We start from the raw sequence: 41423 nt of genomic DNA, 5'->3' as shown, positions 1-41423 counted from the left end.
TCCGCATGTCGAACAGATGGTGCAATCAGGGAAGCACTGCGGCCGGCGGCGTGGTCGGCCAGGTCATACGGATCTGTCCGCCGTGCTCCCCTGCGGTGACCTCGACGTCGTCGACGAGGCCGCTGATGACCGCGAGGCCCATCTCGTCCTCCTCGGTCTCCACGTCGGGGTCCTCACCCTGAGCGCCCGGAGCCCGGTCGCCCGGGGCCGAACGCGGCGCCTCGTCGCCGACCTCGATGGAGAACTGCTTCTCCTCCTCGATCAGCAGCACCTGGACCGGCGCGGTGATGCCGCCGCTCTGGTGCAGTCCCACGGCACGGGTACAGGCCTCGCCGACGGCGAGCCTGACCTCGTCGAGGACGGCCTCGTCCACTCCGGCCCTGCGCGCCACCGCTGCCGCCACCAGTCGGGCGGTCCTGACGTGCTCGGGCAGCGCGCTGAAGCGGAGTTCAACGGTGGCCATGCATCCCCCTCGGAACTACGGGCGTGCTGTCGGGGGACCGGGCCGCCGAAAGCCCGGACCCCCTTCCTTCTGCTTCTGTCGGCGTGCTTCGCCGCCCCGGGCACGGGCCCGGGAACGGGTCAGTCGGTCGCCGCCACCGCTTCCTCGACCGAGGTGTGGATCGGGAACACCTTGGTGAGGCCGGTGATACGGAAGATCTTGAGAATGCGCTCCTGGTTGCACACCAGGCGCAGCGAGCCCTCATGGGCACGCACACGCTTCAGGCCGCCGACCAGTACGCCGAGCCCGGTGGAGTCGAGGAAGTCCACGCCCTCCATGTCGACGACAAGGTGGAAACTGCCGTCGTTCACCAGCTCGACCAGCTGCTCGCGCAGCTTGGGCGCGGTATATACGTCGATTTCGCCACCGACCCTGACGATCGTGCGATCGCCGACGGTCTCGGTCGACAGGGACAGGTCCACGGATCCTCCAGCACCTTGCTATCGAGCGGTCGCCCCTCGGGACACCTCGGCAGAGCCCCCGGGACGGTTCGCCAGCCGCGATGGCATTCAATCACTTACCGGCAGGCGTGCACGACGCCTTGGTCCCATTGTCCGTCACGCCAGTGACACACTCGGTGCCGATGGCCAAGAATCTCCGATCCGATCGACCCTCGACGGACCCCGGCTCCCGCCTTGCGCCGAGCACGGTCCTCGACCGGCTCGCCGCCGGGCCGAGCCGGGCTGCGCGCATCACTCATACGGAGCACTTGCCCCCACGTGCGGGTCGCCATGCCGTCTGGCCTGACCGGATTCGTTCGGAGGTCGTCGCGGCCGTCCAGGCGTGCGGGATCGATCATCCCTGGGCCCACCAGGCACAGGCCGCCGAGCACGCCCTGGACGGCGACTCGGTGGTCGTCGCCACCGGAACCGCGTCCGGCAAGTCCCTGGCGTACCTCGTGCCGGTCCTCTCGACACTCCTCGACGGCTCCGAGGCCCCGAACGGCCGCGGCGCCACCACGCTCTACCTGGCTCCCACCAAGGCCCTGGCGGCGGACCAGTGCCGCTCGGTGAAGGAACTTTCACAACCGCTCGGCAATTCGGTGCGCCCCGCGGTCTACGACGGAGACACGCCGTTCGAGGAACGCGAGTGGATCCGCCAGTACGCCAACTACGTCCTGACCAACCCGGACATGCTGCACCGCGGGATACTCCCCTCCCACCCCCGCTGGTCCTCCTTCCTGAAGGCCCTCAAGTACGTCGTCATCGACGAGTGCCACACCTACCGGGGCGTCTTCGGCTCCCATGTCGCCCAGGTCCTGCGACGCCTGCGCCGCCTCTGCGCCCGCTACGGCGCCTCCCCCGTCTTCCTGCTGGCCTCCGCGACCGCCGCCGAACCCGCTGTCGCCGCCCGCCGCCTGACCGGCCTCCCGGTGGTCGAGGTCGCCGACGACGCCTCACCCCGTGGCGAACTGGTATTCGCCCTCTGGGAGCCGCCACTGACGGAGATGCAGGGCGAGAAGGGCGCCCCGGTCCGCCGTACGGCCACCGCCGAGACGGCCGACCTGCTGACCGACCTCGCCGTGCAGGGCGTGCGCTCGGTCGCCTTCGTCCGCTCCCGGCGCGGCGCCGAGCTGATCTCGGTGATCGCCCAGGAACGGCTCGCCGAGGTCGACCGCTCCCTGGCCCGCCGGGTGGCGGCCTACCGCGGCGGCTACCTCCCCGAGGAGCGCCGCGCCCTGGAACAGGCCCTCCACTCAGGAGAGTTGCTGGGCCTGGCCGCCACCACCGCCCTCGAACTCGGCATCGACGTCTCGGGCCTGGACGCCGTCCTGATCTCCGGCTACCCCGGCACGCGCGCGTCCCTGTGGCAGCAGGCGGGCCGCGCCGGACGTGCCGGCCAGGGCGCCTTGGCCGTCCTGGTGGCCCGCGACGACCCCCTGGACACCTTCCTCGTCCACCACCCCGAGGCCCTCTTCGACCAGCCGGTGGAGTCCACGGTCCTCGACCCCGACAACCCGTACGTCCTCGCCCCGCACCTGTGCGCTGCCGCGGCGGAACTGCCCCTGGTCGACGAGGACCTGGAGCTGTTCGGCCCCGCGACGAAGGACCTGCTGCCGCAGCTGGAGTCGGCGAGGCTCCTGCGCCGCCGCACCAAGGCCTGGCACTGGACCCGCCGGGAGTCGGCCGCCGACCTCGCCGACATCCGCGGCCAGGGCGGCAGCCCGATCCAGATCGTCGAGTCCGGCACCGGCCGGCTCCTGGGCACGGTCGACGCGGGCGCCGCCCACACCACCGTCCACGAGGGCGCGGTCCACCTTCACCAGGGCCGCACGTACCTGGTCCGCTCCCTGGACCTGGAGGACTCGGTCGCCCTGGTCACGGAGGCGAACCCGCCCTATTCGACGGTGGCCCGCGACACGACGGCCATCTCCGTCCTGGAGACGGACGTCGAGCTCCCCTGGGGCGACGGCCGCCTGTGCTACGGCTCCGTCGAGGTCACCAACCAAGTGGTCTCCTTCCTGCGCAGACGCCTCATCACCGGGGAAGTGCTCGGCGAGACGAAACTCGACCTCCCTCCCCGCACGCTCCGCACCCGCGCGGTGTGGTGGACCGTCACCGAGGACCAGCTCGACGAGGCCCGCATCAACCCGGAGATCCTCGGCGGCGCCCTGCACGCCGCCGAACACGCCTCCATCGGCCTCCTCCCCCTCTTCGCGACCTGCGACCGCTGGGACATCGGCGGCGTGTCGATCCCCCTCCACCCCGACACGCTGCTCCCCACGGTCTTCGTCTACGACGGCCACCCGGGCGGCGCCGGCTTCGCGGAGCGCGCCTTCCACACCGCCCGAGCGTGGCTCACGGCCACCCGCGAGGCCATCGCCGCCTGCGAGTGCGAGGCCGGCTGCCCGTCCTGCATCCAGTCCCCCAAGTGCGGCAACGGCAACGACCCACTGCACAAGAGGGGGGCGGTGCGGTTGCTCTCGGTGCTGTTGCGGGGGGCGCCGGAGGACGGGGCGGCTCCGAGTTCCGCCTAGGGCGGCGAGGCCGACGGCGCCGGGTCCCCTGCGGCCACCGAAGCCGGAGCCTCGGACGCCGGCGGCTCGCCCGGACCCGGGGCTTCGCCGTAGCCCGGACCCGGGACTCCCCCGAAGCCCGGACCCGAGACTCTCCCGAAGCCCGGTGAGACCGGCACCGGCACCGCGGGCCCCGCCCGTGCCCGGATCTCCGCCGTGAACGGCCCCCGCCCCGACGCCGCCGTCACGTCCGAGATGTCCCCGACCATCCCGCACCGCACGAGCCGCGTCCCCTGCGCCAGGGCCACCTCCTCCGCCCGCGCACAGGCCACCCCGGGACCGTCGGCCCAGTGGTCCGCCGCGGCGAGCGCCGCGAGATCCGCACCCCCGGCCGCCCGATGCCGTACGACCACGGCCTGCCCGAGGGCGAGCACGCACCCGAACACCACGCACAGCACCGCGACGGCACCGACACTCCAGACGGTCGCGGAGCCACGGTCCGGACGAGTGGCGACGAGGTGGACGCCGGCGAATCGAGCGGCAGCGCAACGGATCCGGACCAGCCGAGCGTGGGCAGAGCGGCGGATGCGGGCCATTCGGGTGTGGGCGACAGCGGCCCCCGCGAACCGAGCTCTCGCCGCACCCCTCCTCATCGCCCTCCCTCCACCGTCTCCTCCGCCAACGCCACGGCCTCCTCCCGCACCTCGAACGGCAGACCGCTGAGCGCCGGCGGCTTCGCCACGACCACCACGCGGACCCGGTCGCCCTCGCGGGCGACCGTGACCTCCGCGTCGCGCGGTGCCGTGTCCCGAGCCACCCGGACGACCGCGTCGGTGGGGTCCTGACGGGCCGCCGCCCTGGCGCCGGTCCTGGCCGCGTCCACGCACTGGATCTGTGCGGCCACCACGAGCAGCCCCCACACCAGCGCCATCGCGAACATCACCAGGACCGGCAGCACCATGGCGGACTCCGCCGTCACGAACCCCTGGTCCGCCGCCCGTTCACGCCTTCCCATCGAGCGCCTGCTTCACGATGGCCTGGAGCTCCGCGCTGACCGCCCCGCTCGTCACCACCTTGTAGAGCACCACCGCGAACGCCACCGCCGCGACGATCCCCATCGCGTACTCGGAGGTGACCATCCCCGCGTCCCGGCGCGTCGACCGATCCGATCGCGCCCACCGCGCCCGGCACATCACACCGCACATCAGGGCACGCATCCGCGCCCGTACCGTCTTGTACATCTCAACCCCCGTGAGGTTCAGTCCTGTTGCCCGCATGCCTGTCTGCTGCTCGTCCGCCGGATCACCGGCCGCCGTCCGTCATCGCCCACCTCCTCCCAGCACTCCGCCCGCGAGCCCGATCACGATCGGCAGGACGCCGACGGCGATGAACGCGGGCAGGAAACACAGCCCCACCGGCGCGGTGACCAGCACCGCGGCCCTGCGCGCCCGTGCCGTCGCCGCGCGTCCCCAGTCGGCGCGGGCGTCCGCGGCGAGTCCGGCGACCGGTGCGGCCGCGGGCAGCCCGGTCACATCGGCGCGTGCCAGCAGCCGTGCCAGTGGTGCGGCTCCCGGAGTCGAGGCGAGCCTTCGCCACGCATCGCCCGGTGCACCGCCGAGCCGTACTTCCGCCGCCCCGCGCGCGAGGCCCTCTCCGACGGGTCCGCCCAGTGCCTCACCGACGGCCTGCGCCGCGATCACCGGACCGGCCCCGGCCGCGATGCAGGCGGCCAGCAGGTCGGCGGCGAGGGGGAGTTGCCGGGCCGCCTCGCGCACGTCGGCCTCCCGGGCACCGACGCCGGACGCCTCCCGGCGCCGCCACCGCCACAACCCCGCCGCGACGACCACGCCGACCACAAGCCCGGGGACCCCACCGACCAGCACCCACCCGGCACACCCGGCGCCGGCCACGGGCAGCCACCGCCGCGCGAACTCCCGCCCCACGAACCGCGGACCGTCGACCGTGGCCTCCGCAGCCGCGAGCAACTCGCCCACCCTCCGGCGCAGTCTCCGCTCACGCCGGGCCGCGGCACCCCACCGGACAAGCCAGGCGGCGACCGTCGCCGCCCCCACGACCACCCCCAGCCTGTGGACGATTTCCGCGCTCACGCCGCCTCAGCTCCCCGCACGATCCGCATCGCCCACCACATCCCGAGGCCCTCCAGCAGTCCGCCGACCACCAGACAGCCCAGCCCGGCCCCCGAGTGCAGCAGGACCCGCAGGGGATCGGCACCGAGAGCGGCACCGAGGCCCAGGCCCAGGACCGGCAGCCCGGCGAGCATCCACGCCGTGGACCGAGCTCCGGCCAACTGCGCCCGCAGATCAGCCCGTTGATCCCGCTCGGCTCGCAACGCCCCTTCCAGCCGATCAAGCCCGGCCGCCAGCCCGGCGCCCTGATCCACGGCCACCCGCCAGCAGGCGGCGAGCCCCAGCAGCCCTTCGGCCCCCGGCCGCCGAGCCGCCGCGGCCAGCGCCCCCGGAACATCCCCACCGAACCGAGCCGCCGCCAGCACGACGGCCTGAGCAGCACCAAGCCCACCGCCTCCGGAAGCTCCGGGCCCCGTTCCCCCGACCCCGAGCCCACCCAGGCCACTCACTCCGCCCCCGAGCCAACCCGAGCCCTTCACACCGACCCCGAGCCCACCCGAGCCGGTCGCCCCGCCCCCGGGCGCCCCAACCTCGGCCACCCCGACCCCGTTCATCCCGACCCCCTCGACGTCCCGCACCGCCACCACCAGCGCCTCCCCCGGCTGCCGTCCCGCCCTCACCTCCCCGGCGACCGCCGCGCACAGCGCGATCACCGCGTCGGCCCGCCGCTCACGCACCCGACGCGCCTCCCGGGCCAACCGCACCCGCCGCAGCAACGGCACCCCGGCCGCCCCCGCGAGGACCGGCAGCACCGACGCCCCCAGCACGGCCAGCACCAGCCCGACGCCCGCCGCCGCCCACTCGAACCCGAGCCGCCCACGAACCCGCCGCAGTTCCCGGACCAGGTGCCGCAAGCCCGGCGGCCCGGCCCCCACCACGCCACCGCCCTGCAACAGCGCCCGCGCCCGTCGCAGCCCGGACCGCCGCCCGCACCACAGCCACACGGCCAGACCAAGGCCCCCCGCAACCGCGCCCACAGCCGCCGCCACCGACATCTCACCCATCCCGCTCACCACGCCCTCGCTTCCCCGAGCAGTCCCCGCAACCGCTCCCACCCCCGCTCGTGCACGAACGCATCCGCGCCCCACCGCAGCGCCGGCACCGTCCGCACCAGCCCCGAGGCGTCCCGCTCCAGCACCCGCACCTCGGCGATCCGCCGTCGCCCGGTCCGGTCGCGCACGAGATGCAGTACGACCGACAGCGCGGCCGCCAACTGGCTGTGCAGCGCGGCCCGGTCGAGCCCGGCGGCCGTCCCCAGCGCCTCCAGGCGGGCCGGGACATCGGCCGCCGCGTTCGCGTGCACGGTCCCGCAGCCGCCCTCGTGACCCGTGTTCAAGGCGGCCAGCAGATCCACCACTTCACGCCCGCGCACCTCGCCCACGACCAGCCGGTCGGGCCGCATCCGCAGCGCCTGCCGCACCAGGTCCTCCAGCGTCACGAGTCCGGCGCCCTCCTGGTTGGCGGGTCTGGTCTCCAGCCGGACGACGTGCGGATGGTCCGGCCTGAGCTCCGCCGAGTCCTCCGCCAGCACGATCCGCTCGCCCGGCCCGACGAGCCCCAGCAGCGCGCTCAGCAGCGTCGTCTTCCCGAACCCCTGACAGTGACACCACTAATCCGGCAGACTCGGGAGCATGAGCCCAACTCTCCGCTCCGCCGTCGACGTTGCCGCAGGCGGCAAGACCCGCGCCGTCATCTACTGCCGCATCAGCCAGGACCGCACCGGCGCCGGCCTCGGCGTCGACCGCCAGCGCGAGGACTGCGAGGCCCTCGCCGAGCGGAACGGCTGGGACGTCATCGAGACCTACGTCGACAACGACGTGAGCGCCTTCTCCGGCAAGCTCCGCAAGGACTACCGGCGCATGCTCGCCGACCTCGACGACGGCAAGGCCACCGTCGTCATCGTGTGGCACACCGACCGGCTCACCCGCTCGATCGTCGAGCTGGAGGAGTACATCGAGCTGTCCGACCGGCGCGGGATCTCCACTCACACCGTGCAGGCCGGGACGATCGACCTCGCCACGCCGTCCGGCCGGATGACCGCGCGCATCCTCGGCGCCGTCGCCCGCCAGGAGTCCGAGCACAAGGGCCACCGCGTCGCCCGGGCCCGGCAGCAGAAGGCCATGGCCGGTGAATGGGCGGGCGGCATCCGCCCGTTCGGCTGGGGTGTGCCCACCGGCGAGGTGCGCACCAAGGTCGACCGGAAGAGCGGCGAAGAGCTGGAGGTGCCCGAGCTCGACATGCTCAAGGCCGTGCCCGAGGAGGCCGAGGCGCTGCGCTACTGGACGGACGAGATCCTGTCCGGCGGGTCGATCCGCTCGCTCGTGAAGTGGTGCGCCGACAAGGGCGTCACCACGACCCGCGGGAACCCCGTCACGCACACCGACATGCGGGACATGCTGATGCGCCCCAGGAACGCCGGGATCGCCGTCTACAAGGGCGAGGAGGTCGGGCGCGGGAAGTGGGAGCCGATCGTCGACGAGGCGAAGTTCAGGGCCGTCGTGGCGATCCTGTCGGACCCGGGCCGCACGGTGAACCGCGGGGCGCAGCCGAAGTGGCTGGGCTCCCTGGTGTACGTGTGCGGGCGGGGGGAGTGCGGCGAGGGGATGACCGTCACACAGTCCGGTGGCCGCTCGTATCCGTCGTACCGGTGCCCGACCGGGCACGGCGGCGGTCGGCGGGCTGAGATCGTCGACCAGTACGTCGAGGACACGATCGTCGAGCGGCTGTCACGGGACGACGCGCACGAGCTGCTGGAGCCCGCGCCGGACGGCGTGGACGTGGCCGGCCTCCAGGCGGAGGGCGAGGCGGTCCGGCAGCGGATGCGGGACCTCGGCGGCCTGTTCGGTGCCGGGCAGCTGGAGCTAGGGCCTTTCACCGAGGGCATGGAGACCGCTCGGGCGCAGCTGGACGGGATCACGCAGCAGCTGGCGCGCGCGGTGACCCGGGATCCGCTGGCCGGCCTGGTGGGGGCGCCGGATGTGCGGAAGGCGTGGAAGGCACTCGGGCTGGATCAGCAGCGGACGGTGCTGCGGTCGCTGGTCGAGGTGACGCTGAGGACGCCGAGGCCGGGGCGGATGCCGGACGGCGGGTACTTCGACTACGACGCCGTGGTCTTCAACTGGAAGCGGGGCCAGCAGCACTGAGGCCGCCGGTGTCAAAACGGCTGAGGGCCGTGCTGGGTCCAGCGGCTGACGATCTCGCCGCTGTCGTCGATCTCAATGTGCTCGTCCGGCCGCTTTTCGAGCTTCATTCCGGGCGGCAGTTCGGGTAGTACGAGCCCACGCCTCGTCATCTCTTCTCGCAGATCGTAGAGGTAGTACTCCAGCTGCTTTGCGACAGCACGAGCGACGGCACTTTCGTTGTCAGGTTCGCCGACCGTCGCCTCAATTACCTGACTCTCAAACGCGCTCCGATAATGATTCGTAATCCGGTTCACGACAGCGCGATGTTTCCTCGCAATGTTGATCGCCCATTGCTGATGCGCGTTGATCCCGCCAGGGTAGGTAGCCCGGGAGAAGCCCCTGCGCTCCTCAAATACCACCCGCGCATCGGGCGGCAGACGCTCCCCGCTCCACCAGTCGACGGCTTCAAGTGGATCGGTTTTCTTTTCCGGCAGGTACTCGACTTCATTCACATACCCGGCCGGGAATACGAGCGCCGCAGGCGGCTGCCCGAGCGCGCGCGCAATAACCATAACCTCGGCAACAGACACGTTGGTCCGCCTGCCGTTTTCAATATTCGAAATGACGGTACGGGGGATGTTTGCTCCGAGTTCCGCGCATGCATCGGATAGCTGCTGCGCGCTCATGCCTGCCGCAAGGCGATGTCGCCGGATCTCCCGGGCGATCCCCGTGCCGACCCGTGCCATCCAGTCCAGTTGCTCCATATTGACGCAAGGTACGGCATGGGTTGCGCCGTGCCAACCCGTGACGTATGGTCCAGCCACGCCGGACCATCCAGGCTCAACCTTGACAAGGAGTTGCGCCAATATGACCCAACCGAACCTCACCACCGTCAGGCTTCACCCTCCGCCGGCGCCTGCGACGCCTCAGCCCTGGCCTCCTCCAGGAGCTTCTCCCAAGCCGCCCGACCGCGCTCTTCGATCTCCTTGGTGCGCGCGTCGAAATCAAAGGTGGCCAAGTGGTCCCGTACCCGCTGATCCTCGCCCTCCATGAAGACAAGGGCTTCGCCTTGGAACTCCAGGAACCTGAGGACGGTCGGATCTTCGATACCGAGCCGGGCGGCGGTGCGAGCCATCTCCATGCCCGCCCTGAGCTCCTCCCTCTCCGCCTGGACCCAGTTCTCCTTCGCTGCCGCAGCCCTTTGCTGCGCCTGGTGGTACTTGTTCCGGGCGCCGAGCATCACGAGGTGGTCATCATTGGCTTCCGGGTCTCGCGGGCCGCCTCGGAACAGCTCCGTCCAGTTGACCCCTAGAGCCTCGGCAATGGCGAACATCTCGTTGACACGCCAGGGGCGCTCGCCGCGCTCGATCTTCGCGATCTGAGTCTGAGCAAGGCGGACCACTCCACCATGGACCGTCGGCAGCCGGTCCGCGATCTGCTGCTGCGAAACGCCGAGCTGCATCCGGATGACCTTCAGATTGTGGCTGGCCAGAGACTCGCTATCCACATGCTCATAGGGGTGGTCGACAGGGCCATCCTCTTCCTCGCTCAGGGCAACGGCCCGCACATCGAGGTCGACCTGGTCCTTCTTGCGGTCGACCAGTTCCCGTGATCGTTCGTCATAGTCCGTCATGGACTGAACATACCAAGCACAGAACCGCTTGACACCCCCACAGCCAGGTGTACTGTCGTCCCACCAGCCCACTACGTTCTCGCTTTTTCCAGAACGTCACGGACTAGCACGGCGAGGACTGCTCCACCACAGATCAGCACTCATCAGCACAGAGGAAGCAATGGCCACCACGTCCACGGAAAGCCCACCTCGCGGCATGCAGCTCACCGAACTCCTCGCGCTGCCGGTCGCCTTCGACCTGGAGACCTCCAACCGGGCACTCCAGCTCGGGCGCACCAAGGGGTTCCAGCTCGCCAAGCAGGGCGAGTACCCGGTGCGCGTTCTCCGAGTGGGACACACCTACCGAGTCACCCGGGCGGACCTGCTGCGCGCGCTCGGGATCGACCCCAACGGCGGCGGCGCCGGGTCTAGCCACCCGACGCCGCCTAACGAGAACGCCCTCACCAACCAGCGCTAACCAGCAAGACGGCGGCACCCGGGGTCTAGCCACCCCATCAGTGCCGCCGCCGGAAAGAGACGTCTCAATGACAACCGTACAGCCCGGCACCACGGCGTCAACGGCGACGCTGCACCCGACGGCTCAGCGCACCCCCACTACGCCGAGTCCCTGGTCGTTCACCAGCTCCGAGACCGGGCAGTCCCTCAAGGTCACCTGCCTGCCCGGCTGCACCATCAACCACGACAACGATCGCGAGACCCCCACCCACCCCGTCGACGTCTTCTGCTGGACCCAGGGCAACCGTGACGCCGTCACGCTGCCGGTCGACACCACCGGCACCCCCGAGGACTTCCGCATCCTCACGGCGTTCATCGAGGTCCAGCCCTTCGCCGCCGAGCTCGCCCGCCGCCTGCCCTTCGCCGTGGTCGAAGTCCTCGACGAGCACTACATCTCCCCGCTCGACCCCGACGGTCTGGAGACCGTCATCAACACCCTGGCCGGGCGCCTCGACAACCTGCGCAGAGTGCACGCCGAGCTGGTCCAGCGCCGCGCCGAGTACGTCGACCGGACGGCGGTGACGGCATGACGACCGCCGACATCCTCCAGCAGCTCGACACCAACCACGCCGAGATGAACGCCGCTGGCCTCGGCAGCCCCACCCTCGACGCGTTCTTCAACGAGGTCCGCAAGCAGGTCGCCGAGTCCCCCGACCCGGACGGCACCCTCGGCGCCATCGCGCAGCTCATCATCCGCGAGTGCAGCAAAAACGACCGGTGCCCGATCTACCGCGACTGCACCGAGACCGGCCCGCACTACGACCACAGCGGGTTCGATCTGCTGAAGGTCATGGACGAGACCGGCCGGGGAACGCTCATCGACGCCGCGATGGTCGTGGCTTCCGGGGAGGAGTCCCGCGCGACGGTCTGCCTCGGCGACGCCGAGTTCAGCGACGCGGCCTCCGTGCGGCGGAAGACGGCGGAGCTGAGGGTCTTTCTGGACCAGGTCGACGAGTTGGCCGACCGAGTGTTCGCGGACCACGAGGGGCGTTCGTGAACGCGGCGAATACGACCGTGACGGTCGGGGGTGCGCAGCTCGTGGGCGCCCCCGACCGTCCCCGCCGCTTCGACGACGACGCCCGCAACGACGCCTACTGGGCGCGCATCGAGCGCATCGTCGACTCCGCCCCGCCGCTGACCGACGAGCAGCGCGCCGTGATCCGTACCGCGTTCCACCAGCCCGAGGCCCGGAGGGCAGCAGCATGACCGAGCACCGCCCCGGCCGGTGGCCGGTCGAACGCCCTGTAGACCTCGACGCGCTGGAGGTCGAACACACTGCGGCTGAGGACGACCTGTACGTGAAGCGCGCGTCTGAGAAGGCGCTGCACGAACTCGTCATGGACTCCGTCCGGCATGACCTGGAGCAGCAGCCCAGCCCGCTGACGGTAATCACCACCGCCCGCAACTGGTGCAACCGCATCACCGCGGCCGCCGAGGAGATCGCCCGCGCCAAGCGAAATACCGCCTGAGCAGCTGGCCAGGCGCCGACGTCCCCCCGCGGCGCCTGGCCAGCACCCCGCGAACTCCCGATCCAGAGCTCGTAGAAGAGAGCACGTCGTGTCCGTCGGCCTCCGTATCCCACCGAAGCTCCCGGCCGCCGCCGAGGCCTACGCAGAAGCGGGCATCAAGGTCTTCCGCGTCCGCCGGAACAAGACCCCTTACGCCAACTGCCCGCGCTGCGACCGGCAGAGCAGCCTGTACGTCAAGCACCGCCCCGAGGAGTGCCGGTGCGGCGTGCCCACCTGCCACGGCTTCTGGGCAGCCACCACCGACATCACCCTCATCCGCCGCTGGTGGCGCGAGGAACCCGACGCGAACATCGGGGCCCCCTGCAAGCTCAACGGGTGGGCCGTCGTCGACATCGACCCCCGCAACGGCGGCCGCGCGTCCTACGAAGCCCTGGAGAAGCGAGTCGGCGTCCTGCCCGGCACCACCATGCAGCTCACGGCTGGCGGCGGACTGCACATGCTGTACTGCTCCCCCGACTTCGACTTGCCCGGCCTGGGCGGTCCTGGCATCGACTTCAAGCACAACGGCTACATCCTGCTCGCCCCCTCGGTGAACTTCTCCGGGGCCCGCTACCAGTGGGCCGGGGACGGTGCGTTCATCGCGCCGACGGTCAGCTGGCCCGAGTCACTGCTGCCACGGAAGCAGCGGCGTCAGCTCCCGCCGGCGCGCGCCACTCCCCGCCACCGATTCCCCACTCAGGACCGACGCGGTCAGCGGCCGGGCGGCGGACGCTTGTGGACCGTTGCGGACCTCGTCCAGCACGTCATGGACTCGCACGAGGGCAACCGCAACAACGCCTTCTTCTTCGCGTCCTGCCGAGCGCACGAGCTCGCCGCACAGAACCTCATCGGCCTCGCCGAGGCCGAGGTGGGGTTGCTCTCGGCGGCCTCCGCCGTGGGCCTCACCGACTCGGAGGCGCGCGCCTCGTTCGAGAGCGCGTCGACTCGGCCGAGCGACCGGAGGTGGGTGGCGTGACGACCGACTTCGACCAGGCCATGGACGCCTACTTCGGTCCGGACGGCGAGGAGCCGCCCGTCGACTGGCAGGACGTCGACGCGGAGCCCGCGGCCAAGGAGACTGCGCCGCGCACCTGGGGCGCCCAAGACCTGCGGTCGGTCCTCGACGGCTCGTACCGGCCCCCACAGCCCACCGTGGGCCGCCGCGACGACGGAGTCGGCCTGTTCTATCCGGGCCGGATGAACAGCGTGGCGAGCGAGTCCGAGGCGGGGAAGACCTGGTTCGCGCTCATCGCCTGCCTCCAGGAGATCAACGACGGCAACCACGTCCTGTACCTCGACTTCGAGGACGACGCGGGCGGCGTCGTCGGCCGGCTGCTCTGTCTTGGCGCGCACCCCGACGACGTCCTGGAGCGCTTCCACTACGTCCGCCCGGAGAACAGCCCGAGCGACATCGACCTGATCGACCTCGCCATGATCCTGGAGCACAGCCCCACATTGGCCATCGTCGACGGCGTCACCGAGGGCATGAGCCTCTTGGGCCTGGAGCTCAAGGACAACACCGACGTCGCCAAGTTCGGTCGCCAGCTGCTGCGCCCGCTCATGAACTCCGGGGCCGCGGTCGTCACTCTCGACCATGTCGTCAAGTCCTCGGAAAACCGCGGCCGGTACAGCATCGGCGGCGTCCACAAGCTCAACGGCCTCAACGGCGTGATGTACATGCTCGAGAACCGTCGCCCTTTCGGCATCGGCGTCACGGGCAAGTCGACGGTCCGTGTCGCGAAGGACCGCCCTGGCCAGATCCGTAAGAACGGCCTGTCGCACTCCAGCGGCATGCACTGGTACGCCGACCTGGTCGTCAAGTCCGAGACCCAGGAGTACGCCGAGGCGCACCTCTACGCGCCCATCCAGCGCGACGAGGAGGACCGCGAGGCCGACGAGGAAGAGAAGCGCATCGGCGGGCTCAAGCGGAAGGTCCTGGAGGCCGTCCAGCGCGCCCCCGAGGCCCTCACCGGCAAGGGCATCGAGGACCGAGTCACGGGCAAAGCCGCCGACATCCGGCGCGCCGTCGCCGAACTGGTTGACAGCGGGCAGATCTCAGCGAAGCCCGGGCCCCGGAACTCCACTCTCCACTCCATCCCCGCCGCGTCCGAACCCGCGGTCGATACCCCATCCGAATGACCTCGTCCCGACCTCGTCCCCACCTCGTCCCGACGAGGTCAGTGAAACCTCGTCCCTCGTCCCACTCTTTTAGGTGGGACGAGGACGAGGTCACTGAAGGAAGCTCCCCAGCCTCACAGCCCCGGGACGAGGTCACCACACCCGTCACAGGAGGCGCTCCAATGCCCGAGTTCATCCCAGCGGCCCCCGGCTGGTACGTATCCGAGTACCTCGCCGACGAGACCGACCTCGACCCCGTCATCGCCTGGATGCCCGCCATCACCCGCGCAGGCGAGGACACGCTCTTGCCCGTCGTCGACGGCGGCAACTTCTGTCTGCCGATCGTGCTCGACGAGGACTCGTTCAAGAGCTACCGCCGGCACGTCGTCTACCGGCCCAACCATGACCCGGGCGCGGCGGCCCCAGCCTCCAACCCCACCATCTCGAAGGAGACCAACTGATGGCAGGCGAGACCGTGATCACTGTCGTGGGCAACCTGGTCGACGACCCCGAGCTCCGCTTCACCCCGTCCGGCGCGGCGGTCGCCAAGTTCCGTATCGCGTCCACACCGCGCGTGTTCGACCGGCAGACGAACGAGTGGAAGGACGGCGAGAGCCTTTTCCTCACCTGCTCGGTGTGGCGCCAGGCCGCCGAGAACGTCGCCGAGTCCCTTGCCCGGGGCGTCCGCGTCATCGTTCAGGGCCGCCTCAAGCAGCGAAGCTACGAGGACGGCCAGGGCGTGAAGCGCACGGTGTACGAACTCGACGTCGACGAGGTCGGCCCGACTCTCGCCCGCGCCACCGCCAAGGTCGAGAAGAACCCGAGCGGCGGCGGACAGCAGCAGCGCCCCGCCGGTGACCCATGGGCCGGAGCCAAGCCCGCCAACGGCCAGCACCAGGGCGGCGGCTGGGGGTCGCCCCCGCCCTCGCAGCAGGCCACCCAACAGGGCGGCGGCCACTCCGACGAGCCCCCCTTCTAGGAGGCGGACGTGACCCCGAACGAGATCCAGATGCTGTGCGTCGGCTTCAGCCTCGGCGCCCAGCTCGTGGCCAGCCTGCACGCCTTCTGGAACTGGCGCGACGCCCGCCGGGACGCTGCGAGGGCTCGAAGCCAGTGGCGGATCATCAACGCCGACCGCTTCCACAACAGCCTCCGCACGTACCAGCTCCGACTCCGGAGCCGGGTGTGACCGCCTGCGAGATGTGCGAGAGCGACACGGACAACCGCTACCTGTGCGAGCGCGACACCGTCGCCCTGGCCCGGCGCCTTGACGAACTGCCCGTCGTGTACTCCGAGGTCGCCGAGTGCCTGGTGCCGCGCGGCCGCGGCTGGGGCGACATCGTCTCCACCCGAGGAGCGGCCGGCCCGCGCTCGCCGCTCGACGAGGACGTCCTCGACACCGTGAACATGACCCGGGCCGGTGAGGTCATGCACCTGTGGCGCGTCGACGTGCAGCGGGTGCGCTGGCCGCAGCACGCGGCTCCGCCCCCGGCCGGTCTCGCGGCCGACTGCCGGTGGCTGGCCATGGAGTTGACCTGGGTTGCCATGCACTACCCGGCGGTCGGCGACCTGGCCCGCGAGGTGCGCGAGCTGGAGGCGCAGGCCCGCACGGTCGTGGGGGATCCGGTGCCGCGCCGTCAGCGCCTCGGCGTGTGCATCGCGGTGACCAACGATCAGGGCGCCGTGTGCGGGGCGGTCCTGTCCCGGCTGCCGGGCGACCCGGTGCGGTGCCAGTGGTGCGGGACGGCGTACCGGACCGAGCAGGATCTCCTGCTGCTCCAGCACTATCAGCCACGGGAATCGGCGTGACCTCCTTGTATCCCACCCCGGGGTTGGATACTCTGATCTCGATGAACGCCAAGCCCTGGCGGGAACGAGTCCGTGAGGAAGAACAGCTGTTGGAGCAGCTGCGCATCCTCGCCTCCGAGTCCGCCACACGACGAGCTCAAGCCCTCCGGGACGGCGTCGAAGAACTCGGCACCGTCGCCGAGGTCGCTCGCGATCTCGGCCGGAGCTGGAACGCCGTCGACAAGGCGCTCAAGAAGCAGGACCGCAAAACAGCGTCCGGCACGGACGCCACCACAACCGAATAGACAGCGAGGGCCGGACGACAGCTCTCCACGGTGTTGGAGCACCGAGGAGGCGCGCGCGCCGCCCGACCCTCTACCGAACATCCTGATCACAGCAGGAGTCGGCATGACCGATCTTTCCATGCCCGCGCCCTCGCGCGGCACCACCCCGACCCGCACGCTCATCGCCGCGGGCATCATCCGCCGGACCCCGGGCCGCACCCTCACCGTGCGCGTCACCCAGGCCGGCGTCACCGGCAGCATCCGCAAGGCGGGTGCCCGATGAACCAGCACCCCACCCCCATCGCCTGGGACGACGACGACAACAAGCCCGTCATCCCGAAGATCCCCCACCCTCGCCCGGCCCAGGCCGTCGAACGAGGTGAGGGCCGGTGAGCATCGAACCGCGCACGGCCACCGTCAACGTCTTCGTCACCAAGCCACTCACGATTGACGAGCCCGACTGGTGCGCTGGCCACCCCGACGACCGCGCCCAGTACAAGGTCGACATCACCCACTACGGGCCCGAGCACGTCCTCGAGGCCCACGGCTTCCAGACGCTCCGCGCGCTCATCTCGTCGTCCCCCTTCTCCGAGCACCAGCCCGGCCCCGTCCTCTACGTCGAGGACGGCAACTTCACCGGCTCGTACACCCCCGACGAGGTCGAGCAACTCGCCGACGCCCTCGTCGAGTCGGCGGAGCAGCTGCGCGCCCTCGGCCGCCAGCTCGCCGAGATCCTCGCCGGAGGTGGCCAGTGAAGCGCGACCCCCTGCTGTGGGCCGCACTTGCCGCGGTCCTCGTCGTCCTCGCGTCCGCCGAGTACCACCTCGCCGTCGCATGCGGCTTCGGCACCTACGTCGCCGCGGGCGTTCCAGCAGCCCTCGACGTGTACGCCCTCGCCGCCCTCCGCGCCCGCCGGGACGTCCTCGCGGTTGTCCTCACCCTGATCGGGGTCAACGCGGCCAGTCACCTCGTCGAGGTCGGCCTCCTGCCCGTATCCGTGCCGCTCGTCGTATCCGTCTCCGCGGTTGCCCCGCTCGTCCTGTGGCGGGTACACCGGCTCTCAGAAGCGGCTGTTTCATCTGCAACAGCTCCCGCTCCGGCACCGGGCGTATCCGCCGTACCCGAGGCGTATCCGCCCGTCGAGGTACACCGGGATACGCCCGCCCCCGAGCCCATCGAAGAGCCCTCCGCGCTGCCCACGCTGGGACCGTTCGTGCCCCTCGCCGAGCTGCCGCGTATCGCCGCGTATCCCGGCCGTGAACAGGATCAACACGACAGGCCTGCGGACTCCGTAGCCGCCCCCGATACGGACGCGGATACACCGGATACGCTTCCGCTCCCGCCCGGGTACGAACGCGCCGACGGCGCCCAGGACGAGCTCATCGAGAAGGCCCGCACGGACTTCGCCGACCTCCTCGCCGAGGGCCGCGCACCCTCGATCCGGGCCCTGCGGGATACGTACTCGATCGGCCAGCCACGCGCTCAGCGCGTCCAGGCGGGGCTCGTCGGCTCGTGATCCTCGCCGCGTTCTTCGCCGCCAGCGCGCTGGCCGGCCTCCTCGGGCTGTGCGCCGTCGCGCTCCACGACATCCCCCGGATCACCGGGACCGTCGCCTTCATCCTCACCCTGGCCGCGCTCGGCGTGGCCGTCCTCCGCTGAAGGACCCTCGCATGACCTACCTGACCATCGGCGGCGTCACCGTCGGACTGATGATCCTTGCCCGCTTCGTCGCCCACTGGTGGCCCGGGCGCAAAGCCCTCATGAAGGACCCCGTCCGCCACGCCTCCGACCTGGCCCCGTTCCTCGGCGCCTGGGCATACGGCGCCCTCACCGTCCTCGGCATCGGCGGCATCATCGGATGGATCGCCCGCTCCGCCGTGTGGATCACCTCGTGGCTCGGGGACGTGGCCCTCGTCTGGGGTGTCGGCACGGACGCTGGACAGCGCGCTGGTGGCACCGTCTACCTGCCCCTGACCCAGACCGGCGGCGCTCTCGTCCTGATCCTCACGGTGATCGTGATGGTGACAGCGAAGAAGTCGAAGCACGGCAAGTCGATCACCGCAGGTGCATGGTGCGGGCTGATGCTCGGCACCTCGGCCGGTGTCGCCGGGTTCGCTGCGGTGCCGCTTGCGACGGCCGCGAACTGGCTCGGCGGCGCGCTGTACGGGGTGTTCGTGTGAGCGCCGACGAGGAGCCCGAGGAGGAGCGCTCGGCGGTCGCTGGGGCGTGCGTGCTGGTCGTCCTCGCCGGGGTGGTGGTGGCGATCGCGTTCGCCATCGACGAAGCCGTGGGTGTGCTGCTGCTGGTCGTTTCCGGGGTGGTCGCCCTGTTCCGGTCGGCGCGCCGCATGTCCGATTCGTCCGCCCCTCCCCCACCGAGAGGGGTTGCCCCCGAATCCGGCGAAGCTGCACGTCGCAGGGCCGCGAAGGCGAGAGGGGCTCAGGACCCGAACGGGGTTATGTGCATCTACCAACAACCCCCGGCCGTCGAGCCCGACCCAACACCCGAGCCTGCCGAGGACACCGAACGGCAGCGCCTCCAGGCCGTGTTGAACCGCGTGTTCCCGCTCACCCGCAAGGGAGGTGCCGACCGATGATCCGACGCCTCCTCACCGCCACCTACGACTACTGCAAGGTGTGCGGCTGGTGGGTCAAGGACTGCGGCCACCCGCAGGACTGACCGTGCCGCACCATGGAGTCATGGACCTATCTGGCCAGTACGGCACCCGCGACGTCGCCCGCGCCCTCGGCATCACACCCGAGGGCGTCCGCAAGCTCGTGCAGCGCGGCCAGCTCAGGCGCTCTGGCGGCACTCCGCGACACCCTCGCTACGCCGTCACCGACGTCGCCGCCCTGCTCGCCAAACGCCGCGAAGCCGTGACTGCTTGACCGCAGGTCAGACGCCGTGTCACGATCTCGGTGAACAACTGTGCCCCGAAGCGGGCACCACAGACGCACACGAAGCCCCGGCTCGGTCCCCCCGGACGGGGCTTCGTCGTGTCACAGGACGGACACACCACCCACACGCGAGCAGAACTGACGCGACACTGAGCCCCTCATCGCCACGCTCCAAGGGGGGACCATGGGGTTCATCAACGACGCCAAGGCGCAGACCGCCGGCACCGAGGCACGCAAGGCGCGAGAGCGCGGCCAGAGCGTCCTCATCTACAAGTTCATCGAGGCCAACATGAACAGCAAGGCCACTGCGCCCATGACTGGCATGGCCGACCAGATCCAAGCCGTCGAGCAGCAGGGCTGGAGACTGGACCAGATGGCGGCCGCCGAAGGCAAGGCCCTTACCGGCGAACGCGTAGCTCTCGTCTGCCTCTTCCGCGCTGTCTGATCCAACCCGCCCAGGCCCGGCCGCATCACCGCGCGCCGGGCCTCCGCGTGCTCGGGGGTGAGCGTGGCCACCAACCGCGACGAGCTCACTAGCTACGCATGGCGCCAGCTCCGAGCCCGCACCCTCGCCGCATCCGACGTCTGCATCGTCTGCGGCCACGGCGCCTCCGACACCGCCGACCACGTCATCCCCGTCAGCAAGGGCGGCGCCCGCCTCGACCCCGACAACGTCGCACCCATCCACGGCGTGGCCGGCTGCCCCGTCTGCCTCCGCAAGTGCAACAGCGAGAAGGGCGACCGTCCGCTGTCCGAGGTGGTGCAGCTGGTCACGTCAGTCGACTGGTTCGCCGGACCGTAGAGAGGAACGCCATGGCCATCACCCCCGAAGAGGCCGAAGAGCGCGAGGCCGACGAACGCAGGGCGCGCGGCCTGGACTGGAGCAAGGGGCACCGGCTCCACATCCACAACCAGATCGAGAGCAGGCCCGGGCCGGCCGACGCCGATGGCGCATCGTGGCTGGAGAACCGCGCCGTCGGCATGGTGCACCTGATGTGCAACTGCGGGTACAGCAGCGGGTGGATCCCCAGGCGGGAGATGCCCGACCCCATCGAGCTCAAGGCCAAGCACGGCGTGCCCTTCGAGTCGATTGCCTTGTGACATCAATGCAGGTCAGAGGCATGATCCGATCGTTCCGACCGGGATCTCCCGCGCGTTTTTAGAAATCGGACATATCGCAACCCCGCGCCCAGCTTTTATTTTTCTCCCCCCGGGCCGATGACCCCGGATGATCATGGAATGGGGGTCGGCATGGGGGCCGTCGAGGACGCCGTCCGCAGCGACATCGAGCAGCTCGGCGACCTGGTCGGCGTCGAGCCCTCGCTCACAGAGCTGGCCTACGCGCTGGCCGGCCGGATCGACGCCGCACGGACCGCCGAGTGCGAGACGTGCGGCGAACCCGTCGCCCAGGACGACCGGCTGCTCCCCCAGTTGGCCCGCGAGCTCCGGCAGACGCTCGCCCAGATCCTGGAGGGACGGGCGCCGGACGATGACGACGACCTCGGAGACCTGGGCTCCCCCGACTGAGTTCGCCGAGGATCTGTACGAGCGGTACGGGCTGACCTGCCCGCCCCGCTGGGGGACGCCGCGCCACCCGGACCGGCCGTCGCTGGGGCCGAAGCTGTGGAAGGTCATGACCAAGCTCGGCGCCCCGCCGATGCCCTGGCAGAAGTACGTGTCCGACGTCGCCCTGGAGCTCGACCCGGACACGGGCCTGTTCGCGCACCGTGAGGTCGGCCTGTCCGTCTCCCGGCAGCAGGGCAAGACCGAGCTCACCCTGGGCGCCCAGGTACACCGGGCGATGGCGTGGCCCCGGCAGAACATCGTCTACGCCGCGCAGACCCGGGGCATGGCCCGGCAGCGGTGGGAAGACGAGTTCTGGGAGAAGATCTCCAGCTCGGACCTCGCCAAGTACGCGCGCATCCGGAAGTCGAACGGCAACGAGGCGATCCTCTTCCCTCGGACCCGCTCGCGCATGGGCATCACCGCGAACACCGAGAAGGCCGGCCATGGCCCGCCGCTCGACCTCGGGTTCATCGACGAGGCGTTCGCGCACGAAGATGACCGCCTGGAGCAGGCGTTCAGCCCCGCGATGCTGACCCGGGCCATGGCGCAGCTGTGGTGGGCGTCGGCGGGCGGCACCACGAAGTCGGTGTGGCTGAACAAGAAGCGGGAGATGGGCCGCGCGCTGATCGAGGCGCTGTTCGAGGCGCTCGCCGTCGACCTCGCGGCGCCCCGGCCACGGGCCTGCTACTTCGAGTGGTTCGCCCCGGAGGACATGGACCGGGCCGACCCGGCGACGTGGCGGGCGACACTGCCCGCGCTGGGCTTCACGGTGACCGAGGAGGTCATCGCGGCCGAGCTGGAGAAGATGGACCCGGCCGAGTTCGACCGGGCCTATCTGAACCGCACCAGGAAGCCGACACCGCCCACGGACCCGAACGTGCCGAAGGCGAAGTGGCCGGGCCTCGTCGACGCGGACAGCAAGCCCGTGGCCACGAGCGTGGCCCTCGCGCTGGACGTGTCGCAGGACCGGAAGCGGGCGGCGATCTCCGCCGCATCGCTGCGACCCGACGGCCGAGTGCACGTGGAGGTCGTGGCTCACCGGCCCGGAACGGACTGGGTGGTACCCGCGATGGCCCGGCTGCACAAGCTGTGGAGCCCTGTCGCCGTGGCGGTCGCCTCGGGGTCACCGGCTGCATCCCTGATCGACGATCTGGTCACGGCGGGCATCGACGTGCCCAAGGACAAGGAGCACCCGGAGCGCGGCGACCTGGCGGTCATGCGGTCCGGGGACATCACGGAGGCGTGCGGCCAGCTGGCCGACGCCATGAACCAAGGCACGGTCGTCCACCTCGACCAGGTGCCGCTGACCGCTGCGGTGAACGGCGCCCGCACCCGCCGCCAGGGCGACGCGTGGACGCTGGACCGCACCAACTCCCTGGTCGACATCAGCCCGTTGTGCGCGGCGACGTTCGCCCGCTGGGCGCTGGTCATCCGCGGCCCGCACGTGATCGACGACTACGACATCGCGGACTCGTTCGCGTGAGGGGAGGTGGACATGGGCGCCTGGTCCAAGCTGAAGGGCGCGTTCACCCGCGAGGCGCAGATCACGTCCCCGGAAGATCTGCTCGCGCAGTCCCGGGAGCGGCGCAGCAGCCGCGTGCACGTCACCAACGAGACCGCGCTGCGCAACAGCGCGGTGTGGGCGTGCCTGCGCCTGCGGGCCGACCTCATGTCCAGCTTCCCGATCGACGTGTTCCGGTACGTGCAGGGCATGCAGGTCGAGGTGCCCAAGCCGCCCGTCCTGGTATCCCCGGGCGGCGCCGAGATGGGCATCAAGGAGTGGGTCTACTCCACCCAGTTCGACCTGGACCGGGGCGGCAACGACTTCGGGATCATCACCGAACGGACCGGCGTCATCGGCCCCGACGGTCGCGGTCTGCCCGGACGTATCGACCTGGTGGAGCTCGGCTCGGTGACGGTGCGCGGCACCGGTCCCACGATCACGAAGTTCGTGATCAACGGCAAGGAGTACGAGCCGTGGGAGGTCTGGCACGAGAAGCAGTACACCGTCGCCGGATGCCCGCTCGGCCTGTCCCCGGTGGCGTTCGCCGCGTGGACGATCGAAGAGACCCTGTCCGCCCAGCAGTTCGCCCGCGACTGGTTCGCCGGCGGCGCGGTGCCGCTGGCCGAGCTGAAGAACAACCAGAAGGTCGTCGACAAGGACGCGGCCCGGATCGCCCGGGAGAACTTCAAGGCGGCCGTCGACTCCAGCGGCCTGTTCGTCCACGGCGTCGACTGGGAGTACAAGCCGATCCAGGCGGTGGCTTCGCAGTCGTCGTTCCTTGAAGCCCGGCAGTACGGGGCGCAGGACATCGCCCGGTTCTTCGGTGTCCCCGGCGACCTGGTCGACGTTGCCGTCTCGGGCAGTTCGGTGACCTACGCGAACATCAGCCAGCGCAACCTCCAGTTCCTGATCATGAATCTGGGGCCCGCGGTCGGACGGCGTGAGGACGCGTTCAGCCGGCGCCTCGTGTCCGGCCCGCGGTTCGTGAAGCTCAACACGGATGCGCTGCTGCGCATGGACCCCGAAGCCCGCGCCCGCACGATCGGCGCTCGCATCACCAACCGGACGCTGGCCCCGTCCGAGGCCCGGGCGCTGGACAACCTGCCGCCCTTCACCGAGGACCAGCTCGCCGAGTTCGACCGGCTGTTCGGCTCGCGCTCCGTCCCCGCCCAGCCCACGACCGCCGTACCGGGAGCTACGCCATGACCACACCCGCGCTCGCCGCCGCCGCGGCCGAACGCCAACAGCACGTCCGTCAGCGCGCCGACCGTCCCTCGCAGCGCCGCTGCGCCGAGCACGCCGCCGCGCGCGCCACCGTCCGGGCCACCCTGTCCGGCGTCCAGGTCCGCGAGACCGGCGACTCCGGGGCGCTGGAGTTCGTGGGCCGCGCGTCGGTGTACGAGCAGGCCTACGAGATGTGGGACATGTTCGGCCCGTACACCGAGATCGTGACCGAGGGCGCCGGATCCGACTCCCTCGCCCGCGCAGACCTCGACGTGCCGCTGGTCCTCGGGCACGACCAACTGCGGCGTCTGGCCCGCACCACGACCGGCACGCTGTTCCTGACGGAGAGCGCCCAGGGCCTGGACGTCCGGGCGCCCGCCCTGGACCCGAACGACTACGACGTCGCCTACATCGCGCCGAAGCTGCGATCGGGCCTGGTGGACGAGATGTCGTTCGCGTTCCGCATCGAGTCGGGCCAGTGGAGCCCGGACTACACCGAGTACCGGATCAACCGGTATGACATCCACCGCGGGGACGTCGCGATCGTCGGCTACGGCGCGAACCCCTACACCGGGGCGAGCATGCGCCAGCCCGCGGCCACCCCGACGTCGAGCCGGGCCCGGGCGCTGCTGGAGATCGCGCTCGCCCGCTGACCCCTGATCTTCCCGCCGCCCGGCGGGAGTTGTTGCCCTGCGCTCTGCGCGCACGAGTCCGCCCGGCGCCATGCCTCGGGTGGCCGTCTGACCTGGACACGGGGCGTCTGAATCCGATCACCGAAGGAGAGCCGAGCCATGACGCTCGCTGAGATGATCGCCCAGGCGCGCACCGCGCTGGAGACGGCGATCACCACCCGACAGCAGGAGCAGGACGCGCTGATGGCGCTCCGCTCCGACGAGAACCTGACCGAGGAAGCGGTCGCCGCGCGGGTCGCCACCCGCGACGCAGCGGACGCCGAGGTCACCCGCCGCCAGCAGGCCCTGGCCGACCTGGAAGCGGAGCAGGCCCGCGAGGACGAGCTCGCCGCCCTCCAGGCCCGCACCACCCCGGCCGCGACCCGGGCCCCGGCCTACGACCAGGTGCACCGCGTCGGCCAGGACGAGCGCACGTACCGGCCCGACCAGGACCGGCGCGGCGCGATGTTCGAGAGGGACGTGGCTGCCGCGTTCCTCGGCGACTACGAGGCGCAGAGCCGCCTTCAGCGCCACATGCAGGAGGAGCGCACCGAACGCGGCGACCAGCTCCAGCGTGCGGCCGGTACGGGCGCGTTCGCGGGCCTCGTGGTCCCGCAGTACCTGACCGACATGTACGCCCCCGCTGCGGCCGCCCGGCGCCCCTTCGCCGACGCCTGCCGCAACCACGACCTGCCCCCGCAGGGCATGACGGTCAACCTGTCCCGCATCACCACGTCGACGGCGGTGGACAACCAGTCCGCGGAGAACGCGGCCGTGACCGAGCAGGACATCGACGACACCCTGCACACGGTGAACGTGCAGACGGCAGCCGGCCAGCAGACGCTGTCCCGGCAGGCCATCGAGCGCGGCGCCGGCGTCGAGGCCGTCGTGATGGACGACCTGTTCCGCCGGTACCACACCAACCTCGACGGCAAGCTGCTCAACCAGGCCGCCACCGGCCTGACCAACGTGGCCACGACCGTCGCGTACACCGACGGCACGCCCACCGCGGCCGAGCTGTACCCCAAGGTCATCGAGGCCCTCGCGGGCGTCGAGGCCGCCATGCTCGACATGGCCTCGGGCGACAACATCGCGGTCATGCACTCCCGTCGCTGGTACTGGATGCAGAACGCCATGGGCTCCACGTGGCCGCTCATCACCCAGCCCGGCGTCATCGCGCAGACGCTCGGCGCCAACTACGCCACCGCCTACGGGCGCGGCGTGCGCGGCGTCCTGCCCAACGGCACGCCGGTCATCGTCGACAACAACATCGCGACGAACCTCGGCGCCGGCACCAACGAGGACGAGATCTACCTCGTGGACCGGCAGGAGTGCCACCTGTGGGAGGACCCGGACGCCCCGATGTACATCCGGGCGGAGCAGACCAAGGCGGCCTCGCTGGGCGTCCTGCTCGTGGTCTACGGCTACTACGCCTACACCCACAACCGGTACGCCCACTCGCGGAAGATCGCGGGCACGGGCCTGGTGACGCCGACCTTCACCGGCGTCTGATCCCTTCTCCGTGCGGGCCCGTCTACTGCGGCGGGCCCGCACGCTCCACCCCGAATCCCCGGAGCGAACCCATGAGCGAAGAGACCCCGAAGACGGACGACCCGATGGTGGCCGCCCTGCTGCGTGAGCGTGCCGGGTACGTCGGCCGCAAGGGCAAGGAGGACCGCGTCGACGCGGTCGACGAACAGCTGCGCCTGCGCGGCTACAGCCCAGACGGCGAGCAGATCGCCGAGGACGGCGTGTCCAAGGCGGAGGACGGGCAGCGCAGTACACCGCCGAAGGGCCGCCAGGCCCGGAGCACAGACAAGGCGTGACGTGGCCAACGAGTACGTCACCCTTGAGGAGCTGAAGACCCAGCTCGGCATCGAGGCCGACGACAGCACCCGGGACGTGCTCCTGAACCGCGCCCGCCTGTCGGCTTCCCGGAGTATCGACAAGACGTGCGGCCGCCGTTTCTGGCTCGACGCCGACCCGGTGCAGCGGGTGTTCAACCCGCGCGGCCGGATCGTGCGCGAGGACGACGGCGACCTGTTCCTCGTCGATGACATCGGCGACGCCACCGGCCTGGTCGTCGAGACCGGCTCCGGCAGTTCGTGGTCGGCCGTCACCGGCTACGAGACGCACCCCGACAACGCCCTGGCCGACGGCAAGCCGATCACCGGCCTCCTGCGGCCCCTGGCTACGTGGGGCATCGCGACGGCCCGGCTGAGGGTGACCGCGAAGTTCGGGTGGCCCGTCGTCCCCGACGACGTCGCCGAGGCCACGTTGATCCAGGCATCCCGGCTCTACAAGCGCAAGGACTCCCCGGAGGGGATCATCGGCTCGGCCGAGTGGGGCGTGCGCAACCTGTCCCGCCGTGACCCGGACGTGTGGGCGCTGATCGAGCCGTACATCCTGCCCGGCTTCGGATAGGGGGCCCACGGTGCAGATCTCCGCTGTCCGCGACGCGATTGCGGACGCCGCCCGCGTCGTCCAACTCCCCACCGGCATCGGCAAGCTGACGTGCCTGGGCTACGTGCCCGACTCGGTGGTCGCACCGGTGTTCTTCGTCGCCGAGGTCGACGTCAACTACGACCGAGCCATGGGGCGCGGCCTCGACGAGCTGCTGTTCACCTGCCGCGTACTGGCCGGCCGGGCGGATGACCGCTCGGCTCAGCGCATCCTCGACGCGCTGCTGTCCGGGGCGGGCGAGGCCTCGCTCAAGGCAGCGATCGAGGCGGCCCGCGGCGGCCCCGGCGAGTACGCCCTGGGCGGCCTGGCCGACGACCTGCACATCGAACGCGTGCAGGGCTACCGCTGGTACGAGCACGCCGGGGCCAGCTACGTGGGCGCCGAGCTCGCCATCAAGGTCATCGGAGACGGGAGGACATGATGCGCATCCGCATCACCCAGGAGCAGCCCGAGGGCGCGCGGCTCAACGGCGAGCCGTGGCCCGCCGTGGGCGAGGAGACCGAGGTGCCGACCGCGCAGGGCGCCCACATGGTCGCCGCTGGCGTCGCCGAGGAGGCCGCCGACGAGCCGTCCAAGGGCGGCCGCAAGAGCCGGGCGAGGGGAGGCGACGGTGGCTAAGTCGATCCTGACCAACGTCCGCACGTTCGCGGTCGGCGTCGATCTCACGGGCGTCTCCAACAAGATCGAGATCTCGACCGAGGCCGAGGCCAAGAAGACCACGAACTACGGCTCGAACGGCTGGGACGAGGTGATCGGCGGGATCGCCTCGGCGGAGATCTCCGGCGAGGGCCAGTGGGAGGCCGGGGACGTCACCAAGGTCGATGACGCGTCCTGGGCGCAGCTCGGCGGCATCGGGCCCTGGTCGGTGTGTCCGGCAGGAGCCGCGTTCGTGGGCGATCTGGCGTATTTCACCAATGCCATGCGCTCGGACTACAAGCTGTTCGACGCCGTCGGTGAGGTCGCTCCCTGGACCGGCAGCGCGAAGAGCACGTGGCCGCTGGTGCGGGGAGTGGTGATGCATCCGCCCGGCACCGCGCGCACCGCCACCGGCACCGGCACCGGCCTCCAGCTCGGGGCCGTGCCCGCGGGCAAGCGCATGTATGCCGCGCTGCACGTCCTGTCGGTGGCCGGCACCGCTGCCCCGACCATCACCGGACGCGTCGAGTCATCCGTCGACAACACCTTCGCCGCCCCCACCACCCGCCTCACCTTCGCCGCGGCCACCGCGGTCGGCGGTCAGGCCCTGCGCACGGATGGCACCGCCATCACCGACACCTGGTGGCGGATCGCCTGGACGATCTCCGGCACCACGCCGTCGTTCCTGTTCGCCGCCTCGCTCGGCATCCAGTAGTCCCGTCCCGTTCCTGGCCCGCTCGCGGGCTCTTCGCCATGCCCTGAAAGGGGGGCCCGCCGTGCCCAAGATGGTTCTTCTCGCTCAGTACCTGTCGATCAACGCGAACGTCCTGAACACCTACACCCGCAAGGCCGAGCTGACGACGGAGGTCGAGGAGAAGGACGTCACGACCTATGCCTCTCTCGGCTGGAAGGAAGTCCTGGGCGGCATCAAGTCCGGTGAGCTGGGCTGCGAGTTCCTCCAGGACGTCGCCGCCGCGGCCCTCGACTCGATCATGTGGCCGCTGTTGGGCCAGGTGGTGCCGTTCGAGGTGCGCGCCGACCAGGCCGCGGTCGGCACCTCGAACCCGAAGTACACCGGCTCGATCCTGATCAGCGGCTGGAACCCGATCACCGGCTCGGTCGGCGACGAGAACACCGTCTCGCTGAACTTCCCCACCTCCGGGGCCGTGGTGAGGGCGACCGCCTGATGGCCGGCGGGCCGCCGTTCTCCCTCGGCGTGGAGACTCACCAGGGCCTGGCCGCCCTGGTGCGGGCCCTGCGCGCCGAGGAGGACGGCAAGCAGCTGCGCAAGGACCTCGCGAAGAACATGCGCGAGGCCCTCAAGCCCGGGGCGCAGGAGGCCAAGAGCTCGATCATGGCGATGGCGTCGGGCGGGATCATGCCCCACGCGCCCGCGCTGCGCTCGTCGATCGCCCGGAAGATCCGGCCCGAGGTCAAGCTCGGCGGCCGCTGGTCCGGGGCCAGGGTGAAGGCCTTCAAGACGAAGAACATCCGCAACTTCCCCAACGCCCCCAAGCGCACCAACCGGGCCGCCGGGTGGCGGCATCCGGTGTGGGGCAACCGCGAGAACTGGGTCACCCAGCGCGGAAAGATCGAGTGGTTCGACCGTGCCTTCCAGGGCCGCGAGGGGATCTACAAGGCCGCCGTCGAGCAGGCCATGGAAGACATGGCCCGTCGGATTGCCGACCGGGCCGGATAGGAGTCACGCGTGTACCTGGTCTACAAGCCCGAGGGCACCGAGGAGCCGCAGCGCTGGAAGTACCAGCCCAAGAAGCTCATGAGCCCCGAGCGGGAGCTCTTGGAGAAGCTCACATCCAAGAACTTCGCCGAGTTCACGGTCGACGTGCAGAAGGGCAACAGCCGCTGCCGGCGCGCCCTGCTGTACGTCTACCTGAAGCGGCAGCACCCCACCTTGAAGTTCGACGACGTCGACTTCGCGTGGGACGAGCTGACCCTGGAGCACTCCAAGGGCGAGCTGTTGCTGATGCGCGAGCAGATCGTCGACACCGTGCCGCCCGATCAGTTGGACGCGGTGCGGGCCAAGCTCGACGCGGAGATCGCGGTGGCGTTCGAGGACCCGGAGGAAGAGGGAAAAGCGGAGCTGCCGATCGCAGGCTGAGGCGGCTCGGCGACGCCGCCCACCTGCTCGGCATCCGTGGCCGGGACTGGGACACCCTGACCGTCGAGGAGACGGACGCCTACCTCGGCTGGCTCGACGCCTACATCAAGGCCCAGCAAGAGGCCGAAGAGAAGCTGAAGTCGGGGCGCTGACCGCTGCCCGCTGACCCTGGAGGGAGGCGGGCCGGTGAGCGACACCTCGCTCGTGTTCAACCTCGTTGCCCGTGACCGCGCGTCGGAGACCCTCGGCAAGGTCAAGGAGAAGTTCGACACCGCGGCGACCGGCATCGCCGCCGGAGTGGCCGGCGCCCTCGGCGTCGGCGTCGCCCAGGCCCTGGACATGTCGGCGGCCAACGCCAAGCTGGCCGCGCAGCTCGGGGTGGGCCCGGCCGAGGCCGCCGAGCTGTCCAAGGTCTCCGCCGACGTCTACGCCAACGCGTGGGGCGACTCCGCGGAGACCGTCAACAGCGCTATCAGGGGCGTCTACCAGAACATCGGTGACACCTCCGGCATCGAGGGCGGCCTCCAGGGCGCCACCGAGGATGTGCTCGCCCTGTCCGAGGCGTTCGATGTCGACCTCGCCATGTCGACCAAGACCGTCGGACAGCTGATGAAGACCGGCCTCGCCAAGGACGCGGGCGAGGCCATGGACATCGTCACGTGGGGCATGCAGAACGGCCTCAACGCCTCCGATGACTTCCTGGAGACCCTCAACGAGTACGCCCCGCAGTTCCAGAAGCTGGGACTGGACGGCCAGTCCTCGCTCGGCCTGCTCAACGCGATGATGCGCGCCGGCGTCCGGGACTCCGATGCGGCGGCCGACGCCATCAAGGAGTTCGGACTGCGGGCCATCGACACCTCGACCGCCGTCACCCAGGCCTATCAGGGCATCGGCCTGGACGCCGACGAGATGCGCGCGAAGATCGCCGCCGGAGGCCCGGGCGCCGCCCAGGCGATGGGGCAGGTCTGGGCGGCCCTCAAGCGGGTCCAGGACCCCATCAAGCAGAACCAGATCGGCACCGCCCTGATGGGCACCCAGTGGGAGGACACCGTCCGCTCGATCCTGCCGAACCTGGACACCGCGAAGCTGGGCATCGAGGGCGTCGAGGGCGCCACGGACAAGATGTCCACCACCCTGGCCAACAGCCCGGCCAAGTCACTGGAGCGCTTCAAGCGGGAGGCCATCACCCGGCTCGCCGAAGTGGCCGGGACGTTCATCCAGTTCGCGAGCGACAACAAGTCCGTGATGGAGCCGCTCGCCTACACCCTCGCCGGGGTGGCGGCCGCCGTCCTGGTCATCAAGGCCGGCATGGTGGTCTGGGCTGCCGCACAGGGCGCGTGGTCCGCGGCGACCGCGATCGCGACCGGCGTGCAGTGGCTGTGGAACGCAGCCCTGGCCGCCTCCCCCATCACCTGGATCATCATCGGGATCGTCGCCCTGGTCGCGATCATCGTGCTGATCGCGACGAAGACCACGTGGTTCCAGACCATCTGGCAGACGGTGTGGGGCGTCATCCAGGCGGCCGTGAAGATGCACGTCGACGCCATCAAGGCCGTCATCGGCTGGTTCGCCGCGCTGCCGGGCCTGTTCGCGGGATGGTTCGGCGCCGCCAAGGACTGGGCGGTGCAGAAGTTCACCGCGCTCGTCTCGTGGCTCGCAGGGCTCCCGGGCCGCGCCCTGGCCGCGATCAACAACCTCAACGTCTACATCGGCAACAAGGCCATCCAGGCGGGCAACGCCCTGAAAAACGCCCTGATCGACCGGGCCGTGTCCCTGCTGAACTGGCTGGGAGGACTCGGCGGCCGCGCCGTGCGGGCCGTCGGCAACTTCCACTCCCTGCTGTACTCCAAGGGCGTCGACGTCGTCACCGGCCTGTGGAACGGCATCAGTTCCATGGGCGGTTGGCTGTGGAATCGGGTCAGCTCGTTCGTCAAGAGCAGCGTCGTCGACGCCGCGTCGAGCTTCCTGCACATCGGCTCGCCCTCCAAGCGCATGGCGGACGAGATCGGACACTGGCTGCCGCCCGGCATCGCCGAGGGCGCCGAGAAGAACCGCGGTGTCCTCGACAAGACCATGCAGAGCCTCGTCGACCCCGCCCCCTACCGGCCCGCGGCCGTATCGGTGGGCACCGCGCCGTTCGCGGGGGCCGCCAGCGCCGTGGCCGGCCGCGGTCCGCAGGGCACGCTGCGTCTGGTCAACAGCAGCTCCGACCCGTTCATGGACTGGCTCAAGGAGCGGATCCGCGTCGACTTCGGCGGGGACGTGACCGCCCTGAACTCCGGGAGGTGACATGCCGAGTCTGCCGCCGCCGGTGTGGGCCGAGCTGTACTACAACGGCATCTTCAACAGCATCACCGCCGACCTGCACGTCCCGGCGCCGGTGTCCGTCACGCGCGGCCGCAGCGGGGAACGGGACTCTGCCGGCCCGAGTCAGGGCGCGATGACCCTGCTCAACACCGGCGCGAAGTACAGCCGCCGCAACCCCAACAGCCCGCTGTACGGGCAGATCGGACTGAACACGCCGATCCGCTACGGCTACGACGGTGTGGGCTCGGTGTGGGCGGTCGCCACCGGCGCGACGACCTCGTACCTGTCGACCCCGTCGTCGGCCGCCTACAACATCACCGGCGACCTCGACGTGCGCGCCGAGATCGCCCCCGAGAGCTGGCACGAGCCGAACATGAACATCGCCAGCCGCTTCGACGCTGGGACCAACAACCGCGGCTGGCTCCTGCACAACACCGCCGCAGGGGTGCCGGAGCTGATCTGGAGCACAGACGGCACCGCGACCACGTTCGCCGTCGCCACCGCCTACATGCCCGCGCACGCGGGCCAGCGGATGGCCCTGCGCGCCACCCTCGACGTCGCCAACGCCTCCGGGGTGTGGGAGGTGCGGTTCTACACCGCGCTCACCGCCAACGCCCCCGAGGCCGACTGGCAGCTGCTCGGCGACCCGGTATTCGGCAGCGGGGCGACGAGCGTGTTCGACCCGGCCCGGCCGGTCGAGTTCGGGGCCCGGTCGACGTCGGTCAACCCGGGTGTGAACGGGCGCCTGTACCGGCTCCAGCTGCGCGGCGCGATCGGCGGCACCGTCCTGCTCGACGTGTCCACCTCCCTCGCCACCGTCGGCGCCGGCTCCTTCCAGGACGCCAACGGGGTCACCTGGACGGCGAACCAGGTGACGTTCACCCGCCGGCACGTCCGCTTCCACGGCGAGGTGCCCGACTGGACGCCGCAGCGGGACAAGTCCGGCGCCTTCAAGACCGTGTCGATCAGCCCGGCCGGGATCTCGCGGCGGCTGTCGTCCGGCGAGAAGCTGCTGCGCTCGCCGATGTTCCGGGAGATGTCCAACCCGGCCCGGCAGAACATCGTCGCCTACTGGCCGCTGGAGGAGTCCTCGAACGCCCTCAGCCTGGCCAGCGGCCTGGTCGGCGGCCGGACCGGCTCCGTCAGCGGCGACGTGTCGCTGGCCGCCGACTCCACCAGCTGGCTCTCCTCGGATCCGCTGCCGACCGTGCGCACCGGCAAGATGACGCTGCCGGTGCTCTCCTACGCCGACACCGGTCAGATGTCGATGCGCTTCCTGCTCACGGTGCCCTCCGGCGGAGTCACCGCGAACGGCGTCCTGGCCCGCCTCACCACCACTGGCACCGTGCGGGCGTGGGAGATCGGCATCCGCACCGACGGCAGCCTGTCCATCACCGCCTACGACTCCGACGGCGCGGTCCTGGCGACCGAGATCATCGGGTTCACCGTCAACGGCACCACCAGCGCGGTCACCTTCGAGTTGTCCATCAGCGGCTCGACCATCACCCGCCGCATCCTCGTCACCCCGTACAGGCCGGGCCTGACCATCTTCGACGCGATCACCCCGGTGGCGGCCACCAACACCGTCACCGGCACCGCCGTGGGGCGCGTCACCAGCCTCCAGCTCGGCGACGGCACCGCGGACCTGGGCGGCATCACCGTGGGGCATCCGGCGATCGCCAACTCCCTGGCCGGCTACGCCAACACCGGCAACGCGACCATCGGCTGGAACGGCGAATCCGCCCGCAGCCGGCTGCGGCGCCTGGCCGCCGAGGAGCAGGTTCCCCTGTCCGTCGCCATGAGCGACCCAGCGTGGCCGCGGATGGGTGTCCAGCAGTCCAGCACGTTCCTCGACCTGCTGCGCCAGGTCGAGACGGTCGACCAGGGCATCCTCTTCGAGCGGCGCGACGGCACCGAGCTCGTCTACCGCGGCGCCAGCACCTTGCTCAACCAGCAGCCCGTGCTCACCCTGGACTTCGAGCAGGGCCTGTTCGACGACATCCGGCCCAAGGATGACGACAGGTCGGCCTTCAACGTCATGACCGCCAAGCGGATCAGCGGCTCGGAGTTCACCTACGAGCTCACCGAGGGCGCCAACTCGACCCAGGACCCGCCGAACGGCATCGGCTACTACGGCACGTCGGTGGAGCTGTCCGTCGCCTCCGACGACGACCTGCCCGACCAGGCCGCGTGGCGGGTGCACGTGGCCACCGTCGACGAGATGCGCTACCCGACGATCACCCTCAACCTCGCCAACGACCGGGTGTTCGCCCTGATCGACACCATCCTGCGCGTCGACGTCGGCGACAAGATCCGGCTGACCAACCTGCCGCCCGACTGGAGCTACGACGACGTCGACCTCCTGGTCCTGGGAGGCGGGGACGCCCCCGGCCCGGACGGCTGGCCCATCACCTTCACCTGCGTCCCCGCCGAGCCGTACAACGTCGCCGTGGCCGACAGCACCACCAACGGGCGCGCGGACACCGCCGGCAGCCAGCTCGCCGCCGCCCTCACGAGCAGCGCCACCACCGCCACGGTCCTCACCACGGCCGAGAACCGGTGGGTGTGGTCGTCCCAGTTCCCGGGCGAGTTCCCGTTCGACGTGCGGGCCGGAGGGGAGGTCTGGACCGTCAGCGCGATCAACCCGTCCGTCTCCGACACCTTCACCCGCACGGTGGCGAACGGCTGGGGGACCGCCACCAGCGGGCAGAGCTGGACCAGCACCGGCGGCGCGGTCGGCGACCACTACACCCAGGGCAGCGAAGGCGTGCACAAGATGACCGCGGTCAACACCGCCCTGCGCGACCTGATCACCGCCTCGGGCACCGACCACGACGTGCGGCTGTCGGTGAGCACCGACCAGGCCGCCACCGGCGGCGACCAGTACGTCGCCGCGGTCGCCCGGGCCGTCGACGAGACCAACCTCTACATGGCCCAGTTGCAGTTCTCGACGACGGGCGCGGTCACGCTCACCCTGCGCAAGCGGGTGGCCAGCGTGGAAACGATCCTCGGGACCTGGTCGGGCGGTGTCGGCGCCGCCCACACCGCGTTCGGGAAGTTCTACATCCGCCTCCAGGTGCGCGGCAGCACGCTCCGCTGCCGGGCCTGGGCCGCGGCCATCCCCGAGCCGGGGGCATGGCAGATCATCGCCACCGACACCAGCCTCACCACCGGCACCGCGGTCGGCACCCGGTCCGTGCGCACGAACAGCAACACCAACGCCAACCTGCTCGCCAACTACGACGACTTCGAGCTGCTCAACCCGCAGCGATTCACCATCGCGCGCAGCGTCAACGACGTCGTCAAGGCGCACGCGGCGGGCACCGATGTCCGGCTCGCACGCCCGGTGTACCTCGCCCTGAAGGAGTCCTGATGCCGGACCTGGTCTATGCGGGACAGCGGGTGACCGCCGACATGCTGTCCTACCGCGCGCCGTACACGGTGGCGTTCACCCCACTCGCCGCGAACACGGCCACGACCACGACCACAGAGGCCGTGGCCATCACCACCCCATCGATCACCTTCAAGAACGGGCGGGCCTACCGAATCACGCTGAAGTGCCTGGCCCAGTCATCGGTGTCCGGCGACACGGTCACCCTGCGGGTCCGCAAGACCGACACATCGGGGACCGCGTACCTGGACCAGCTCCGCCAGTACATCGCGGCGGCCGGCGCGAACGCCCCCGAGCACTTCAGCAACATCGCCACGAACACGACGGGATCCGACGTCACCGCCGTCCTGGTGGCCACCTACCAGCGCGCCAGCGGCACCGGCAACGCCCTGATCGCCGCATCCGCCAACAACATCGCCTTCGTCCAGGTCGAGGACGTAGGCCCCGCGGGCGACTACTCCAGCGCCCAGGCCATCAGCTAGCCAACCGGCCCACGATCCTGCCCCGCGCCCACCGGCCGGGGCCTTCTTCATGTCTGGAGACCGCATGGCCACACCGCCCACCGCGTCCACGTTCGCAGCGCTGCTGCGGGCCGAGGGCGTGACCGTCGTCGAGGTCGGCGACTGGGAGACGCACAACCGCAACAGCCGCGGTCCGTGGGGGCCCGTGCACGGCGTGATGATCCACCACACCGTCACCAAGGGCACCGACGCCACGGTGAAGATCTGCCGCGACGGCTACACCGCGCTTCCCGGCCCGCTGTGCCACGGCGTCATCGCCAAGGACGGCCGCGTCCACCTCGTCGGTTACGGCCGCGCCAACCACGCAGGCCTGGGTGACCCCGACGTCCTGGCCGCGGTCATCGCCGAGCACAAGGCCCCGGCCGACGACGAGGCCAGCGTCGACGGCAACCGGCACTTCTACGGCTTCGAGTGCGAGAACCTCGGCGACGGCCAGGACCCGTGGCCGGCCAAGCAGGTCGACGCGATCGTCCGCGTGGCCGCCGCCCTCGTCCGCCACCACGGCTGGACCGCCCTGTCGGTCATCGGCCACCTGGAGTGGCAGCCCGGCAAGGTCGACCCGCGCGGCTTCGGCATGGACTGGCTGCGGGGGAAGGTCGCCGACCGGCTCGCAGCGGGCAAGCCGACGACCACGCTGCCCGCCCCGGGCAAGCCCGTCGTCGACCTGTCGAAGCTCGTCGCCGCCGCCCGCTCGAACCCGAAGGCGTCCGGCACACCGGTCACCTACCCGGGGGTGAAGACCGTCGAGGCCGCCCTCGTTGACGGCGGCTTCCTCGCGAAGGTCTACCTGGACGGCCACTTCGGCACGACCACCGTCACCGCCTACGCCAAGTGGCAGCGCCACCTCGGCTACTCGGGGACGGCCGCCGACGGCATCCCCGGCCGCGCCTCCCTTACGGAGCTCGGCAAGAAGTACGGCTTCACCGTCACCGCCTGATCGAGAGGAACCGATTCCCCATGAGAATCTCCAGCATCGCCAAGAGCATCGTCGCCGGAGTCGCGGCCGGCGCCACGGCCGCGGTCACAGCGATCCAGGACGGTGTCCTCGACACCGGAGAGGGCGTCACCATCGTGCTCGCCGTCCTCGGCGCCTGGGGCATCACCTACGCCGTACCCAACAAGCAGGCCAGCCGCGACCTGTAGGGAGCACCACCTTGGACGCCGCCACCATCGGCGCGGTACTCGCGCTCGCTGGAGTGCTGTCCGGCTCGGTGGTGGCGTACCTCGGTAAGCGGGGCGAGAACGCGACCACCCGCATGAACAGCGAGATAGACCAGATCCAGGAGGAGCGGGACGGGCTGCGCAAGCAGGTCGCCGAGCGGGACAGCCGGATCGCCGAGCTGCTCAAGCAGCAGGGCGAGGACTACGTGACGATCGCCCGCCTCCGTGCCCACATCATCACCATGGGAGGCGAACCACCGTGACCCGTGCCGAACGGGCGCTCGCCGAGCGCTGGCGGTGGATCGCCGTCCTCTGCTGGCTACTGGCCCTGTCCGGGCTGGCCGTCGTCGGCTACTCCTGGTACAGCCAGCTTGCCGACGAGGCGGACCTGCGCGGCCAGGCCGTGAGCACGCTCGCCGGGGACGTGCGCGTACTGCGCGCCCAGGTCCAGGCGGCGGGCGAGACACCCAAGGCGCCCGACCCGAGCAAGGCCGTCGCCGACCTGGACGAGCGCACCCGAGTCCCCGTGCCCATACCGGGGCCGCGCGGCCCCCAGGGTGATCCCGGGCAGCCGGGGCCGTCAGGTTCGCCCGGTCAGAACGGTACGGACGGAAGCGTCGGGACCCCCGGCAGTACCGGTGCGACCGGCCCTGCGGGCCCTGCTGGTCCCGCTGGCCCGCCCGGTCCCCAGGGAGACCCGGGACCGACCGGCCCGCAGGGCGAGCAGGGGGCCACGGGTGAGCGCGGCCCGGCTGGCCCCTCCTGCCCGGACGGCTACAGCCTCCAGGCGCCCGCCAACGATCCGGACGCCCTGGTGTGCCGACGCGACGGCGCCCCCGCCCCACAGCCGACCGACAATTCCGGCGGCCTGCTGTCCATGGGGCTCGACCCCTCCCGACGCCAGTACCCGTAACGACCGCGGCCCCGCTCTCCCTTTGGGAGGCGGGGCCGCTTTCGTCCTGTCCGGGGTCAGTGCAGGGCTTCGATCGCCCGCAGGATCAGCGTGCGCGCCTCCGCCCCGTACACCGCGTCCCCGCGCAACTGCTCGAACGCCTTCAGGTACAGACCGATCTCGGACGGCTGGGTGATCCTCACCCGGGCCGAGACGAGCTCGACGGAGACGAGGCGGTCGTCGTAGACGTGGAAGGTCTCGCGCGGCCACTGGGTGCGCTCGCGCGCTGCCATGGGGATGATGCCGAGGGAGACCTGGGGCAGGGCCCCGGCGGTGAGCAGGTAGCCGAGCTGCGCGGCCATCTCGTCCGCCCCGCAGATCTGGTGCCGGAGGGCGTCCTCCTCGACGACGAACACGAACCGGTGTCCCCGCTCGTGGATGATGCGGGAGCGGTCCACTCGCGCCCGGGCGGCCTCGGCGCTGTCGTCGAGCTGCACGTCGCGGAAGCGCGCGCTGATGGCGAGGATGCCCGCCGCGTACCCCTCGGTCTGGAGGAGTCCGGGCACGAGCGTGGATGAGTAGACGCGGAACAGCTCGGTGTCCTGGAACAGCCGGGGCTCGCTGTCCTGGAGCGCCTTGAGGCCGGCGCGTACCTGCGTGCGCCACTCGGTGTACATGGATTCGGCGTGCAGCGACTGGGCGATCAGGTCCTCGGCCTGGTCGGCGACGTCGCAGGCCTGGCACCACAGCCGTATGTCCGTTGCGGTGGGCGCCGTGCGGGCGTTCTCGATCCGGGATGTCTTGGCGTGGTGCCAGTTGCAGCGGCTGGCCAGCTCAGTGACCGTCAGCCCCGCGCTCTTGCGCAGGTCGCGCATCCGCTGGGCGACTACCTCGCGCGCGGCCTGCGCGGACGAGGAGGGAGAGAGGGGCATGAGCTGGCCTGTCCGGTGTTCGCTGGGTCAGTGGATCTCGTACTGGTCGTGCGGGATGGCTCGTGCCCACACCGCCTCGAACGCCTCGGCGCACAACTTGGCGACGGCCGGGTCCTCGGAGACCTCGCCGCCGGCGGACGCGCCGTCACCGGTGAAGTGGTTCCAGTAGACCGTGTGGTCGTCGAACAGCCAGAAGTCGTTCCCGGGCAAGGCGAGTTCGGAGGCTTGGCGGCGGGGCAGCCAGGACACCTGCTCGCCCGCGGCGACGTTGGTGAAGGTGAAGCTGTGCAGGAAGCGGGTGTACTCGCTGACCGGCTCCGAGACGATGCGCGCCCGCCGCATGGTCACGCCGCGCGCCGTCGTCTCCTCGACGAGGCTGAGCCAAGGACGCCACCACGACGCTCGGTCCGCCTCGTCGTACCGGAAGCCGCGCCGCCAGTCGGCGAACGGCCCGGACTCATAGTCGACGGCGTAGCTGTCGCGCATCTCGAGGTGGACAGCGGACCGGGTGGCAGCGGCCAGGAGATCAGTGAACGCGGGCGGCGGCACGTTCAACGGCATCGCAGGCCTCCCTGATCATCGGCACCATCCTGGCGGGGATACGGACCACGGCCTCGTTCTCGGGGATACCGACAGCGTGGCCTGGCACCTCGAACGCGGCGCACTCGGCTTCGAGTTCGGGGCCCGGCTTCCATCCCTGGAAGACGAGTTCCTGATTCTCCTGGTCGACCCAGACCGTCGGTGACTCGTGGTCCCCGGTGGTCGGGTCGATGCCGATGAACAGTAGCGACATGGCTGCCTCCGTCGGTCGTTTGTGCAGGACTGTGCGACACCGTCACCCCGCTGGGCGCCACCGTCAAGAGGGCGTGATGCGCCACCAGCCCAAGGTATGAGTCTGTGCGCACACATCTGCACAATGCTGGAGGTGCTGCACATCGCGCTCCTAGCGTCGGGAGACACAACGAATCCCGGCGGCCGCGCGAACGGCCCCGGGCGTGGACGACTGGTTGGAGTCGACATGCCGGAGAATACGCAGACCGCGCCCGCCGCGAACAGCCCTACTGGTTACGGCTGGTGCGCCTGGCATCAGAACTACGCCCGAGGCGTGCGACTCATCTCCGCGATCGAGCAGGGCTCCGGCTCGGGCCAGTGCCTGTTCGCCTGCCGCAGCTGCCGCGACATCTACGACCTGGTCCCGCTCGCCGACCAGCCGTGACCGAGACGGACAAGACCCCCGAGTGCGCGCTCGGGGAGCACCTCATGTGCGCGGGGCCGCGCGTGATCCGGCGCCAGGGAGCCCCATCGTGGGAGGCGCCCATCATGACGATCCGATGCAGCTGCTCGTGCCACGGCCTCCAGCGGAAGCCCTGACTCCTGCCCGCTCTCCGCACCCCAGGCGTAGTCGAGGGCGGGCAGGCCAGGCGGCCCCGACCGGTACCAGTGACCCGGTCGGGGCCGTTTCATGCCCGCACCTTGGATTCGAAGGTGGCAGCAGTCGGGGGCGAACGCGACGACAAAACCGCAGGTCAAGGCCACTCTTTTGAGGTCCATCGCGCCTATCCGAACAAGATCATTTTAGAGGCGTCACAGACACATACTGGGGTTGCCCGTGCCGGTCCCGCCGCTGATGAGGAAGGACAGCCGCGCGTCGAGCAGCGCCCGCAGCACCCGGTCCCCGCCCGGCGGCACCGTGCCGGCCGCGACGAGCTCGTCCAGCGTGAACGCGCGCGGCCGGACCACCCGAAGCGACAGACAGGCGCAGCCGACGGCCACCGGGGAGAGCACCGCGTGCAGCCGGGTCCCGTCGGGCAGCCGGGCGTCCACCCAGGGCCGGGCGTCGTCGAGGCGCCGGCCGGCCACCGCGGCCAGGCGCTGCGCGAGTCGTCGTACGGCGGCCGCGTCCGGGAAGGTGACCGCGGTCAGTTCGAGGCCGCCGCCCCGGTCCACCCACACCCGGTCCGGGGCCGACACCAGGACGTCCGTGACCGACGGATCCGCGAGCAACGGCTCCAGGGGACCGCTGCCGACCAGCTCGGACCGCAACCGCTCGGCCGCGCCCAGCACTTCGGCGTCGCCCAGCACCCGCCCCTGCTCGCGCAGCGCCTGCGCCACCCGCGCGGGCGTCGGCTCGGCCCCGCTCTCAGCCAGCCACTGCCGCACCCCGTCCAGCAACCCGACAGCCCCGAGGGCCTCACTGGCCGCAACAGTTCCGACGGCGCCGACAGCAATCTCACGTGAGCGAGCCCCTGTGAGCACCCCCTCGAAGTCCCCGCTCATGCCACCCCCGCCTCCACCAGCGCCCGCTCCCAGAACTCCTTGCAGAACCGCGCCAGCGGCCCCCGTGCCGCCGCGCCCGGTGGCGCCTCGCCCCCGTGCGACCGTTGCAGCGACGACTCCACCGGCACCTCGCCCACCAGGGGCAGCCCCAGCAGTCGGGCCACCTCGCGGTCGTCGAGGCCGGGGGCGTACGGGCCGCGTACTGCCACCCTCAGGTCGCGCAGGACCATGCCGACGACGGAGGCCACGCGGCCGGCCGCGGCGAGAGCGCGCAGTTCGGCGGGGACCACGAGGATCCCGAGGTCGAGC

General features: G+C 70.8%; 57 protein-coding genes and 3 pseudogenes. 45 read left to right on the top strand and 15 right to left on the bottom strand.

Annotated elements, in window-relative coordinates; genetic code table 11:
• Nucleotides 1-25: 25 nt before the first annotated feature.
• Nucleotides 26-463, bottom strand: a complete 438-nt coding sequence (locus tag ACFULQ_RS34565) for an ATP-binding protein (RefSeq protein ID WP_383551615.1) — start codon at nt 461-463, stop codon at nt 26-28.
• 119 nt (nt 464-582) lie between these two features.
• On the bottom strand, nt 583-924 hold the full coding sequence (gene bldG, locus ACFULQ_RS34560; protein WP_006132569.1) for an anti-sigma factor antagonist BldG: 342 nt from the start codon (nt 922-924) through the stop codon (nt 583-585).
• Between the two features lie 80 nt (nt 925-1004).
• Here bldG and ACFULQ_RS34555 point away from each other — a divergent pair, with 80 nt between their 5' ends.
• Entirely contained in the window at nt 1005-3479 is a 2475-nt protein-coding gene (locus ACFULQ_RS34555; protein ID WP_383551613.1) for a DEAD/DEAH box helicase, read from the top strand.
• Here ACFULQ_RS34555 and ACFULQ_RS34550 read toward each other — a convergent pair.
• The 6 genes and pseudogenes from ACFULQ_RS34550 to ACFULQ_RS34525 form a co-directional block, all read right to left on the bottom strand.
• Complete coding sequence (locus ACFULQ_RS34550) at nt 3476-4012, bottom strand: Rv3654c family TadE-like protein (RefSeq protein WP_383551619.1); 537 nt, start codon at nt 4010-4012, stop codon at nt 3476-3478. The genes ACFULQ_RS34555 and ACFULQ_RS34550 overlap by 4 nt on opposite strands.
• Before the next feature lie 95 nt (nt 4013-4107).
• A complete protein-coding gene (locus ACFULQ_RS34545) occupies nt 4108-4473 on the bottom strand; it encodes a TadE family type IV pilus minor pilin (protein ID WP_383551611.1) in 366 nt (121 codons plus the stop codon).
• Nucleotides 4460-4699, bottom strand: a complete 240-nt coding sequence (locus tag ACFULQ_RS34540; RefSeq protein WP_383551609.1) for a DUF4244 domain-containing protein — start codon at nt 4697-4699, stop codon at nt 4460-4462. The genes ACFULQ_RS34545 and ACFULQ_RS34540 overlap by 14 nt, the downstream gene beginning before the upstream one ends.
• 78 nt (nt 4700-4777) lie before the next feature.
• Nucleotides 4778-5566, bottom strand: coding sequence for a type II secretion system F family protein (locus ACFULQ_RS34535; RefSeq protein WP_383551607.1), 789 nt, complete (start codon nt 5564-5566; stop codon nt 4778-4780).
• Nucleotides 5563-6609 (bottom strand): type II secretion system F family protein, encoded by a 1047-nt coding sequence (locus tag ACFULQ_RS34530; RefSeq protein ID WP_383551605.1) that lies wholly within the window; start codon nt 6607-6609, stop codon nt 5563-5565. Before ACFULQ_RS34530 ends, ACFULQ_RS34535 begins: the two co-directional genes overlap by 4 nt.
• 5 nt (nt 6610-6614) lie before the next feature.
• Nucleotides 6615-7199 (bottom strand): annotated as a pseudogene (locus ACFULQ_RS34525) (CpaF family protein); the annotation flags it as partial.
• A 37-nt stretch (nt 7200-7236) separates the two neighbouring features.
• Here ACFULQ_RS34525 and ACFULQ_RS34520 point away from each other — a divergent pair.
• Nucleotides 7237-8748, top strand: a complete 1512-nt coding sequence (locus ACFULQ_RS34520) for a recombinase family protein (RefSeq protein ID WP_383551603.1) — start codon at nt 7237-7239, stop codon at nt 8746-8748.
• 11 nt (nt 8749-8759) lie between these two features.
• Here ACFULQ_RS34520 and ACFULQ_RS34515 read toward each other — a convergent pair whose 3' ends face one another.
• Together ACFULQ_RS34515 and ACFULQ_RS34510 are read right to left on the bottom strand one after the other, a co-directional pair.
• On the bottom strand, nt 8760-9491 hold the full coding sequence (locus tag ACFULQ_RS34515) for a helix-turn-helix domain-containing protein (RefSeq protein ID WP_383551601.1): 732 nt from the start codon (nt 9489-9491) through the stop codon (nt 8760-8762).
• 128 nt (nt 9492-9619) lie between these two features.
• Entirely contained in the window at nt 9620-10360 is a 741-nt protein-coding gene (locus ACFULQ_RS34510) for a helix-turn-helix transcriptional regulator (RefSeq protein WP_383551599.1), read from the bottom strand.
• Nucleotides 10361-10520: 160 nt separating this feature from the next.
• Here ACFULQ_RS34510 and ACFULQ_RS34505 point away from each other — a divergent pair, with 160 nt between their 5' ends.
• The 42 genes from ACFULQ_RS34505 (at nt 10521) to ACFULQ_RS34300 (ending at nt 37926) form a co-directional block, all read left to right on the top strand.
• The gene (locus ACFULQ_RS34505; RefSeq protein ID WP_383551598.1) at nt 10521-10817 is read left to right on the top strand and encodes an integrase; all 297 of its coding nucleotides are present in this window, start codon (nt 10521-10523) and stop codon (nt 10815-10817) included.
• A 67-nt stretch (nt 10818-10884) separates the two neighbouring features.
• Nucleotides 10885-11385, top strand: a complete 501-nt coding sequence (locus tag ACFULQ_RS34500) for a DUF6907 domain-containing protein (RefSeq protein WP_383551596.1) — start codon at nt 10885-10887, stop codon at nt 11383-11385.
• On the top strand, nt 11382-11852 hold the full coding sequence (locus ACFULQ_RS34495; protein ID WP_383551594.1) for a hypothetical protein: 471 nt from the start codon (nt 11382-11384) through the stop codon (nt 11850-11852). The genes ACFULQ_RS34500 and ACFULQ_RS34495 overlap by 4 nt, the downstream gene beginning before the upstream one ends.
• Nucleotides 11849-12061, top strand: coding sequence for a hypothetical protein (locus ACFULQ_RS34490; protein WP_383551592.1), 213 nt, complete (start codon nt 11849-11851; stop codon nt 12059-12061). Before ACFULQ_RS34495 ends, ACFULQ_RS34490 begins: the two co-directional genes overlap by 4 nt.
• Complete coding sequence (locus ACFULQ_RS34485) at nt 12058-12324, top strand: hypothetical protein (protein ID WP_383551590.1); 267 nt, start codon at nt 12058-12060, stop codon at nt 12322-12324. The genes ACFULQ_RS34490 and ACFULQ_RS34485 overlap by 4 nt, the downstream gene beginning before the upstream one ends.
• 88 nt (nt 12325-12412) lie before the next feature.
• A complete protein-coding gene (locus ACFULQ_RS34480; protein ID WP_383551589.1) occupies nt 12413-13339 on the top strand; it encodes a bifunctional DNA primase/polymerase in 927 nt (308 codons plus the stop codon).
• On the top strand, nt 13336-14502 hold the full coding sequence (locus ACFULQ_RS34475) for an AAA family ATPase (RefSeq protein ID WP_383551587.1): 1167 nt from the start codon (nt 13336-13338) through the stop codon (nt 14500-14502). The genes ACFULQ_RS34480 and ACFULQ_RS34475 overlap by 4 nt, the downstream gene beginning before the upstream one ends.
• Before the next feature lie 161 nt (nt 14503-14663).
• Nucleotides 14664-14942 (top strand): hypothetical protein, encoded by a 279-nt coding sequence (locus ACFULQ_RS34470; RefSeq protein WP_383551585.1) that lies wholly within the window; start codon nt 14664-14666, stop codon nt 14940-14942.
• Nucleotides 14942-15460: a single-stranded DNA-binding protein gene (locus ACFULQ_RS34465; RefSeq protein WP_383551583.1), complete on the top strand. Its 519-nt coding sequence runs from the start codon at nt 14942-14944 to the stop codon at nt 15458-15460. The genes ACFULQ_RS34470 and ACFULQ_RS34465 overlap by 1 nt, the downstream gene beginning before the upstream one ends.
• Before the next feature lie 9 nt (nt 15461-15469).
• Entirely contained in the window at nt 15470-15670 is a 201-nt protein-coding gene (locus ACFULQ_RS34460; RefSeq protein WP_383551581.1) for a hypothetical protein, read from the top strand.
• Complete coding sequence (locus ACFULQ_RS34455; protein ID WP_383551579.1) at nt 15667-16290, top strand: hypothetical protein; 624 nt, start codon at nt 15667-15669, stop codon at nt 16288-16290. The genes ACFULQ_RS34460 and ACFULQ_RS34455 overlap by 4 nt, the downstream gene beginning before the upstream one ends.
• 41 nt (nt 16291-16331) lie before the next feature.
• On the top strand, nt 16332-16574 hold the full coding sequence (locus ACFULQ_RS34450; RefSeq protein ID WP_383551577.1) for a hypothetical protein: 243 nt from the start codon (nt 16332-16334) through the stop codon (nt 16572-16574).
• 103 nt (nt 16575-16677) lie between these two features.
• Nucleotides 16678-16836, top strand: coding sequence for a hypothetical protein (locus ACFULQ_RS34445; RefSeq protein ID WP_383551575.1), 159 nt, complete (start codon nt 16678-16680; stop codon nt 16834-16836).
• 106 nt (nt 16837-16942) lie between these two features.
• Nucleotides 16943-17308, top strand: a complete 366-nt coding sequence (locus tag ACFULQ_RS34440; RefSeq protein WP_383551573.1) for a DUF6907 domain-containing protein — start codon at nt 16943-16945, stop codon at nt 17306-17308.
• Complete coding sequence (locus ACFULQ_RS34435) at nt 17305-18069, top strand: hypothetical protein (protein ID WP_383551571.1); 765 nt, start codon at nt 17305-17307, stop codon at nt 18067-18069. Before ACFULQ_RS34440 ends, ACFULQ_RS34435 begins: the two co-directional genes overlap by 4 nt.
• Entirely contained in the window at nt 18066-18212 is a 147-nt protein-coding gene (locus ACFULQ_RS34430; RefSeq protein ID WP_383551569.1) for a hypothetical protein, read from the top strand. Before ACFULQ_RS34435 ends, ACFULQ_RS34430 begins: the two co-directional genes overlap by 4 nt.
• A gap of 11 nt (nt 18213-18223) precedes the next feature.
• Nucleotides 18224-18733, top strand: a complete 510-nt coding sequence (locus ACFULQ_RS34425) for a hypothetical protein (RefSeq protein ID WP_383551567.1) — start codon at nt 18224-18226, stop codon at nt 18731-18733.
• Complete coding sequence (locus ACFULQ_RS34420) at nt 18730-19149, top strand: hypothetical protein (protein WP_383551565.1); 420 nt, start codon at nt 18730-18732, stop codon at nt 19147-19149. Before ACFULQ_RS34425 ends, ACFULQ_RS34420 begins: the two co-directional genes overlap by 4 nt.
• 103 nt (nt 19150-19252) lie before the next feature.
• Nucleotides 19253-19441: a helix-turn-helix domain-containing protein gene (locus tag ACFULQ_RS34415; protein WP_383551563.1), complete on the top strand. Its 189-nt coding sequence runs from the start codon at nt 19253-19255 to the stop codon at nt 19439-19441.
• A gap of 193 nt (nt 19442-19634) precedes the next feature.
• Entirely contained in the window at nt 19635-19895 is a 261-nt protein-coding gene (locus ACFULQ_RS34410; RefSeq protein WP_383551561.1) for a hypothetical protein, read from the top strand.
• A gap of 63 nt (nt 19896-19958) precedes the next feature.
• Nucleotides 19959-20252, top strand: a complete 294-nt coding sequence (locus ACFULQ_RS34405; protein WP_383551559.1) for an HNH endonuclease — start codon at nt 19959-19961, stop codon at nt 20250-20252.
• Between the two features lie 11 nt (nt 20253-20263).
• Nucleotides 20264-20551: a hypothetical protein gene (locus ACFULQ_RS34400; RefSeq protein ID WP_383551557.1), complete on the top strand. Its 288-nt coding sequence runs from the start codon at nt 20264-20266 to the stop codon at nt 20549-20551.
• 138 nt (nt 20552-20689) lie between these two features.
• Nucleotides 20690-20977: a hypothetical protein gene (locus ACFULQ_RS34395; protein ID WP_383551555.1), complete on the top strand. Its 288-nt coding sequence runs from the start codon at nt 20690-20692 to the stop codon at nt 20975-20977.
• The gene (locus tag ACFULQ_RS34390; RefSeq protein ID WP_383551553.1) at nt 20940-22499 is read left to right on the top strand and encodes a terminase large subunit domain-containing protein; all 1560 of its coding nucleotides are present in this window, start codon (nt 20940-20942) and stop codon (nt 22497-22499) included. The genes ACFULQ_RS34395 and ACFULQ_RS34390 overlap by 38 nt, the downstream gene beginning before the upstream one ends.
• Nucleotides 22500-22511: 12 nt before the next feature.
• Entirely contained in the window at nt 22512-23726 is a 1215-nt protein-coding gene (locus tag ACFULQ_RS34385) for a phage portal protein (RefSeq protein WP_383551552.1), read from the top strand.
• Complete coding sequence (locus tag ACFULQ_RS34380) at nt 23723-24397, top strand: HK97 family phage prohead protease (RefSeq protein ID WP_383551550.1); 675 nt, start codon at nt 23723-23725, stop codon at nt 24395-24397. The genes ACFULQ_RS34385 and ACFULQ_RS34380 overlap by 4 nt, the downstream gene beginning before the upstream one ends.
• A 138-nt stretch (nt 24398-24535) precedes the next feature.
• Entirely contained in the window at nt 24536-25927 is a 1392-nt protein-coding gene (locus ACFULQ_RS34375; RefSeq protein ID WP_383551548.1) for a hypothetical protein, read from the top strand.
• A 71-nt stretch (nt 25928-25998) separates the two neighbouring features.
• Entirely contained in the window at nt 25999-26241 is a 243-nt protein-coding gene (locus ACFULQ_RS34370; RefSeq protein WP_383551546.1) for a hypothetical protein, read from the top strand.
• Between the two features lies 1 nt (nt 26242).
• Complete coding sequence (locus tag ACFULQ_RS34365) at nt 26243-26839, top strand: phage gp6-like head-tail connector protein (RefSeq protein WP_383551544.1); 597 nt, start codon at nt 26243-26245, stop codon at nt 26837-26839.
• A gap of 10 nt (nt 26840-26849) precedes the next feature.
• Nucleotides 26850-27299 carry a hypothetical protein gene (locus tag ACFULQ_RS34360; protein ID WP_383551542.1) on the top strand — a complete coding sequence of 150 codons (450 nt, stop codon included), beginning with the start codon at nt 26850-26852 and terminating at the stop codon, nt 27297-27299.
• Nucleotides 27296-27496, top strand: a complete 201-nt coding sequence (locus tag ACFULQ_RS34355) for a hypothetical protein (protein ID WP_383551540.1) — start codon at nt 27296-27298, stop codon at nt 27494-27496. Before ACFULQ_RS34360 ends, ACFULQ_RS34355 begins: the two co-directional genes overlap by 4 nt.
• The gene (locus ACFULQ_RS34350) at nt 27489-28229 is read left to right on the top strand and encodes a hypothetical protein (protein WP_383551538.1); all 741 of its coding nucleotides are present in this window, start codon (nt 27489-27491) and stop codon (nt 28227-28229) included. The genes ACFULQ_RS34355 and ACFULQ_RS34350 overlap by 8 nt, the downstream gene beginning before the upstream one ends.
• Nucleotides 28230-28299: 70 nt before the next feature.
• Complete coding sequence (locus tag ACFULQ_RS34345) at nt 28300-28701, top strand: phage tail tube protein (RefSeq protein WP_383551617.1); 402 nt, start codon at nt 28300-28302, stop codon at nt 28699-28701.
• Nucleotides 28701-29213 (top strand): hypothetical protein, encoded by a 513-nt coding sequence (locus ACFULQ_RS34340; protein WP_383551536.1) that lies wholly within the window; start codon nt 28701-28703, stop codon nt 29211-29213. The genes ACFULQ_RS34345 and ACFULQ_RS34340 overlap by 1 nt, the downstream gene beginning before the upstream one ends.
• A gap of 9 nt (nt 29214-29222) precedes the next feature.
• Complete coding sequence (locus tag ACFULQ_RS34335) at nt 29223-29633, top strand: hypothetical protein (RefSeq protein ID WP_383551534.1); 411 nt, start codon at nt 29223-29225, stop codon at nt 29631-29633.
• Nucleotides 29634-29819: 186 nt separating this feature from the next.
• Complete coding sequence (locus tag ACFULQ_RS34330) at nt 29820-31922, top strand: phage tail tape measure protein (RefSeq protein WP_383551532.1); 2103 nt, start codon at nt 29820-29822, stop codon at nt 31920-31922.
• A gap of 1 nt (nt 31923) precedes the next feature.
• Nucleotides 31924-35313, top strand: coding sequence for a hypothetical protein (locus ACFULQ_RS34325; protein WP_383551530.1), 3390 nt, complete (start codon nt 31924-31926; stop codon nt 35311-35313).
• Nucleotides 35313-35813, top strand: coding sequence for a hypothetical protein (locus tag ACFULQ_RS34320; RefSeq protein ID WP_383551528.1), 501 nt, complete (start codon nt 35313-35315; stop codon nt 35811-35813). The genes ACFULQ_RS34325 and ACFULQ_RS34320 overlap by 1 nt, the downstream gene beginning before the upstream one ends.
• Before the next feature lie 64 nt (nt 35814-35877).
• Nucleotides 35878-36789 (top strand): N-acetylmuramoyl-L-alanine amidase, encoded by a 912-nt coding sequence (locus ACFULQ_RS34315; protein ID WP_383551526.1) that lies wholly within the window; start codon nt 35878-35880, stop codon nt 36787-36789.
• Between the two features lie 20 nt (nt 36790-36809).
• Nucleotides 36810-36995 carry a hypothetical protein gene (locus tag ACFULQ_RS34310; protein ID WP_383551524.1) on the top strand — a complete coding sequence of 62 codons (186 nt, stop codon included), beginning with the start codon at nt 36810-36812 and terminating at the stop codon, nt 36993-36995.
• A gap of 11 nt (nt 36996-37006) precedes the next feature.
• Nucleotides 37007-37276, top strand: coding sequence for a hypothetical protein (locus tag ACFULQ_RS34305; RefSeq protein WP_383551523.1), 270 nt, complete (start codon nt 37007-37009; stop codon nt 37274-37276).
• Nucleotides 37273-37926: a collagen-like protein gene (locus ACFULQ_RS34300; protein WP_383551521.1), complete on the top strand. Its 654-nt coding sequence runs from the start codon at nt 37273-37275 to the stop codon at nt 37924-37926. The genes ACFULQ_RS34305 and ACFULQ_RS34300 overlap by 4 nt, the downstream gene beginning before the upstream one ends.
• A gap of 56 nt (nt 37927-37982) precedes the next feature.
• Here the strand turns inward: ACFULQ_RS34300 and ACFULQ_RS34295 are convergent, their stop codons facing one another.
• The 3 genes from ACFULQ_RS34295 to ACFULQ_RS34285 are packed head-to-tail and all read right to left on the bottom strand — an operon-like array spanning nt 37983 to nt 39630.
• Nucleotides 37983-38837 carry a helix-turn-helix domain-containing protein gene (locus tag ACFULQ_RS34295; protein WP_383551519.1) on the bottom strand — a complete coding sequence of 285 codons (855 nt, stop codon included), beginning with the start codon at nt 38835-38837 and terminating at the stop codon, nt 37983-37985.
• Between the two features lie 27 nt (nt 38838-38864).
• Nucleotides 38865-39398 carry a DUF6879 family protein gene (locus ACFULQ_RS34290; RefSeq protein ID WP_383551517.1) on the bottom strand — a complete coding sequence of 178 codons (534 nt, stop codon included), beginning with the start codon at nt 39396-39398 and terminating at the stop codon, nt 38865-38867.
• Nucleotides 39364-39630: a hypothetical protein gene (locus ACFULQ_RS34285; RefSeq protein WP_383551515.1), complete on the bottom strand. Its 267-nt coding sequence runs from the start codon at nt 39628-39630 to the stop codon at nt 39364-39366. Before ACFULQ_RS34285 ends, ACFULQ_RS34290 begins: the two co-directional genes overlap by 35 nt.
• Before the next feature lie 225 nt (nt 39631-39855).
• Between ACFULQ_RS34285 and ACFULQ_RS34280 the strand changes: the two genes are divergently transcribed.
• Nucleotides 39856-40053, top strand: a complete 198-nt coding sequence (locus tag ACFULQ_RS34280; protein WP_383551513.1) for a hypothetical protein — start codon at nt 39856-39858, stop codon at nt 40051-40053.
• Nucleotides 40054-40430: 377 nt separating this feature from the next.
• Here ACFULQ_RS34280 and ACFULQ_RS34275 read toward each other — a convergent pair.
• A pseudogene (locus ACFULQ_RS34275) lies at nt 40431-41114 on the bottom strand (ATPase, T2SS/T4P/T4SS family); the annotation flags it as partial.
• Nucleotides 41111-41423: pseudogene (locus tag ACFULQ_RS34270) on the bottom strand (septum formation initiator); the annotation flags it as partial. The pseudogenes ACFULQ_RS34270 and ACFULQ_RS34275, both read right to left, overlap by 4 nt.

The sequence above is a fragment of the Streptomyces sp. NPDC057253 genome, assembly GCF_042669125.1.
GTDB lineage: Bacteria > Actinomycetota > Actinomycetes > Streptomycetales > Streptomycetaceae > Streptomyces.
Note: the sequence above shows the minus strand (reverse complement) of the source record. Positions and strands in the feature narration are given on the sequence as shown.

Coding starts and splice junctions, on each gene's coding strand:
- ACFULQ_RS34465 (WP_383551583.1), top strand. CDS start 14,942: ATGGCAGGCGAGACCGTGATCACTGTCGTGGGCAACCTGGTCGACGAC.
- ACFULQ_RS34470 (WP_383551585.1), top strand. CDS start 14,664: ATGCCCGAGTTCATCCCAGCGGCCCCCGGCTGGTACGTATCCGAGTAC.
- ACFULQ_RS34285 (WP_383551515.1), bottom strand. CDS start 39,630: ATGTCGCTACTGTTCATCGGCATCGACCCGACCACCGGGGACCACGAG.
- ACFULQ_RS34485 (WP_383551590.1), top strand. CDS start 12,058: ATGACCGAGCACCGCCCCGGCCGGTGGCCGGTCGAACGCCCTGTAGAC.
- ACFULQ_RS34530 (WP_383551605.1), bottom strand. CDS start 6,609: ATGGGTGAGATGTCGGTGGCGGCGGCTGTGGGCGCGGTTGCGGGGGGC.
- ACFULQ_RS34450 (WP_383551577.1), top strand. CDS start 16,332: ATGAACGCCAAGCCCTGGCGGGAACGAGTCCGTGAGGAAGAACAGCTG.
- ACFULQ_RS34425 (WP_383551567.1), top strand. CDS start 18,224: ATGACCTACCTGACCATCGGCGGCGTCACCGTCGGACTGATGATCCTT.
- ACFULQ_RS34545 (WP_383551611.1), bottom strand. CDS start 4,473: ATGGGAAGGCGTGAACGGGCGGCGGACCAGGGGTTCGTGACGGCGGAG.
- ACFULQ_RS34375 (WP_383551548.1), top strand. CDS start 24,536: ATGACGCTCGCTGAGATGATCGCCCAGGCGCGCACCGCGCTGGAGACG.
- ACFULQ_RS34355 (WP_383551540.1), top strand. CDS start 27,296: ATGATGCGCATCCGCATCACCCAGGAGCAGCCCGAGGGCGCGCGGCTC.
- ACFULQ_RS34520 (WP_383551603.1), top strand. CDS start 7,237: ATGAGCCCAACTCTCCGCTCCGCCGTCGACGTTGCCGCAGGCGGCAAG.
- ACFULQ_RS34340 (WP_383551536.1), top strand. CDS start 28,701: ATGGCCGGCGGGCCGCCGTTCTCCCTCGGCGTGGAGACTCACCAGGGC.
- ACFULQ_RS34505 (WP_383551598.1), top strand. CDS start 10,521: ATGGCCACCACGTCCACGGAAAGCCCACCTCGCGGCATGCAGCTCACC.
- ACFULQ_RS34410 (WP_383551561.1), top strand. CDS start 19,635: ATGGGGTTCATCAACGACGCCAAGGCGCAGACCGCCGGCACCGAGGCA.
- ACFULQ_RS34510 (WP_383551599.1), bottom strand. CDS start 10,360: ATGACGGACTATGACGAACGATCACGGGAACTGGTCGACCGCAAGAAG.
- ACFULQ_RS34310 (WP_383551524.1), top strand. CDS start 36,810: ATGAGAATCTCCAGCATCGCCAAGAGCATCGTCGCCGGAGTCGCGGCC.
- ACFULQ_RS34565 (WP_383551615.1), bottom strand. CDS start 463: ATGGCCACCGTTGAACTCCGCTTCAGCGCGCTGCCCGAGCACGTCAGG.
- ACFULQ_RS34385 (WP_383551552.1), top strand. CDS start 22,512: ATGGGCGCCTGGTCCAAGCTGAAGGGCGCGTTCACCCGCGAGGCGCAG.
- ACFULQ_RS34495 (WP_383551594.1), top strand. CDS start 11,382: ATGACGACCGCCGACATCCTCCAGCAGCTCGACACCAACCACGCCGAG.
- ACFULQ_RS34345 (WP_383551617.1), top strand. CDS start 28,300: ATGGTTCTTCTCGCTCAGTACCTGTCGATCAACGCGAACGTCCTGAAC.
- ACFULQ_RS34325 (WP_383551530.1), top strand. CDS start 31,924: ATGCCGAGTCTGCCGCCGCCGGTGTGGGCCGAGCTGTACTACAACGGC.
- ACFULQ_RS34415 (WP_383551563.1), top strand. CDS start 19,253: ATGGACCTATCTGGCCAGTACGGCACCCGCGACGTCGCCCGCGCCCTC.
- ACFULQ_RS34555 (WP_383551613.1), top strand. CDS start 1,005: ATGGCATTCAATCACTTACCGGCAGGCGTGCACGACGCCTTGGTCCCA.
- ACFULQ_RS34390 (WP_383551553.1), top strand. CDS start 20,940: ATGACGACGACCTCGGAGACCTGGGCTCCCCCGACTGAGTTCGCCGAG.
- ACFULQ_RS34370 (WP_383551546.1), top strand. CDS start 25,999: ATGAGCGAAGAGACCCCGAAGACGGACGACCCGATGGTGGCCGCCCTG.
- ACFULQ_RS34290 (WP_383551517.1), bottom strand. CDS start 39,398: ATGCCGTTGAACGTGCCGCCGCCCGCGTTCACTGATCTCCTGGCCGCT.
- ACFULQ_RS34315 (WP_383551526.1), top strand. CDS start 35,878: ATGGCCACACCGCCCACCGCGTCCACGTTCGCAGCGCTGCTGCGGGCC.
- ACFULQ_RS34515 (WP_383551601.1), bottom strand. CDS start 9,491: ATGGAGCAACTGGACTGGATGGCACGGGTCGGCACGGGGATCGCCCGG.
- ACFULQ_RS34540 (WP_383551609.1), bottom strand. CDS start 4,699: ATGTACAAGACGGTACGGGCGCGGATGCGTGCCCTGATGTGCGGTGTG.
- ACFULQ_RS34295 (WP_383551519.1), bottom strand. CDS start 38,837: ATGCCCCTCTCTCCCTCCTCGTCCGCGCAGGCCGCGCGCGAGGTAGTC.
- ACFULQ_RS34280 (WP_383551513.1), top strand. CDS start 39,856: ATGCCGGAGAATACGCAGACCGCGCCCGCCGCGAACAGCCCTACTGGT.
- ACFULQ_RS34380 (WP_383551550.1), top strand. CDS start 23,723: ATGACCACACCCGCGCTCGCCGCCGCCGCGGCCGAACGCCAACAGCAC.
- ACFULQ_RS34320 (WP_383551528.1), top strand. CDS start 35,313: ATGCCGGACCTGGTCTATGCGGGACAGCGGGTGACCGCCGACATGCTG.
- ACFULQ_RS34395 (WP_383551555.1), top strand. CDS start 20,690: ATGGGGGTCGGCATGGGGGCCGTCGAGGACGCCGTCCGCAGCGACATC.
- ACFULQ_RS34445 (WP_383551575.1), top strand. CDS start 16,678: ATGACCGATCTTTCCATGCCCGCGCCCTCGCGCGGCACCACCCCGACC.
- ACFULQ_RS34400 (WP_383551557.1), top strand. CDS start 20,264: ATGGCCATCACCCCCGAAGAGGCCGAAGAGCGCGAGGCCGACGAACGC.
- ACFULQ_RS34500 (WP_383551596.1), top strand. CDS start 10,885: ATGACAACCGTACAGCCCGGCACCACGGCGTCAACGGCGACGCTGCAC.